This window comes from Reyranella sp., assembly GCF_004297265.1.
Classification (GTDB): Bacteria; Pseudomonadota; Alphaproteobacteria; order Reyranellales; family Reyranellaceae; genus Reyranella.
In genome coordinates, this window is sequence record NZ_SCUT01000058.1 from 1 (window position 1) to 55009 (window position 55009).

Sequence of the window (55009 nt, forward strand, 5' to 3'; positions counted from 1 at the left end):
GCGCTCCTATGAGCGAGGTCCTCGGAGCCCTCGACGGTGTCCGTATTGTCGACCTCACGCAGATGCTGGCCGGGCCCTACTGCACGATGCTGCTGGCCGACCAGGGCGCGGAGGTCATCAAGGTCGAGCCGCTCGATGGCGACCACACGCGCATCATCGGGCCGTATCACGCCGACGACAGGCTCAAGGCCTTCGGCGGCTATTTCGCCTCGGTGAACCGTAACAAGAAGTCGATCGCCATCGACCTCAAGACGGAGGCCGGCCGCGATCTCGTCCTGAAGCTCTGCGACAAGGCCGATGCGGTGGTCGAGAACTATCGCGGCGGTGTCATGGATCGCCTCGGCCTCAGCTACGAGACCCTGCACGCCCGCAATCCCAAGCTGGTCTACGCCACCATCCGCGGCTTCGGCGACGTGCGTACCGGCAAGAGCCCCTATTCGGACTTCCCGGCCTACGATGTCATCAGCCAGGCCATGGGCGGCATCATGGCCATCACCGGCCCGGACAAGGATACGCCGATGAAGGTCGGCCCCGGCGTCGGCGACATCGTGCCGGCGATCACCTGCGCCTTCGGCATCGTCTCGGCGATCCTGCGGGCCTACAAGACCGGCAAGGGCCAGTTCGTCGACGTCGGCATGGTCGACGCGATCCTCGCCGTCTGCGAGCGCATCATGCACCAGCATTCCTATGCGCAGACGCTGCCGCATCCCGAGGGCAACCACCATCCCCTGCTCTGCCCGTTCGGCATGTTCCCGGCCAAGGACGGCTTCGTGACGATCGCCGCCCATGCCGACGCGCACTTTCCGATCCTGTGCCGGCTGATCGACAAGGCGGACTTCGCCACCGATCCGCGGTTCATCACCGTGCAGGACCGCCGGGCCAACCAGGACGTCCTCATCGCCACGGTCTCCGACTTCACTCGCCAGCGCACCAAGCAGGAGCTGCTGAAGCATTTCGGCGGCAAGGTGCCCTTCTCGCCCGTCTACAACGTGCGCGACATCGTGGCTGATCCCCATTTCAAGGCGCGGGACATGCTGCCCTGGGTGCCTCATCCCGGCCTCGACCACGAAGTGCAGATCGCGGGCGTCGCGGTGAAGATGACCGAGACCCCCGGAAAGGTGCGCCATCGCGCGCCGTTGCTGGGCGAACATACCGACGAGTATCTGAAGACCATCGGCCTCGGCGCGGGCGACATCGCCCGGCTGCGCGCCGACAAGATCGTAGCCTGAGGAGAAGATTGATGACCGACCGTCCCAAGCGCGCCCGCCGCGTCCAGCTCTCGACCCCGGGGTCCAGCGAGAAGATGATCCAGAAGGCGTCGGAGTCGAAGGCCGATCACGTCTTCCTCGACCTCGAGGACGCCGTCGCCCCCAGCCAGAAGCGCGACGCCCGCAAGAAGATCATCGAGGGCCTGAAGACGCTCAACTGGAAGGGCAAGACGCGCTGCGTGCGCATCAACGACCTGACCACCGAGTATGCCTACGAGGACATCATCGAGATCGTCGAGGGCGCGGGCGAGCATCTCGACACGATCATGATGACCAAGGTGCAGACGGCCGCCGATGTGCTGTTCGCCGACAAGCTGCTCCATCAGATCGAGAAGAAGCTGAAGATGAAGCGCCGGATCGGCCTCGAGGCGCTGATCGAGGAAGTCGAGGGCATGCAGAACGTCGACGCGATCGCCGCCTGCACGCCGCGCCTCGAATGCCTGGTGTTCGGCATGGGCGACTTCTCCGCCTCGATGGGCGTCACCAACAAGAATGTCGGCGAGACCGACGGCTATCCCGGCGACATCTGGCACTACGCCCGGTTTCGCCTGATCATGGCCTGCCGCGCCGCCGGCATCGATCCGGTCGACGGTCCTTTCGCCGACTTCAAGAATCCCGACGCCTATCGCGAGGAGTGCAGGCGCTCGATGATCCTGGGCTGCGTCGGCAAGTGGGCGATCCACCCGTCGCAGATCGACATCGCGCTCGACGTCTATTCGCCCAAGGCCGAGGACATCGCCCGCGCCCGCAAGCTCGAGAAGGCCTACGCCGAGGCCGAGGCCGCCGGCCTGGGTGCGATCAACGTCGACGGCATCATGGTCGACGTCGCCTCGATCCGAATCCTGCGCAACACCATTCTGAACAAGGCCGATCTCTACGGCCTCTAGGATCCGGACGGGCGCGGTGCCGAATTCGGAGGACCCGCGCCCGGGGTTGCGGCAAGCGCTCGTCCCGATCGGGGCGATGCTGGGCACGCAGATGCTCATCTCGCTGGCGGTGCTGTCGCTCAGCGTGCTGATGCCCGCGGTCGCACGGGACCTCGGGATCTCGCCGAAGCTCGTCGGCGCCTTCACGGCCGTAACCTATGCCATCGCCTCGGGCGTTGCCCTGTGGAGCGCGGCGCCGATCTCGCGGCTGGGCGCCGTCCGAATCTGCCAGTTCGCCATGCTGGCCGCCGCAATAGGCCTCGCCCTGAATGCCGCGGCCTTCGTCGCAGCGACCGTCGTCGCGGTGGCTTTCATCGGCTTCGCCCAGGGCCCGATCAATCCCGCTTCGGCGCACATCCTGAGCCAGCGTGTGCCGCGCGCCTGGTTCAGCCTGGTCTTCTCGGTCAAGCAGACCGGTGTCCCGTTGGGCTTTGCTGCCGCCGGCGTCCTTCTGCCGATGCTCCTGCCTGCGCTTGGATGGCGGGGCGCCTCCCTGGCGGCGGCCGCCCTGTTGCTGGCCGGTGCCGGGGCGCTCGAACTGCTGCGCTCCCGTCTCGATGCCTCGGTCGCCCCCTCCGCCCCGTCCGAAGGCATCTGGTCGTCGATCGTCCACGTGATGCGCCACCCGGAGATGCGCGTCCTCGGCTGGTCGGCGCTGCTCTACGTCGTGGCGCAGCACACCTTCACGTTCTTCCTCGTGACCTATCTCTACGAGCACTGCCGCCTCAGCATCGCCGAAGCGGGCTTCCTGCTCTTCCTGGCCCAGATCGGCGGCACGGTGCAGCGCCTGATCCTGGGTGCACTGGGGGACCGCTTTCCGCGCATGATGCTGCTGGGCTGGACGGGGGTGGGAATTGCCCTGGGCGCCGTCGCCACGAGCCTGATCTCGGCCGACACGCCCTACTGGCTGATCGGCCTGATCGTCTTTGCCTACGGTACGGTCGTCATCAGCTGGAACGGCGTCTCGATCGCCGAATTCGCGGCTCTCGCCCCGGCCGGACAGGTCGCCGCCGTCGCCGCCGTCCAGACCGCCCTCGCCTTCTCCGGCGCTGTCATCGGCCCGCCGCTCTTCGGCCTGATCGCCGCCGTCGCCGACTATCGCAGCGCCTTCCTCATCGTCGCGGCCTGCGTCCTTGCGGCCGCGATCTGGCAGATCGTCACCTCCGCACGCCTGCGCGCGACCTGAGCCTCAGGGTTCCTTCATGCCGGCAACCGACACGATCTCGGCCCACTTCTTCGTCTCCGTGGCCTGGAAAGCCGCCAGTTCCTCGGGCGATCCCACGAACGAGATGCCGTAGTTGGCCTTGAGCAGGTTGAGATAGGCCGGCGACTTGGCGGCCTGCCGCACCAGCGCGTTGAGCTTGTCGATGATGGGTTTCGGGGTGCCGGCGGGCGCGTACATCGCCGTCCAGGCCCACATCTCGAATCCCGGAACGCCGCTCTCGTCCACCGTCGGGAACTGCTCGAGGCCGGGGATGCGCTGCTTGCTGGTGACCGCGAGCCCGCGCGCGCGTCCGTCGAGGACGGGCGGCAGGCCAACGGTGAAGTCCGAGAAGATGATGTCGATGCGGCCGCCCAGCAGATCGGTAATCGCCTGCGGCTGGGTCTTGTAGGGCACGCCCAGCAGATCGATCCCGGTCATGATGCGGAACAACTCGGCGCCGCCGCGGCTCGACCCGTTGCCACTGCCGAAGCTCAGCTTGCCGGGCTGCGCCTTCGCAAGCGCAACAAATTCCTGGATGGTCTTTGCCGGAAGGTCATTGCGCACCATGACGACCTGGGCGCCCAGCGTGATTCCGGCGACTGGCGCGAAGCTCTTCACGGGATCGTAGGCCAGCGACTTGTAGACGTGCGGATTGATCGCCTGCGTCGTCTGCGTGGTGAAGAACAGCGTGTAGCCGTCGGGTGCCGCGCTCGCCGCCGCCTGCGCCGCGATCTGGCCTTCCGCGCCGGGCTTGTTGTCGATGACGACGGTCTGTCCGGTCTGGACGGCGATGTCCTGGCCGATCGCACGCGCGGCAATGTCGGTCGCGGTGCCCGGACCGAAGGCCGTGATGATCTTGATGGGCTTCGACGGATAGTCCTGGGCGACGGCCGGCATCGCGAGAAGCATTCCGACCAGCAAACTGAGGAGTTTCATGGACCAACTCTAGGCACAGCGAAGTGCTAGCGTCATCACAAAGAAAAGGAGGAAACGGACGAATGAGGTTTCCAGCACTGGTGCTCGCCGCGGCCGTTGCGGCTCTGGCCGCCGCTCCCGCCGCCTGGGCGCAGAAATCCGGCGGCACGCTCAAGATCGCTCACATGGACAATCCGCCGAGCGCGTCGATCCACGAGGAGGCGACGATCTCGACCGTCATGCCGTTCATGTCGGTCTACAACAACCTGGTGATGTTCGATCCGAAGACGAAGCAGAACACGCCGGACAACATCATTCCCGACCTCGCTACCGAATGGAAATGGAGCGACGACGGCAAGCAGCTCACCTTCAAGCTGCGCGACGGCGTGAAGTGGCACGACGGCAAACCCTTCAGTAGCGCCGACGTGAAATGCACCTGGGACATGGTGATCTCCGACGAATCGAAGCTGCGCAAGAATCCGCGCAAGACCTGGTACTTCAATCTCGAAAAGGTCACGGTCAACGGCGACCGCGAGGCGACCTTTCATCTCAAGCGGCCGCAGCCCTCCCTGCTCACCATGCTCGCCGCGGCCTTCTCGCCGGTCTATCCCTGCCACGTCCCGACGGCGCAGATGCGCCAGAAGCCGATCGGCACCGGCCCGTTCAAGTTCGTCGAGATGAAGCAGAACGAGTCGATCAAGCTCGTGCGCAATCCGGATTACTGGAAGCCAGGTCGCCCCTATCTCGACGCGATCGAATTCTCGATCATCCCGAACCGAGCGACCTCGCTCCTGACCTTCGTCGCCGGCAAGCTCGACATGACCTTCACGTCCGTCGTCACGCCGGCCATGGTCAACGATCTCAAGGTCCAGGCGCCGACGGCGATCTGCGAGGCGCAGCCGACCAACACCCAGGCCAACCTGCTGGTCAATCGCGAGAAGCCTCCGTTCGACGATGCAAAGGTGCGCCGGGCCATGGCCCTGTCGATCGACCGCAACGCCTTCAACGAGATCCTCGGTCAGGGCAATTACCGGATCGGCGGCGCCATGCTGCCGCCACCGGAGGGCCTCTGGGGCATGCCGACCGAGTTCCTCTCGACCGTTGCGGGCTATGGCCCCGACGTCGCCAAGGCCCGCGAGGAAGGCCGGAAGATCATGGCAGACCTCGGCTACACCGCCGAGAAGCCGCTGAAGATCAAGGTCTCGACCCGCAACATCCCGAGCTATCGTGACCCCGCGGTCATCCTGATCGACCACCTGAAGCAGGTGAACATCCAGGCCGAGCTGGAGCCGCTCGAGACCGCCGTCTGGTACAACCGCATGATGCGCCGCGACTTCTCCATCGGCATGAACATCCAGGGCGTCGGCGTCGACGATCCCGACGTCGTCTTCTACGAGACCTTCCGCTGCGGCTCGGAGCGCAACTACACGAACTACTGCAATCCGGAAGTCGAGAAGCTGTTCGACCAGCAGTCGACGATGACCGACATGGAGGCCCGCCGGAAGCTCGTCTGGGAGATCGACAAGAAGCTGCAGGAGGACGGCGCGCGCCCGGTCATCCAGCATGGCTGGGGCGGCACCTGCTGGCGCCCGGAGGTCAAGGCCGTGAACCTCGCGGTCAACACCATCTACAATCACTGGCGCTTCGAGGACGTCTGGCTCGACCGCTAGGACGTCGTTAGGCTCGGGCCGACGAATGATCGGAGGTTTCGATGATCAAGGGTCTGCACCACAATGCCTATCGCTGCCGCGATTCGGAGGAGACGAGGAAGTTCTATGAGGACTTCCTGGGCCTTCCGCTCGTCCATACGCTGCTGATCGAGCAGACCAAGACCGGCCGCAAGACCGGCGCCGGCGTCCTGCACACCTTCTTCCAGCTCGACGACGGCTCGTGCCTGGCTTTCTTCGAGGCACCCGACATGCCGTTCGACTTCAAGGACCAGCACGACTTCGACCTCCACATCGCGCTGGAGGTCGAGCCCGACCATCTCGACCGGATGTTCGCCCGGGGCAAGGCCGAAGGCCGCGAGGTGCGCGGCGTCTCCGACCATCATTTCATCCGGTCGATCTACTTTCGCGACCCCAACGGCTACGTGATCGAACTCGCAGCCAAGGTCCCCGGCCAGGAATCGGCGCTCGACCCGACCAGGAACGGAGCACGCGCCAAGCTCGGCGACTGGCAGGCGCGCAAGTCCGCTGAACGCGGAGCGCCGTGATCCTCGTCTCCTGCCGTCAGCCGAGGTTTCGGCGGTAGAGAGCGATCAGACGCTCCCAGTGACGCTCGGCGGCCGGCTTGTCGTAGCACCAACGCTGCGGGAAGGCGAAGCCGTGGTGCACGGTCGGCTGGACCTCGAGTTCACCCTTCGCGCCGGACTTGTCGAACAGGGCCTTCAGTTCCTTGACCATGTCGGTCGGCGCCAGTTCGTCGTGCTCGGCGCAGGAAATGTAGAGTTCGCCCTTCGCCTTACCGAGTGTGAGGTGCGGGCTCTCGACCGCGTCGCTCACCAGCCAGGTTCCGTAGAAGGAGGCCGCCGCCGCGATGCGATCCGGAAAGCGCGCGGCCGCCGCCAGCGAATAAGGACCGCTCATGCAGTAGCCATGGGTGCCGACCGGCCCCTGCTTCGATTCCTTCTGGCCGTCGGCATAAGCGATCATAGCCGCCACATCGTCCATCACTGGTGGAATGGTCATCCTGGTCCGGACCGCGCGCATGCGCTTGTGCTCGTCGCTGCCGTGCTTCAGCACGTCGGGCCCGTACTTCGTGTCCGTACCGGCCCGGTAATAGAGGTTAGGCAGCATCACATAGTAGCCGACCGTCGCCAGCCGGCGCGCCATGTCATAGAGCTCCTCGCGGATACCGGGAGCGTCCATCAGGAAGAGGACCGGCGGGTAGGGCCCACCCCTCTCCGGATGGCAGATGAAGGTTTCCATCGCCCCGTCCCTGGTCGGGATGTCCAGAATTTTCTCGATCATGGGAAGTCCCCTCCGCCTTGCAGAATGCCGGCACCTTGATAGGCTTCGCTCAATAACAAAGCCTAGGGAGAGAAACGATGAGACGTAACCTGTTCAGCACGGCCGCATTCTGCCTTGCGGCCTGGGCGCTGCCGGCGGCCGCCCAGCTTTCCGACAATACCCTGAAGCTCGGCGTCGCCACCGACCTGTCGAGCCTCTATGCCGACATCAACGGTCCGGGCGCGGTGCTCGCCGTCCAGATGGCGATCGAGGATTTCGGCGGCTCCGTGCTCGGCCAGAAGATCGAACTCGTGTCCGGCGACATCCAGAACAAGGCGGATGTCGCAGCCACCACGGTCGGCCGCTGGTACGACAACGAGAAGGTCGACATGGTGATGGGCGCCGGCGCCTCCTCCTCGTCGATCGCCGCCGCCCGTGTGGCCGGCGACAAGAAGAGGATCTTCATCGCCCCCGACCCCGCCTCGTCGGACCTGACCGGCAAGCTCTGCAATCCCTACCTGATCCACTGGGTCTACGACACCGCGGCCCTCGCCAACGGAACCGGCTCGGCGGTCGTGAAGGCCGGCGGCAAGACCTGGTTCTTCCTCACCGCTGACTATGCCTTCGGCTATGCGCTGGAGCGCGACGTTTCCGCCGTCGTGAAGGCCGCCGGAGGCACCGTGGTCGGCGGCGTCAAGCATCCGATCAACACCAACGACTTCTCGTCGTTCCTGCTGCAGGCGCAGGCCTCCAAGGCGCAGATCATCGGTCTCGCAAATGCCGGTGGCGACACGATCAACTCGATCAAGCAGGCTTCCGAGTTCGGCATCGTCAAGGGTGGCCAGAAGCTTGCGGGCCTTCTGGTCTTCATCTCGGACATCCATTCGCTGGGCCTCGAGCGCGCACAGGGCCTCAACCTGACCGAGGCGTTCTACTGGGATCTCAACGACCGCACGCGCGCCTTCGCCAAGAAGTTCGCCGCCAGGTTCAACGGCAAGATGCCGACCAGCGTGCAGGCCGGCTTCTACTCGGCGACGCTCGCCTACCTGAACGCGGTCAAGTCGACCGGAACGGACGATGCCGACAAGGTGATGGCCGCCATGAAGGCCGCCAAGTGGGACGATCCCATCTTCGGGCCGAGCTACGTCCGCCAGGACGGCCGCAAGATGCACGACATGTATCTCTTCGAGGTCAAGAAGCCCTCGGAGTCGAAGGGCCCGTGGGACTACTACAAGCTCCTTTCCAAGATCTCCGGCGAGGAGGCATTCCGCCCCCTGGCCAACAGCGAGTGTCCACTGGTGAAGAAGAACTGAACCGGGAGTCCCGTGGTGGGCGGCCGCCGGCCATCACGGGATGCCTGCCCTTAACGCCGCGTACCATGTACCCACCCGAACGCATCGTCTGCCTGACCGAGGAAACCACCGAGACGCTTTACCTGCTGGGCGAGCAGGACCGGATCGTCGGCGTTTCCGGCTACACCGTCCGGCCGCCGCAGGCACGCAGGGAGAAGCCGCGCGTCTCGGCTTTCATCTCCGCCGACATCCCCAGGATCCTCGACTTGCGACCCGACCTGGTTCTCACTTTCTCCGATCTGCAGGCCGACATCGTGGCGGCGCTCATCCGGGCGGGCGTCGCGGTCCACGCTTTCAATCAGAGGACCGTCGCGGAAATCCTCGACATGATCCGCACGCTGGGGGCGTTGGTCGGCGCGCAGGATCGCAGCGAAGCTCTTGCGAGCCGCCTTACCGCAAACCTCGAGGACACACGCCAGCGCGCCGCGACGAGGAGCACACGACCCCGGGTCTATTTCGAGGAATGGGACGAGCCGATGATCTCGGGAATCGCCTGGGTCTCGGAACTGATCGAGATCGCCGGCGGCGCTGACATCTTCCCCGAATTGGCCACGTGCAAATCGGCAAGGGACCGGATCGTCACCCCCGACGAAGTGATCCGCCGGGCGCCCGATATCCTCATCGGCTCCTGGTGCGGCAAGAAGTTCAAGTCGGAGAAGGTGGTTGCCCGGCCGGGATTCGAGTCCGTGCCCGCCGTCAGGAACGGCCGGCTTCACGAGATCAAGTCACCCCTGATCCTGCAACCCGGACCTGCAGCGCTCACCGACGGACTTGCCGCCCTGGAAGCGGTAATATCGACGCCAAGCAAGGCTTAAGAAAGTCGGAGGAAAAGTCATGAATGCCGGACGGGATCGGTCGAACATCTATGTCGGGGTGGCTGGTTATTTCGGAAAGCCCGACCACAAGGGCCGCGTCGGCGTCTTCCGTCGCCCGACCACGGGCGGCGACTGGCAGCATGTGCTGGGGACGGTTCAAGCCTTCACCATCTTCGTCCATCCGAAGAACCCGGAGATCGTCTTCGCCGGAACCAATGACGGCGTGTGGCGCAGCACCGACCGCGGCGCCACCTTCCGCCGGACCGCCTTCCCCGATGCCGCCCGGGAAATCTGGTCCTTCCTCGTCGACTCGCGCGATCCGGATCGCGTGTTCGCCGGCGCCTCGCCGATCGGCGTCTATCGCAGCGACGATGGCGGCGCATCCTGGCAGGCCCTCCCCACCCCAGCCATCGACACGCACTGCACGGGCCCCTTCGCTTCGCGTGTGATGCGGTTGGTCCAGCACCCCAGGCGCCACGACGAGCTCTACGCCGCACTCGAGATCAACGGCGTGATGCGCAGCATCGATCTCGGTCAGACCTGGACCGATTGCAGCGCGGGCCTGCTGAAGCTCGCCGAACAGGAGCACCTCAAGAGCCAAATCGTGAGCGACACGACGGCCGAGGGCATGCTCGACGGCCATGCGGTGACCATCAACCCGGCCGATCCCGACGGCCTGTGGCTCGCGGTGCGCATGGGCCTGTTCCACAGCAGCGACCAGGGCCGAACGTGGAAGGACATGGAGGTGGGCCGCTTCTCGCCCACCACCTACGGCCGCGACATCCGCGTCTCGCCGGTGGAGTCCAACACCCTCTACTCGGCTCTTTCGGTGGCCGCCTCCAGCAAGGATGGCGGCCTCTACCGCAGCGAGGATGGCGGTGAGAGTTGGAGGCGCTTCGACAAGGTCCAGGTGCACGGCACCATCATGTCGATTGGACTGCATCCGACCGACGCCGGACAGGTCTACATCGGCGCCCGCTACGATGGCGAGGTCTTCGGCACCCGCGACGCCGGCAGGACCTGGCAGGCCATGCCGCTGCCGGGTGAGGTCCAGCACATCTACTCGCTGGCGTGCGGCTGAAGTTAGTCAAGGGAGCGCGCCACTCCAGTGGCGCTCATGCCTCCCTGAAGGACCAATCTTGAGCGCCACTGGAGTGGCGCGCTCCGGTGAACCTACTTCGACTGCGCGGTGACGTCGTGCGGCGCTGCTGCGGGCGGCGGCGCTTCCTTCGTTCCACCAAGCAGGCTCCCGACGTCGCGTTGGCGGCCGGTGTCGATCTTCACCGTTGCGGTCATCCCGGCGCGCAGCGGCGGTTCGCCGGCGTGGGGCAGCAGCCGTAGCTTCACCGGCAGGCGCTGCACGACCTTCACCCAGTTTCCGCTGGCATTCTGCGGCGGCAGGATGGCGAACTCCGCACCCGTCGCCGGGCTCACGCTTTCGACCAACGCTTCCCAAGTGACATCCGGATACGTGTCGAGCACCACGGTCGCCTTCTGCCCCACTTTCACGTGGGTCAGCTCGGTTTCCTTGTAGTTCGCCTCGACCCAGGGCCGGCTCAACACAACCAGCGAGAAGAGCGGCGTCGCCGCCTTGACCTGCTCGCCTTGCTGCAGGCGCATGTTGACCACGACTCCGTCGACGGGGGCGCGCACCGTCGTGCGCGAGAGATCGAGCGCCGCCCGCTCGCGCGCCGCGGTCTTCTCCCGCACCAGCGGATGCGCCTCGACCGCAAGCTGCGGATCGCCGTTCAGCGCCGCCAACACGCGCCGCAGTTTCTCCCGCGCCGTTGCCACGCGATCGGCCGCGGCGCGGGCGTCGTTCTGCGATTCGTCGCGCTTGCTGGCGGACGCCACGCCCTTTGCCGCGAGCTCCTCCTGGCGCTGGGCCTGCCGCTGGAAATAGTCGGCGCGCGCCTCGGCATCGGCCAGTTCGGCCACCGCTTCCCGCCAGATGCCGCGCAGGTTCTCGACATGGGCGCGCGCAGAATCGAGCTCCGCCTCGGCGCTGTCGAGGGCCAGCCGGAAGGGCCTCGACTCGATGGTGAACAGTTGGGCACCGGCCTGCACGGACGCATGGTCCCGGGTAAGCACCCGCCGGACCTGGCCGGAAACCTCGGGCGCGATCTGGACGATATGGGCCTTCACGTAGGCATTGTCGGTCGAGACGTAGCGACCGCCCGACAGCCACCACCAGCCCGCCCCGCCGGCCGCCAGCATCGGTACCGCGAACAACAGTACCAGCCGCAGCACGGGGACAGGGCGGCGACTCATGTGCCGTGGGCTCCCGCCATCGTCTGGAGCCGCCCCTTCACGCGCGCCGCCAGTCGGGTGAACTGCTCGCGCTCGGCAGTAGAGAGCGGCGCCAGCGCATCGTCGACCGTGGTCTCGGCAATCGCCCACATCTCCTTGTGGGCGCGGCGGGCGTCGGCCGTGAGGTACAGGCGGTTGATACGGCGGTCCTCGCTGTCGGCACGCCGCTCCACCCAGCCGTTCTTCTGCATGCGGTCGATCATCCGGCCGGCGCTGGCGCGGTCGATTTCCAGCATGTCGGCGAGTTCGGTCTGGCTGGCGCCCGGACGGCGATAGAGGCGTGTCAGGACGAGCCACTGGGCGCGGGTCAGGCCGATGTCGCGCACGCGACGGTCGAACACGGTGCGGATCAGGCGCGCAACGTCCGAGAGCACGTAGCCGATATATTCGTCGTCGTCGGGGCCCAAGGGTGCTCGCTCGAGATTGTTGCCTAGGCTACATTAGCCTAGTCCATGAGTTCAAGCGCGACCACCGCCGACGCTGCCCCGCCTGCCGCCGAGACCGAAACCTCGCTGGGCAAGCGGATCCTGATTCTCGTCATGGTGGTCCTGGGCTCGACTCTCTACGCCACCACCCTCCTGATCGCCTCGACCCTGCTGCCGCAGATGCAGGGCACCATGTCGGCCACCCAGGACGAGATCTCCTGGGCCATGACCTTCAACATCCTGGCCACCGCCGTCGCCACGCCGATGACGGGCTGGCTGTCGGCGCGCTTCGGCCGCCGCGAAACCATGATCTGGTCGGTGCTGGCCTTCACGCTCACCACCCTGATGTGCGGGCTGGCCGATTCGCTGGAGAGCCTGATCCTATGGCGCGTCCTGCAGGGCGCGCTGGGCGCCCCGGTGATCCCACTGTCGCAGACCATCCTGCTCGACACGTTTCCCAAGCGGCAACAGGGGCTCGTCACCTCGATCTTCGGCATGGCCGTCGTCATCGGCCCGGTGATCGGGCCCACCGTCGGCAGCATGCTCTCCGAACTCTACAGCTGGCGCTGGGCCTTCTACATGATCGTGCCTGTCGGCCTGCTGTCGTTCATCGGGCTGCGCCTCACCCTGCCCTACGACCGGCCGACCGGCCAGGCCCGGCTCGACTGGACGGGCTTCCTGTCGCTCTCGGTCGCCATCGCCGGGGTGCAGCTCGTCCTGTCGCGCGGCCAGAGGCTCGACTGGTTCGAATCGGCCGAGATCCAGATCGAGGCCTTCATCGCCGTGGTCTCATTCTGGATCTTCCTCGCCCACAGCCTCACCGCCGAGCGGCCGTTCCTCAACCTGAAGCTCCTGCTCGACCGGAACTACTCGATCGGCCTCGTGCTGGTGCTGATCTACGGCATGCTGAACTTCACGCCGATGGTGCTGCTGCCGCCGCTGCTCCAGCAGCATGCCGGCTTCCCCGATGCGCTGATCGGCGAGGTCATCGCCGCCCGCGGTGTCGGCGCGACCATCGGATTCTTCCTCGCCATTTTCGTGGGCCGCATGGACCCGCGCATCGGCCTGATCGCCGGCTTCACCGTACAGACCCTGTCCGGAGTCTGGCTCATGGCGATCGACCTCAACGTCGACATGAACACGTTGATGCTGAACAGCCTGCTGCAGGGCATCGCCGTCGGCGTCATTTGGGTGCCGCTCACCCTCGTCACCTTCTCGAACATGAGCGGCGCCAACCTGGCCGAGGGCACGGCAGTCTATCACCTGCTGCGCAACATCGGCTCCAGCTTCTTCATCTCGATCTGCGTGGCCGAAATCGTGCGGGCGACCAGCACCAACTACAGCCGCATGGTCGAGCTGGTGAACCCCTACAACAAGGCGCTGGCGTATCCATGGGTGACCGGCGGCTGGGACTACGAGACCGTGTCGGGCCTCGCGAAACTATCGAAGGAAATCAACCGGCAGGCGGCGATGATCGGCTACATCAACGCCTTCGGCCTCTATACGACCGCCTCGGCGATGGCGATCCCGCTGATCCTGCTGATTGGCCGACGCGCAAGAAGATAGCGCCAGAGGACAAGGGAAGGGAAACGAGGATGACCAGCCCTGACTCGCTTCAGTTCCTCCTCAACAATCCGTGCGGCAACACGGTCGAGCTGCACGAAGTCGATAAATGCCGCTGCACGGCGTACATCGTGTTTAGAATCGACGGCAGTCTCATCGGAGCGCGCAACTCCAGTTGCGCTCATACCTTGCCGTTTGACAAAACTTGAGCGCCACTGGAGTGGCGCGCTCCATTGCTTGACCGCGCTTCCTGATACGTCGCCCGTGCCGCCTTCGCGGCCTTGAGTGCCGCTTCGCGCCGCGTCGCCGCGCGGTCGTCGAGCACATAGAGCAGGCCCGCAAAGAAGATGAAGGCGCCGCCCAGGATGTAGTAGTGCCAGGCCTCCAGGTAGAGCCGGAAGGTCACGACGACCAGGGGTACCGGAATGAACACCAGGGTGAAGCGGATCCACGAGCCGCGGTTATAGATCCGCACCGCCACCCTCGCCTGCCTCTGCCGCGTCCACATCTCCCGCCGCAGCCCATCGAGATCGGGGGGCGCCTCACCGCCCACGGGATCGTCCTCCCGCGCGAGCCATCTCGCGCGCGACCAGACGGGCCGCCGGTCCGCTGCGCGCAGCGGAATCGGGCTTCATAAGATTGCCGATCTCAAAGCGCAGGAGCTGCACCTCGGGATGCAACGCCGCCGCCCGCCGCATCGCCTCGGTACCCTGTACAATCTTGTCGAAGTTCGGCGGCCGCTCGCCTTTCGTGCGCGGATATTCGAGGTCGACCAGGGCCGCGAGGGACCAGGCCTGCCGGCTGACCTCTGCCGCCCGTGGCAGGTAGGCCGGCACAACGCCGTCGAGCCCATGCTGGCAATTTGCCAGCGCGTCGCGCAGCGCGACGGCATGGCCGACAGCGACCGACATGCCCTGCCCGAAGGTCGGATTGAAGCTCGAGATGCAGTCGCCGATCGGCAGCACGCGCGACGGCAGTGCTGCGCCGCGCTCGAAATGCCGCCAGCGTGCCTCGGCGATGCGATAGCGGCGTATGGGCGTCAGCGGAACGGCCTTGCGCAGACGATCGGCGATATCGGGCACCGGCAGCGCCTCGGCATAGGCCCAGAATCCGTCGAGATCGTCCGGCACCCTGTCGTCGAAGCGGCTGCACAGCGTGATCAGCCACTCGTCGTTCTCGACCGGGCAGACGAGCCCGTAGTGGTCGTCCGGCGGCTGCGGAATGCAGGCGATGAACCTGCCCTCACCGCGAAATCGCGCCGGCTTGGCGAAACGGGCAGAGCTGTAGCTCACCTCGATGCCGAGCACCGTCTCGGGTAGCTCAATACCAGCCAGGAGCGTGTCGCCTCGCCCCGTTGCGATCACGGTCATGTCGGCATTGTCGGGCAGTGCATCGACCGCCGTGCGATCGCGGATCACGATATTGCCCAGCTGCAGCACCTGCCGGCGCAGCACCTGCTCGAAAGCTGGCCGGCTCATCATCAATTGGCTGTGACCGAGATCGCGCGTCGCATGCCAGGCATCCCGCTCCCAGATCGAGACGTCTTCGGTCTGACGCACCTCCGTCGCACCCGCCGCCCGCAAGGCCGCACGCGTACCAGGCAGCAAGCTCTCGATGGCAAGTTCGCCGCCCTTCAACAGGGTGTGCACCTGCAGATCCTGCGGAACACCCTTTCGCGGACGCGGCGTGTCTGGAAGCGCATCCTTGTCCAAGACTTCGATCGCCTCGAAGAACGATGCGAGTGCCGCCGCAGCCGCGAGGCCGGCAATGCCCGCTCCGACGATGACGGCGCGTGCGCCCAACCTGCCCTCGGTTATCATACGGCAACATTAAACGGTAACGGGAGGTTACACGACATGAAGTCGGTCACGCGACGCACCACGATCGCAGCTCTGCTGGCAGCCTTGCCTGCCGGCCATGCCTTCGCTCAGGCCGGCTATCCGGACAAGCCGATCCGTCTCGTGGTCCCGTTCGCGCCTGGCGGCAATGCCGACCTCACGGGACGCCTCTTCTCCGAGGCGCTAGGCAAACAGCTGGGCCAGCAGGTGATCGTCGAGAATCGCGGCGGGGCCGGCGGCGCGATCGGCGCCGAGGCCGTCGCGAAGTCGCCGCCCGACGGCTATTCGCTGGTTCTGGGGTCGACCGGCACGTTCCTCGTGAGTCCCCGCATGACCGGCGGCAAGCCGCCCTACACTCTGGCAAGCTTTGCGCCAGTCGCCCTGCTGAGTACCTCGCCGATGGACATCGTGGTCAACGCCAATGGTCCGTTCCACGACTGGCCTTCCATGCTCGCCTGGCTGCGTGCCAATCCCGGCAAGCTCACGATCGGGCATCCGGGCAACGGCAGCACCAACCACCTCGCCCTGCTGCAGATGCAGAAGGCGCTCGACGTGCGCTTCAACATCATCCCCTACAAGAGCAACGGCTTGGCGCTGAACGATCTTCTCGCCGGCCAGATCGATGCGGTGATCGACCAGGTTCCAGCCTCGATCGGCCATATCCGTGGCGGCCGTCTGCGCGCCATCGTCGTGACGACCGCGCGCCGCGCCGGCCAGCTACCCGACGTTCCGACCCTGCAGGAAGCCGGCGTCAAGGGCTTCGCCAGCACCACGCCGATCGTCCTCATGGCGCCTGCCGGCACGCCATCCGATATCGTGAACAAGCTGAACGGGGCCGTGGCGGACGCCCTGGCCGATCCTGCCGTGAAGGGGAAGCTGAACGACCTCGGCGCCGAGACCGAAGCGCTCACTCCGCAGCAGCTCACCAGCTTCCTGCAAAAGGAAGACGCGGCGATCGAGGAGTTGCAGAAGAGCGGCCTGCTGAAGCCCGAGTAGTCGCTATTCGCGCCGCAGCCATGCCGCCCGCATCGGTCGCAACACGGCAATGCCGAGTACAGCGGCGACGGCGTTCGCACCGACGGCCAGCGCGAAGACGATCTGCCAGTCCCCGGTCGCCCGTACCAGCGTATCCGACAGCGGGACCAGCATGGCGGCGAAGCCCTTCGCCGTATGCAGCATGCCCGCGTTGGTCGTGGCATAGCCCGAGCCGAAATAGTCGGTGCAGGTCGCGGGAAACAGGCTCGCGACCTCACCCCAGGCGAAGAAGACCAGGCTGACCAGCAGCACGAACATCACCGGTTCGTCGCCCCACCTCGCAAAGGCCAGGATGCTCAGGGCTCCCATGGTGAAGGCGAAGAACATCGTGTTCTCGCGGCCGATATAGTCGGAGAGCCAACCGCACAGCGGCCGCGCGATGCCGTTGGTGACCCGGTCGAAGGTCAGGGCGAAGGTCAGGGCCGGCAGGGTCAGGCCCAGCATGCTGACCGGCACGTCGGCCACCCCGAAGTTGCGGGCGATGCCGGCGAGATTGGCCGTGAAGGTCAGCCCCGCCGCCGTCACCAGCAGCGACATCACGAAGAGCAGCCAGAAGAGTGGCGACCGCAGCACCTCGCCCGGCCTGTGGTCGTGCAATGCATGCGGCAAGCGCTCCGGGATCGCGAGGGTCTCGGCCTCCGGCTTGCGCAGCGCCAGCGCCGCGAGGCAAACAAGCACGCCCTGGCCCAGGCCGAACCAGAGGAACGCCGCCTCATAGCCGTGATGGTCGATCGTGCTATGGATCGGGACGATGGTAAGCGCCGAGCCGATTCCATAGCCAGCGACCGTCAGGCCGGCGGCCAGGCCGCGGCGGTCGGGAAACCACTTGAGTGCGTTGCCGAGACAGGTGCCATAGACGCAGCCCGCGCCGATGCCGCCCAGCGCTGCGCCGAGATAGAGCAGCGGCAGCGAATCGGCGACCGAGTTCAGGCTCCAGGCGATGGCGACCAGCGCACCCCCTGCGAGCGCGACCGGCAAGGGACCGAACTTGTCGACGAACCAGCCCTCGAACGGCACCAGCCAGGTCTCACTCAGGATGAAGATCGTGAAGGCGATCTGAATGGCGGCGCGGCCCCACTCGTACTTGGCGTTGATCGGATGCACGAACAGCGTCCAGCCATGCTGCAGGCTGGAGATCATCACCATGCAGACGATGCCGGCCAGGAGCTGAATCCAGCGATTGTGAAGGATGCCCGTCATGTTCGTCCCTGCACGGATCGGTTATCGCGGGATTGACATGAACTGGACATTGGCGCGGCTAGTTTTCACTGGAAAGACGGAACGACTTGGGGCGCATTGGAGCCCTGCAACTATCCAACGGACCATAAATGAGCCAGCCTCTCGCGTCGATCCTCGGCCTCTCACTGGCAGTCTTTTGCGCCGTGGCGCAACCGGCAAGCGCCCAGTCGCCTCCCGTAACCGGAACCTGGGTCAACGATCACGGCTCGACGTTGGTCATTCAGTCGATTGGAGCGGATGGGAGCGTTACCGGGACCTATTCCAGCAGCACGCCCGGCTACAAATGCGCCGGCGTCGCCTTCCCCATCGTCGGCTGGATGGACGGTCAACGCATTTCCTACACAGTTCTCTGGAAGAATGCGTCTGTCGATTGCAATTCGATCACGTCCTGGACGGGCTACTTCAATGCAGGCCGCATCGGCGTCGAATGGGCCGTGACCTTCGACGAGTACGGTGCCCCGACGATACGAACCGGCTCAGATTCCTACACACGCCAATAGCGTCAGGATTTTCGCTACGTCACCGGGACGTCCAGAGTTGTGCCGCGGATATATCTGCCGCTCAGACCTTCGCCGGTACGGCGCAGGACGTATCGTCCCCCCAGTGCCGCCTCGATGGTGAGCGTGCCCTCGGCTACGGTGCCCTGGCTCGTGCGCTTCACCGAATCGGCTTTGTCGGCGAACGTGGATACGAAGCCCTGGAGGGCAAATTCCATCCGGCCCTCGACGCGGCCATCGCCTCCGACTGCGCTGATGATGAGGGTCGCCTCGCCAATTCCGGGAACGTCGCCTTTCCACGTTCCGACGAAGGTCGCTGCAGCGGACTGGGCACGACTGGCCGGACTCAGCAGCGTCAGGAACGCCGCCATGAAGATCCTGCGCGATTGCATGTGATTCATCTCCCGGACGATCAGCCCCAGCTCAGGGTGATCGCCACGTCGCCGGGCATGCCACCCGGATAGTCGACGATGTGGTATCGGATATGGTAGCCGAGCGGCCGCAGCCGGCGCTTCCAGTACTCGTAGATCTCCTTGGGAATGCCGGTAAGGGTCCTCTCCCACCCTTCCTCGACCTGATTGATCGCCCGGCCGCCGTCGGTGCAGATGTGGTTCGGAAAACGGAGCACCTGGACGGATGTCAGGCCGTTTGCCATCGCGCGCTCGATGATGATCGAGGCCTTCTCGCTCACCTGCTCGTCGGTCAGTCCCGACGGTGCAAGAAGATGATCGATGAACGCCTTCTTTTCGGCCTCCGCCGCCTCGCGCGCCTTCAGCGCGGCCGAAGCCTTGGCTCCTTCGGCCTCGGCCATCTTTACGTGCAGTTCCCTGACGCTCATCAGCTTGGTCATTCTGCTCTCCTTGAATGGGACGAAGGCCTTGCGCCTAGAATTTTTCCGCAACGTAGCGGCGGTCCGCGATCGACGACCGGTCATCGTAGGCACGCTTGCTGGAGCGCGACGGCAGCTTCACCTTGGCACGATCGACCTTCTTGTAGGGGATCTGCGACAGGATATGCGCGATCACATTCAGGCGGGCGCGCTTCTTGTCGTCGGAATGGACGATGTGCCAGGGCGCGTGCTCGGTGTCGGTATGCCGGAACATGAGATCGCGCGCCCGGGAGTAATCGTACCAGCGCGAATAGGACTCGATGTCCATCGGGCTCAGTTTCCACTGTCGCACGGGATCTTCGATCCGCGCCCTGAAGCGGCGGTCCTGCTCCTCCTGCCCGACCTCGAGCCAGATCTTGATGAGCCGCAGGCCGCCTTCGGTCACGAATTTCTCGAAGACCGGACAGATGTCGAGGAAGCGCTGATGCTGCTCGGGCGTGCAGAAACCCATCACGTACTCGACGCCAGCGCGATTGTACCAGCTGCGATCGAAGATCACGATCTCACCACCGGCCGGAAACCTCTCGACGTACCGCTGGATGTACATCTGGCTCTTGTCGCGGTCGGACGGCGCCGGCAGTGCGACGACCCGAAACACGCGGGGGCTGACACGCTCGGTCAGGGCCTTGATCGCGCCGCCCTTGCCTGCCGCATCGCGGCCTTCCAGCACGATGACGACACGCTCGCCGGAAACCTTGATCCAGTCCTGCAGTCGGCAGAGTTCGACCTGCAGCTCGCGCAGTTCCTTCTCGTAGATCTTGCGCTTGAGCTTGTCGGAACCGGCGCCGTGACCGTTCTTCTTTGGCATGTGCACCTCTGTGGGCATCAGCGGCACGCTACCCTCGATCCACCTCCACGCCCTTGATTTTGGTCAAGCTGGAGCTTGCCATTGCATGGCGGGAAACGCCGGGCGCTACATGGTCTGCAACGCCCGGCATCGCCGGCGCCGTCGCCCTAGCGGATGATCTTCACGGCGATCGCCGTCTGGTGCGTCCAGACGGTATTGACGACGTCGCCGGGCTTCAGGGTGCCCAGGGACTGCTTGCCGGCCGCGGTCAGAACCTGCGGCATGGTAATGACTTCGCCACTGTTGGGAGAGGGCTCTTCCGGCTTGCCGTTCGACGCATTGATGAGCCACAGGCCGCCGTTTTCCGGGGTCACCTTGGTGACCATGCCCGACATGCTCCACATGCGGATGGGCTCGCGCGCCCCGGGAATACCGGTCAACTGCGCGCCCTTGTCGATCAGGGCCTTGGACTGGGCGTCCGTCTGCGGCGATTTCTTGGCGATCAGCACGTCGATATGGTCGAAGTAGTTGCAATCGACGATCATGCCTTCGCGCAACGACGGGTAGTTGGTGACGAGGTCGGCGGCCCGCATCTTGATGCGGCCCATGTCCTCCCAGGTGATGTTGAGGATGCGGCGGTCGGGATGGAGCCCGTCGATCTTGCCGCGCTTGAAGTTCTGGTAGTTGTTGGTGACCACGAACTCCTGCGCTGAGGCCGTCGTGGAGAGCGTTGCGATGCCGCCAGCGGCGAGAGCGCCTCCGGCCAGCAGCTTCAAGGCATTGCGGCGGGATGAATACGTCATTGTCGGTCTCTCCCCTCGGTTTTAAATCACGGTCCTCCCCCAAGCCTGCCCCGGCCAGGGGTTTCGCGAACCCGGACAGCCAGCCTTGCCCACCGGACAATGCCTGTCCTTGATGAATATCAAACCATCGCGACGGGCCGGTTGTGAAGCCCCCTTGTCGACGACCCTAACCCGCCACCTTGCCAGCCTCGCGCAGCCGTTCGAAATCGAGGATCACGACTTCGCCGCTTTCGACGACGGCTATGATGCTGCGTCCTTTCAGCTTACCGATGGAGCGGCTCACCGTCTCAATCGTCAGGCCGAGATAGTCGGCGATCTCATGGCGGCCGATATGCAGCGTCAGCGGTTGCGCGGCCGATACGTGCCGCTCGGTATAGAGCGCACTGATCTCCGCCAAGAAGTGCGCCACCCGTTCCGTCGACCGCAGTTGCCCGAGCACCAGAGAGAGCATTCCGGCCTGCTTCAGCGCGCTCGATAGCGCCTCCACGAGAGCCGCTGCGAGATCGGGATGCTCGGCGACGAAGGCGTCGAACTTTCGCCGATCGAACGCGCACGCCTCTACGTCGGTCAGCGCTTGCCCCTCGAAGGCATAGCGGCCGTCCCGTTCGAGATAGCCGACGCAATCGCCGGGCGCACGCAAGGCCGTGATCTGTCGCCGGCCATCATCGAGCGTGTGCGATACCGCAACGATACCTTTGCGGATCTTGAAGAAGGCGCCAACCGGATCACCGGAGCGAAAGAGCGTTTCGTGCCTTTTCCAGTGCCGGATCCCGCCGAGCGAGAGCAGGTGCTGCAGACGGGCATCGTCCAGCGGCCCGCAAAGGTTGAGCGTCCGCCCGACGCATGTGTCACACGGCAGGGGAGACGAAATCTTGAACGGCTGCAGCGCTGCGAACCTGAGAGGCCGACCGGGAATTGCACCGTTACGCACCGTGCACGTATAACATGTCAGTCATGACATCGCCATCTGGCGAACGCGATCGGACCCACGAACCGCCCAGAAAGGCCGATCAGCGGACCAGGCTGCTCGGCGGAGGAAGCGCCGAGACGGCCGCAAGGGCCCGACGCAGCACCTCGAAGATGACCGCGGTCGACCAGCCGAACATCAGGACGCCGCACATCGCCGTCGTCGGCCCGATCAACCGCCACCGCTCGACAGGGAGGACGTCGCCGTATGCCAGCGTCGTATAGTTCACGAAGGCGAAGTAGAGAACGTCGGCGCCCGCAGGCACGGCGCCCACCATCGCGTAGGTCAATGCCCAGACAAGAACCTCGAGGCCGTGGGCCATCATCAGGACCGAGACCGTCGCCACCATGATCGTGATCAGCAGAAGCGAGGGCCCCAGCCGGGTGCTGCCGGCGGCGCCCTGCGCCACGCGCACCAGCACCAGCATGACCAGGGCGTGGATCGCGATGTTGCAGATGCAGGCGGCCGCTCCCACGACGAACTGAAGCAGCATGGTCCGACTAGGCCGGGATCGCGAACACGGTGATCGCCATGACCACATAGACGGCGATGAGCTGAACGCCGGTGAACCAGGTGGATTTACCGTCCACGATCAGGATCGAGGCGACGAAGGTGGCGGCCAGGACCAGAAACACTTCGACGCCAGAGAAGGCCAGGGTGAGCGGCTCCGGTGCCACGACGAGGCTGAGCAGCACCAGCAGCGGCGCCACGAACAGGGCGATCTGTGTGCTGCTGCCGATGGCGATGCCGATCGCCATCTCCATGCGGTTGCGCATGGCAACCAGCACCGCGGTGCTGTGTTCGGCCGCGTTGCCGACCACCGCCACCACCACGACACCGACGAACAAGTTGGAGAGGCCCAGGGCCGCGGAGGCATGCTCGACAGTGCCGACCAGGATCTCGCTCATCCAGACGATCAGCAGCGTGACGGCGGCCATGACGCCGACCGTCAGGGAGACGGGCCAGGTCGTTCCGTGAGGCTCCTCATCGCCGGCCCGCTCCTCGCCTCGGAAGAGATCGGCATGGGTGCGCAGAAGGAACAGGAGGCTGAGCACATACACGACCAGCAGCACCGCCGAGACCACGACGCTGAACGCTACAGAGCGGCTCGCCATTTCGCTCGAACCCGTGGCGGCGAAGACCGACGGCACCAGGATCGCGATGGCGGCCAGCGCCATCATGCCGATCTGCGTGCGCACACCGATGGTGGCGAAGCTCTGGATCTTGTAGCGCAGGCCACCCGCCAGGAATGCCACTCCCAACACCAGCAGCAGATTGCCGATGATCGAGCCGGTGAGCGACGCCTTGACGACATCCAGCATGCCGGCACGCAGCGCCACCAGGGCGATGATCAGCTCGGCGGCATTACCCAGGGTGGCGTTGAGCAAGCCGCCGATCCCCTCGCCGAGGCGCGCCGCCAGCTTCTCCGTCGCCACGCCCAGCAGGCCGGCCAGCGGAACGATGGCGACGCAGGCCAGCACGAAGACCAGGAGTGGCGCGTCGGGTCGCGCATGATGCATCCCGGCAGCCACCGGCACGGCCAACAGCAGCCACGACAGCGGCGCCTCGGCCAGCACGCGGCGTACCGTCTTCATGGTTGGCCCGACCCGGCCGTCAGCGCTTCGGCAGCCGGCTCGCCTCTACTGCGACCGCCCGATCGATCACCGTGAACAGATAGGCGTCGGGTGAAAGCGTGCAGCCGCCGCGTACCAGGTGCGCAAGCTGGGCGCCCCGTTCACCGTCGGGGATCGTGACACCGCGATGCCGGGCAGCATGTTCCGCCAGGAAGACGGTCAGGGCGACGCGCTGGTCCGGCGGCAGGATATGGGCTTCCCGGCAGGTCACATAAGCCGCCCTGTCGAAGGTCAGGGTCGCGGTCTGGGCGTCTACGGTCGAAGCACCGGCGGTCAGAATGCCGAGCGCGGTCAGTACGGCAAGCGTCCTGCTTGTCATGCGGCGTCCTCCAGGCTCAGTTCTTGTTGCCGATGGCCGTGCCACCGATATAGCCGACCGCACCGCCGATCAGGCCGGCGCCCACGACCTGTCCGAAGCTGCCGCCGGAGACCATGCCGATGCCGGTGCCCAGGGCCGCTCCGGTTACTGCGCCCTTTTGGCCGGGCGACATGCTTTCGAACTGGTCGCAGCCGCAAGTCAGGCCTGCCACGGCAATAAACAGAAAGATGGTACGCATCACGACGCCTCCCCTTGCAATGACCATTGTGAGCGGCCCGGCCGCGCGCCGTCTTGACTTAAATCAAGGTGGCGTCATGTCGGCCTTGCCCCAGCTGCTGTCTGGATTGAAGACGGTGATCGCCCCAGCCCGCTGTGTCGTCTCCTCCCCCAGGTCCTTTTCGTAGACGTCACTGTCGTTGCTGATCATGAAGGTCATGACGCCGGTCTCGCCGTAGCGCACGGGCCACGCGATGACGGCGAAGCCGCCCATCATGCGGTCGCGGATGAGGTAATCGCGCGCTCCGCCCGGCGCATCGGGACCCTGACTGTAGAGCAGTCGAAAACGATAGCCGTTGTAGCCGTCGCGCTCGACATCGCCCAACTGAGCCTTGGCGAGCAGCGGACCCAGCGGGCTCGGCGGCTCGCCCGGCTTCGTCTCCCAGTAGAGCCCGTTCTTCCGGCCTGGCGAACTCACGAGGCGGCGCGCATAGACCGGCACGCCGATCTTCATCGGGTCGAGCGCCGCGTAATCGCGCTGCGCGTCAACGATCGCCAGCAGGGTCTGGATGACGGCGAACTCGTTGCGGCCGATGACGCGCGCCGCCAACTCCAGGCGGCCGGCCTCGACGTCGTAGCGCCATGCGTCGCCCTGCTTCACGATCGGGATGGGCGAGATCCAGCCCGTCGTGCCGGCCCCGACCAGCGCCTTGTCGGGCGTCTCCTGGATGATCTTGTGGTTCTCGTCCCAGGCCTTCAGGAAATTGACCCGCAGCTCGTCGTCCTGCCAGTCGCTGCCAGGGATCAGCGCGTGCCAATCGACGCCGAGAATTGCCGTGATGGCCTTGTCGTCCTGCATGCGGATGGCGTCGGTGAGGGCGTCGGCCGCTGCCTCGGGCGTCGGGAAGCTCTTCAGCTGCGGCGCCGGTGCCTGGGCGAAGGATGCGCCGAGCAGGCCTGCATACAGACCGAGCGCGGCCAGGAACCGGGAAACCCATCTCGTCATCGCCGACCTCCACCGCCGCCGCCCCGCTGTCCGCCGCCGCCACCGCCGCTAGGACGTCCGCCACCCCCGCCGCCGCTCGGGCGACCTCCACCGCCGCCGCTCGGACGTCCGCCGCCTCCACCGCTGGGACGCGAGCCTCCGCCGCTGCGCTGCTGCTGTGCGCGGCCGCGCTGGGCTTCGCGATTCACCGCGCCGCCACGATTGACGCCGCCCAGGGCACCACCGCCGCTGCCACCGGGGCGCTGCCCGGCCCCGGCACCGGCCCCGACACCGGGACGCTGCGCAGGACGCTGCGCGCCACCAGCGCCCGGGCGGTTGGCCCCGGCACCGCCCGCCGGCGTTTGGGCGGGACGCTGGACCTGTCCTCGGAACTGTTCGCGTTGCTCCGCACCTGGCCGGTTCTGGCCGAACTGTTGCCGCGTCGCCGGATCGCGATAGGCGACGCCGCGCCGGTGATCCACCTGGTGCTGCCAGCGGTCGCCGGCACCGATGTTGTTGCGATTGAAGTTGCGGTCGATGTTCACGGCGCGATTGACGTTCACCGTCGTGTAGCTGTTGCCCCAGCCGCCGCTGCCGTAGCCCCAGCGCCAGCCGCCGAACAGGGCGCCCGCCGCCGCTATACCGGCGCCCCACACCAAGCCGCGCAGCAGCGCGCCGCCCAGCGGCCAGTAGGTCGGCGGATAGGCCGGCTGAGACCAGGCGCCGTAGGCGGTGTTGGGATCGTAGCTCGGGACATAGACGACCTGGGGGTTGGACTGCGCGATGGCATAGACAGTCTCGCTGCCCTGCGTCTCGGTCGACACCGTGTATTGCGGGCCGGCGCCGGTCTTCAACGTGCCCGCCGCGGCGGCCTTGGCACGAAGCCGCTGGATCGAGGCCGCGACATCGGCCTGCTGGCCGAGCAGCGCGTCGCCCAGCTTCTGCGTCCAGTCGAGATGCTCGTTCATCTGCTTCAGGACGGACGGGAATGCGACCAGCGACTTCACGCTGACGTCCCAAGTCTTGTCGGCCACGGCAGCCACGGCGGCATCGCCCGTCGGGCCGGGGTTGGCCTGCTGCCAGCGCGCAGCCTCGACGATTTCCAGTGGATAGGTCGCGGCCATCAGCACCTGTGACAGCAGCGCGTCATCGTAGAGCGCGATCGGCGCCAGGATCTGGTCGAGCTCGGCCGGCGAGAAGAGCTTCTTCTCGGGTGTCGCAGATGCGGGAGTTGGCGTGGAGGCAGGCGCCTGCGCCAGGCCGGGTGACGCCGCCACCGTTGCTGCCGCCAGCGACAGGAGGAGCAACTCCCGTCGGCTGCAGGAATTTCGCTTCAAGCTGTCCCCTCCCCTTTGGTGGCATCGTGTACAGCCCAGCCGCCGACGCATTGACATTGATCAACGGGACGCCAAAGGACAGGCGTCATATTCTTTCATAGAGGAACATGATGAACCCGCAGCGCCTTGCCCTGTCTATTATCACGACCCTGGCCGCCGTCGCGATGGCGGCGTGTCACGACCAGCAAACGATCGAAGGCACGTCGTCGCGTACTCTCAACGTGGCCGGCAAGCGCATGAAGGCCAACCTCTCGCCCACCGGCACGCCGAACGAATTCGACCTGCTGATCGTGCGCGACGCCATCGTCATTGATCCCGATCCGGCGAGCGAGCGTGCCCGCGGCGAGGAAGCCGCAACCCGAGTCACCCGCGAGGTCTGCAAGGTCCGGAGCCTCAACCCGCAGATCGTCAGCGAGCGCATGGCCGACGAGATCAATTATTACGTCCGTTTCCGCTGCGTGTGACGCGCATTCACTTTGGCCTGAGTGCGACATCCCCTGTTCACTTGATTAAGGTCAATGACGCAGTGCAGCGTAAAGGGGATGAGGGGCAGATCTTCCGGAACCCGGGGAGCGCCGTCATGGCAGACCGAGCCAGCCTCAACTTCTTCCAAGAATACTGGATCGACGCCTGGCAGAGGTCGATCCTGACGCTCGACGTGCTGCGGGAGCGCGGCAACACCTTCGTCGCACGCGCGGCCGAGGATGCGCCGCACGTGCTGGGTTTCGCCTTCGACGTGGTGCTGGACGGACGCACCCTCCCCCGCCCGGTGAACTACGTTCTCGTCAGCGTGAAGCCACCCGAGGGTACGGTCATCGACCCGGCCAAGCCGCCCTACGTGGTCGTCGACCCGCGCGCGGGACACGGACCCGGCATCGGCGGCATGAAACAGGAGAGCGAGATCGGCGTAGCCCTCGCCGCGGGCCACGCCTGCTACTTCGTGGGGTTCCTGCCCAAGCCCATGCCGGGGCAAACGATCGCCGATGTCTGCGTCGCCGAGGCCGCGTTCCTCGAAGCCGTCGCCGCGCGCCATCCCGAAGCGGAGAGCAAGCCAGTGGTGGTCGGCAACTGCCAGGCGGGCTGGCAGATCATGATGACCGCCGCCATCCGTCCCGATCTGTTCGGCCCCATCCTGCTGGCGGGCTCGCCGCTTTCCTACTGGGCGGGAGTCCGGGGTCGCAATCCGATGCGGTATCTCGGCGGCACGCTGGGCGGCACATGGCTCACCGCCCTCGCCGGCGACCTCGGCAACGGCACGTTCGACGGGGCGAACCTCGTCGCCAATTTCGAGTCGCTCAACCCGGCGAACACCTACTGGGAGAAGCCCTACAATCTCTATGCGAAGGCCGACACCGAAGCGGCGCGCTTCCTCGACTTCGAGACCTGGTGGGGAAGCCCCGTGACCCTGAACGCCGGCGAGATGCAATGGATCGCCGACAACCTCTTCGTCGGCAACAAGCTCACCTCGGGAGACATCCTCACGGCCGATGGAACCCGCGTCGACCTGCGCAACATCCGCTCGCCGATCATCGTGCTGTGTTCCTGGGGCGACAACATCACGCCGCCCCAGCAGGCGCTGGGCTGGATCACCGACCTCTACGATCACGAAGACGAGATCGTCGCCAACGGTCAGACCATCGTCTACACGCTGCACCAGACGATCGGCCATCTCGGCATTTTCGTGTCGAGCAAGGTGGCAACCCGGGAGCATGCCGAGTTCGCCTCCTGCATGGAGATGATCGACCTGCTGCCGCCTGGCCTCTACGAGGCGGTCATCACCGAGATCGACGAGAAGACGGCCAATCCCGGCCTGATCAGCGGCAAGCACCTCTTCCGGCTGGAAGCGCGCACGCTCGACGACATCCGGGCCCTGGGCGCGAACAGCGACGAGGACCAGCGGCGGTTCGCCACCGCGGCGCGGGTTTCCGAGATCGGCACCGGCCTGTACCGGACCTTCGCCCAGCCGGCCGTCCGGGCGATGGCCAGCGAGCAGTCGGCCGATCTCCTGCGCGAGACTCATCCGCACCGGATGCGGTTCGCCGCTTTCTCGGATGGCAATCCGTTCATGGCGCCGGTCAAGCCGCTGGCCGATTCCATACGCGCCGACCGCAAACCCGTCTCGCCGGACAATCCCCTGCTTACCATGGAGAAGGTCGCAGCCACCTGGATCTCGACTTGCTGGGACAGCTACCGACTGGCCCGCGATGCCATGACGGAAGCGATGTTCCTCGGGACCTACGGCTCGCCCGCCCTCCAGGCGATGGTCGGGCTCGCAGCCGAAGAGACACCGGCGCCAAAGCATCCGGACCGCGCCCAGGAGGCCATCGCCGTGGCCTGGCGTGCGGAGCTGGACAAGAAGTTCGAGGTCGGCGGTCTGGTCGAGGCCGTAATCCGCTCCATCATGTATGTGCGCCGGCCGCAACGGAGCGTCGACGAACGCGGCTTCACGGTGCTGCAGGCCGTGCGCCGCATGCAGCCCGCGAACCGCCGCCTCAGCTTCGGCGAGCTGAAGACGCTGTTTCGCGAACAGTACTTGCTGTTGCATCTCGACGAGGAGCGAGCGGCTCGGGCCATTCCCCTCCTCCTGCCCGACGATCCGGACCAGCGGTCGCAAGGATGGCAGGTCGTCGAGGAAGTGCTCGGGGCGTCCGGCGACCTGTCGCCGGAAGGGACCGAGCGAACCGCCCGCCTCCGCCAGCTTTTCGCAGAAACTCGGCCTTAGCGCGGACTTCAAGAGAGGATTTGACGTGACAGCACCGACGGCACGGCCGCATGACAAATACGACCGGCTGATCGCCGTCGCACGCCGGCATCCACCGATGGTCACCGCCATCGTCCATCCCTGCGATGCGGTTTCTCTCGAGAGCGCCGTGCTGGCCGCGAGCAGTGGTCTCCTGAAGCCAATTCTCGTCGGACCTTCAGCGCGCATCCTCGATGTCGCGCGCAAGGCCTCCCTCGATATCGGCGCTTTCGAGATCGTGGACTCGAGCCACAGTCACGATTCCGCCGCCAAGGCGGTCGAGCTCGTGCGCTGCGGGCGTGCCGAGGCGCTCATGAAGGGCAGCCTGCATACCGACGAACTGATGGGCGCCGTCGTCTCGCGGACGGATGGCATCCGGACCGCGCGCCGCATCAGCCATTGCTTCGTCATGGACGTACCCGGCCACGACCAGGCGCTCATCATCTCCGACGCCGCCGTGAACATCGCGCCGACGCTCGATGACAAGGTCGACATCGTCCAGAACGCCATTGATCTCGCCCAGGCGCTCGACATCGCCGAACCGCGCGTCGCGATCCTGAGCGCGATGGAGACGGTCAACGCCAAGGTCGCCTCGACGATCGATGCCGCGGCGCTGTGCAAGATGGCCGAGCGTGGCCAGATCAAGGGGGGAATCCTCGACGGGCCGCTGGCGCTCGACAACGCGATTAACGTCGAGGCAGCCGCCATCAAGAACATCGTCTCGCCCGTGGCAGGCCGGGCCGACGTGCTGATCGTACCCGACCTCGAGGCCGGCAACATGCTGGCCAAGAGCCTCACCTTCCTGGCCGGCGCCGATGCAGCGGGCATTGTCCTCGGCGCTCGCGTGCCGATCATCCTGACGAGCCGCGCCGACTCCGTCACGACGCGCCTGGCCTCCTGCGCCGTGGCCTGCCTGGTCGCGGCGGCACGGCGAGCGAACGCGGCAACCGCAATCCCCTGAGGACCCATGAACGAACAGACCCGCCCCATCCTCGCCAGCAAGAAGGCCCTGGTCGTCGGCATCGCCAACGACCAATCCATCGCCTACGGTTGTGCCAGGGCCTTCCGTGAAGCCGGCGCCGATATCGCCGTCACCTGGCTCAACGAAAAGGCGCGCCCCCATGTCGAGCCCCTCGCCCGCGAACTCGAGGCGCCGATCACGGGCGCCCTGAACGTCGCCGAACCCGGCCAGCTCGAAGCCCTGTTCGAGCAGATCGAACGGAAATGGGGCCAGCTCGACATCCTGGTGCATTCGATCGCCTTCGCCCCGATGGCCGACCTGCAGGGCGGCCTGCTCGACTGTTCGGCGGAGGGTTTCGCCAAGGCCATGGACATCTCCTGCCACTCGTTCGTCCGCATGGCGCGCCTGGCCGTCCCGCTCATGAAGGACGGCGGCACGATGTTCGCGATGAGCTACTACGGCGCCAACCGGGTCGTGCCGAACTACAACGTCATGGGGCCGGTGAAGGCCGCTCTCGAAGCCTCCTGCCGCTACCTCGCCTATGAGCTGGGCCCGCAGCGCATCCGCGTCCATGCGATCTCGCCCGGCCCCCTGAAGACCCGCGCCGCGTCCGGTCTCAAGGATTTCGAGCTGCTGCTCAACGAAGCGGCCCGCAAGGCGCCGCTGGGCGAACTCGTGGACATCATGGACGTGGGCTACACATGCGCCTATCTCGCCACGCCCTTCGCGCACCGCGTGACCGGCGGCACCGTCTATGTCGACGGCGGCACCAACATCGTGGCCTGAGTGGGACGGGACATGGACAAGACTGGCTGCATTGCCGTCCTCAACGCCGGCTCCTCGAGCATCAAGTTCGCGATCTACGACGCTCACGAAGATGGCACGGAACTCTTCCACGGCCAGGTCGAAGGCCTCGGCACCCGCCCCCGCCTGCGGATGCATACGGCGGACGGCGCCGTCGTCGCCAAGCGGGACTGGCCGGACAACGGGCTCGACCATCGCGGGGCCACCGCCGAGATCATGTCGCTGGGGCGCGAGCTGCTGGCGGGGCGCCCCGTGCTGGCGTTCGGCCATCGGGTCGTCCACGGCGGCACCGCCTATGCCGCGCCGATCCGGATAGACGACGCCGCCATGACGGAACTCGCGAAGCTCGTGCCGCTGGCGCCGCTGCACCAGCCGCACAACCTCGCGCCCATCGCGGCGATCCTCGAAGCGGCCCCGCACCTGCCGCAGATCGCCTGCTTCGACACGGCCTTCCATCGCAGCCAGCCGGCCCTCGCCCAGCAATTCGCCCTGCCGCGCGCGCTGACGGCCGAAGGCGTCAAGCGCTACGGGTTCCACGGCCTGTCCTACGACTATGTCGTGGGCCGCCTGCAGGAGACGGAGCCGGCACTGGCCGGATCCCGCCTCATCGTCGGCCATCTCGGCAACGGCGCCAGCCTTTGCGCGATCCGGAACGGACGGAGCGTTGCCAGCACCATGGGCTTCACGGCGGTCGACGGGCTGATGATGGGGACCCGCACCGGCGCACTCGATCCGGGCGTACTCCTGTACCTGCTGGAGGAACGCGGCTACGACGCGAAGGCCATCGAGGATCTGCTCTACCGCAAGTCCGGCCTGCTGGGCGTGTCGGGCATCTCCTCCGACATGCGCACGCTCCGTGCCTCGGCCGCGCCGGAGGCCCGCGAGGCCATCGACCTGTTCGTCTACCGCATCGTCCGCGAGATCGGCTCCCTGGCGGCCGCCCTGGGCGGCGTCGACGGCATCGTCTTCACCGCCGGGATTGGCGAGCACGATCCAGCGACACGCGCCGAGATCGCCGCCGGGTGCCGCTGGCTGGGCTTGACGCTCGATCCGGGTCTCAACGCCACCGGCGAGGGCCGCATCAGTGCCGAAGGATCGACCATGTCGGCCTGGGTCGTGCCGACCGACGAACAACGCATGATCGCCCGCTACACGAGAGCGGCTCTGCGCTCGTGACCTATGGTGCTCGGGCTCCCGGACACCCCGAACGAGCGCCGGCCCGCCGATCCGTCATTCCGTGACCCCAACCCATGAAGCAGGGCCGGTCTGGGAATCATGCAGGCTTATTGAGAGGCGCGGCCAGTCAGGCAGGCTCCGCGAGCGCCCTGGCTGAGCCGGTCTCAAGGACAAAGGCACGCAGCTCGGCCATTCTGCCGTCGCGGAACCGCCACACGTCACAATACGCATGTTGTGCGGTTTTCCCGTCATTGTCCTTCAAGGTGATCTCGCCGAGTGCCGCGACGAAGTCACCCTCGGCGATCATGCGGGCGACGTTGAATATGGGTGGCTCTCTATACGCGGTCGCCATCCATTGACGAACGGCTTCCTTCCCATTCAGTGTCCTGTCACCCACGAAAGTCCATTCCGTATCCTCGGTGCAGAACGTCAGGAATTCTTCGTAGTTGCCGGCGACGATTGCTGCGTTGGCCTTTTCCAGGACCTTTTTATGAGTCTCCGACATTGAATGTCTCCTCCTGGTGCATCGCGCATTTAGGTGAAAGTAGCCCGCTTCGGGGGCACCCGGCGCCATCATGTTGACCATTACCTTGTCGGGCTGAGGTCAAGCTGCGGGAGAACTATCAAGTCGCCGCATCAGGGTACCAAAGGACAGAACCGAACAGATTTTGTCCTACAGGCATGCCGTGGCGCAGACTTGGCGTTCCCTACGGGATTCGAACCCGTGTCGCCGCCGTGAAAGGGCAGTGTCCTAGGCCTCTAGACGAAGGGAACGAAGCCGAAGAGCGGGTGAGATACCGGCTTGAACGCCGGAAATCAAGCGAGCACAGAGCCTGCGGTGGCGGCGGCGTCGTCGATCTGCAGGCGGACCGTTTCGCGGCCGCCGAAACGGTCGATTTTCAGCGATCCGGCGACATGCAGCACGGGCCGCGCGGGATCCATCAGGGCCGGTCCCAGCGCGCTCTGGTTGGCCCGGAAGGCGATCGCGTCGACCCGGCCGCGCTCGGCGCCTTGCAGCGTGCAGCGGACATGCCCCTCGCCCACCGGCTGGGCATAGCTCACGCGGACGCCAGTGAGAGCGAAGCGCGGTTGCGCATTGCCTGCCCCGAAGGGGCCGGCGCGCTCGATCATCGACACCAGCTCCGCCGTGGCGGCGGCCGGCGCCAGGGCGGCGTCGATCCCCAGTTCGCGGACCGGCGGCGCGGCACCGAGCTGGGGCGCGATCCGCTCGTCGAGGAAGCGCGTCAATTCAGGCAGCGACTCGCGCGTCACGGTGAGGCCTGCCGCCATGGCATGGCCGCCGCCATTGACCAGCAGTCCGGCCTGCCGGGCCGCGATCACGGCGGCGCCGAGATCGACGCCACGCACCGAGCGGCCCGAGCCCTTGCCCAGCGCGCCATCCATGCCGACCACGAAGGCCGGCCGGCCGTAGCGCTCGACCAGGCGGCTGGCCACGATGCCGATCACGCCGACATGCCAGCCTTCACTCTCGACCAGCAGCGCCGACGGCAGGTCCTTGGCGTTCGGCCCGTACAGGCCTTCGATTCGCGTGATCGCCTGGTCGAGGACCTCGCGCTCGATGGCGCGGCGCTCGGCGTTGAACTCGTCGAGCCGGACGGCGAGCGCACCGACCTCGTGGGGATCGTCGCTGGAGAGCAGGCGCGCGCCGAGATCGGCCTGGCCAACGCGGCCACCGGCATTGACCCGCGGTCCCAGCAGGAACCCCAGGTGATAGGCCTCCGGCGCCTCCCTGAGGCGCGCCACGTCGGCCAGCGCCGAAAGCCCGGCGTTGCGCCGTTGCGCCATCACCTGCAGGCCCGCCCGTACGAGCGCGCGATTGACGCCGAGCAAGGGGACGACGTCGCAGACCGTACCCAGCGCCACGAGGTCGAGCCATTGGCGCAGGTCGGGCTCCGGCCGCGACGCGCCGTACCAGCCCGCCTCGCGCAGCGCGCGATTGACGCCGACGATGAGGAGGAATGCGACGCCGACGGCGGCCAGATGCTTGTGCGGGCTCTCGTCGTCCAGACGGTTGGGGTCGACCACGGCCACCGCCTCGGGCAGCGCGATCTCGGCCATGTGGTGGTCGATCACGATCAGGTCGAGGCCGGCGCGCCTGGCTTCGGCCAGCGGCTCGAAGGCGGTGATGCCGCAATCGACCGTGACGACGACGGACGCCCCCTCCTCCCGGATCTTCAGCAGCGCCGGCGCATTGGGGCCATAGCCTTCCTTGCGGCGGTCCGGGATGTAGACGCCGATATTGCCGCCGACGGCCCGGAAGAACCGCAGCAGCAGCGCCGACGACGTCGCGCCGTCCACGTCGTAGTCGCCGAACACGACGATGCGCTCGCCCGTCTGCACGGCGCGTACCAGGCGTCCGACCGCGGCATCCATGTCCTTGAGGTGCGATGGGTCCGGCAGGAACCTGCGCAAGGTCGGCTCGAGGAAATCGCCGACCGCGTCGAGGCCAACGTCGCGCGCCGCCAGCAGACGGCTGATGGCATCGGGTAGCCCGTGGCGTTGCGCGATGGCCAGCGCCTGACGCTCGTCACCGAGCCGCGCGGCCCAGCGCTTTCCCGTCAGCGAGCGCTCGACACCCAGAAAGGCCGGGCGCTCGTTTCTTGAAACTTCGGACATGCGGCCACCTTAGCCTAGCGCGCGGTGGATACGCGCCGGGGAGTCGGCCGATCGAACCGGGCTTACGCCCAGCTGGGCAGGCCGGTCTTGATCGAGAAATTGTGGTGGGCGGACACCCAGCGCACCGTGCCGGTCTTGGAACGCATCACGATGGAGTGCGTCTCGGCGCCGTTGTGGAAGCGGCGCACGCCCTTCAGCATCGAACCCGAGGTAACGCCGGTGGCCGCGAACATCACGTCGCCCTTGGCCATGTCCGTCATCGAGTACTTGCGGTTGAGATCGGTGATGCCCCACTTCTTGGCGCGGGCCTTCTCGTCGTCGTTGCGGAACAGCAGGCGGCCCTGGATCTGGCCGCCAATGGCGCGCAGCGCCGCCGCCGCCAGCACTCCTTCCGGCGCGCCGCCCGAGCCCATGTAGATGTCGATGCCCGAGTCGCCGGTCGAGGTGGCGATCACGCCCGACACGTCGCCGTCGCCGATCAGCATGATGCGCGCGCCCGCCTCGCGGACCTTGGCGATCAGTTCGGAATGGCGCGGGCGGTCGAGGATGCAGACCACGAGATCGTTGACGTCGACCTTCTTCGCCTTGGCAAGGTCGCCGAGGTTCTGCGCCACGCTCTTGTCGAGATCGACGATGCCATCGGGAAGGCCGCCGCCGACGGCGATCTTGTCCATGTAGACGTCGGGCGCGTTGAGGAACCCGCCATGCTCGGCCATCGCCATGACGGCCAGCGAATTGGGCAGGCCCTTGGCGGTGATGGTCGTGCCTTCCAGCGGGTCGAGCGCGATGTCGATCTTCGGTCCGCCGCCCATGCCGACCTTCTCGCCGATATAGAGCATCGGCGCCTCGTCGCGCTCGCCCTCGCCGATCACGACGGTGCCTTCGATGTTCAGCGAATTGAGCGAGGTGCGCATGGCGTCGACGGCGGCCTGGTCGGCCGCCTTCTCGTCACCGCGACCCATCAGCTTGGAGGCCGCAAGGGCGGCCGCCTCGGTCACCCGCACCGCTTCCAGTGCGAGGTTGCGGTCCATCTTGCCGGTCTCTTCTCTCATGTCGGCCATCGTCTCCTCCGCGGCGTCTCTCTTCGCCCTCTAGAATGCCTCGATCCTGATCACGCACGGCTCCTCGGCGACGGCGCCGAGCTTGGCGATGCGCGCCAGGGCGCGCTGCATCGCAGCCTCTTCGGTTTCGTGTGTGGTCAGCACCACCGGCACCTCGCCCGACTCGGAGCGGCCGCGTTGCAGCATCGATTCGAGCGAGATGCGTTCCTTGGCGAGCGCACCGGACACAGCGGCGATCACGCCCGGCCGATCCTGCACCATCAGGCGCATGTAGTAGGCCCCGACATGGCGGTCCATCGGCGAGGCCTTCTTGGTCGCGAGCTTGTCGGCGGGAACCACGAACGCCGGCATATGCCGTCCGCGCGCCACATCCACCAGGTCGGCGACGACGGCCGAGGCGGTCGGCCCCTGCCCGGCGCCGCGGCCCTGGAACATCGTCGTGCCAACGAAGTCGCCCTCGACGACAACGGCATTGAACACGCCCTCGATATGGGCGATCGGCGTGTCGAGCGGCACCATGCAGGGATGCACGCGCTGCTCGATGCCATGCCGCGTCTCGCGCGCCAGCCCCAGCAGCTTGATGCGGTATCCGAGCTCCTCCGCGAACTCGATGTCCATCGAGGTGATGCGGCGGATGCCTTCGACATGGACGCCCGCAAAGTCGACCCTGGCGCCGAACGCCGCACCGGTCAGCACCGCGAGCTTGTGGGCGGCATCGATGCCGTCGACGTCGAAGGTCGGGTCGGCCTCGGCGTAACCCGCGGCCTGCGCCTCGGCCAGCACGACGTCGAAGTCGCGGCCGGTCTCGCGCATGGTCGTCAGGATGTAGTTGCAGGTCCCGTTGAGGATTCCGTAGAGCCGCTTCACGCGGTTGCCGACGAGGCCCTCGCGCAGCGCCTTGATGATCGGGATGCCGCCCGCCACCGCAGCCTCGAAGGCGAGAATGCGCTGCTTCTTTTCGGCCGCCGCGGCGAGTTCCGCGCCATGCAGCGCCAGCAGCGCCTTGTTGGCGGTCACGACATGCTTGCCCGAGGCCAGGGCCTTCTGGACCAGCCGGCGGGCCACGCCACCGGAGCCGCCGATCAGCTCGACGACGACGTCGATGTCCGGCGCGGTCGCCAGCGCCATCGGATCCTTCTCCCAGCGCAGGCCGGTGAGGTCGATGTCGCGCTTCTTGGCCTTGCTGCGGGCGCTGACGGCGACGACCTTGAGGGGCCGTCCGCCACGCAACGCGAGAAGCCGGCCATGTTCGGCCAGCAGCTTCACCACGCCTGCACCCACGGTGCCGAGCCCGGCGATGCCGATCCTGAGGGGAGAATTCATGGGCGCCTGATACGACAGGATGGGGTCAGGCGCGAGCCTTGATCGGTGTGATGTTGTCCCCAACGCCGCGCAGGTAGAGGTCGATGGACCGGCCCGGGTCGGCCAGCACCTGCCGGATGTTGCGCACGGCCTGGCGGATACGGTGCTTGTTCTCCACCAGCGCGATGCGGACATGTGCGTCGCCATGCTCGCCGAAGCCGATGCCCGGCGACAGGGCCACGTTGGCCTGGGTCAGCAGCAGCTTGGAAAAGGCCAGCGATCCCAGCTCGGCGAAGTCCTTGGGTAGCGGCGCCCAGGCGAACATGCTGGCCGACGGTGACGGCAGGTCCCAGCCCGCGCCCTTCAGCCCCTCGATCAGGACGTCGCGGCGCTCTTTGTAGGTATTGCGCGCCTCGACGATGCAGTCCTGCGGCCCGTTCAGTGCCGCCGTCGCCGCCACCTGGATCGGCGTGAAGGCGCCGTAGTCGAGGTACGACTTGATGCGGGTCAGCGCCTGGATGAGCGTCTTGTTCCCGGCCGCGAAGCCCATACGCCAGCCGGCCATCGAGTACGTCTTGCTCATCGAGGTGAACTCGATGGCGATGTCGCGCGCACCCGGCACCTGCAGCACCGATGGCGGCGGCACGCCGTCGAAGTAGATCTCGGCATAGGCAAGGTCCGACAGGATCCAGATGCCCTGGCGTTTGCAGAAATCGACGATGGCCGCATAGAAGTCGAGGTCGACGACCTGGGCTGTCGGGTTCGACGGGTAGTTCAGCACCAGCGCCAACGGCTTGGGTACGGCATGGCGCACCGCCCGCTCGAGCGCCGGCAGGAATTCCTCGATCGAGGTCGAGCCAGGCACCGGAATGTGGCGCACCGAACCACCGGCGATGATGAAACCGTAGGGATGGATCGGATAGCTGGGATTGGGCACCAGCACCGTGTCACCCGGCGAGGTGATCGCCTGCGCGAGGTTGGCGAGCCCTTCCTTCGAACCGAGCGTGACGATGATCTCGCTCTCAGGGTCGAGTTCGACGCCGAAGCGGCGCGCGTAATAGGCGGCCTGCGCCTTGCGGAGGCCCGGGATACCGCGCGAGGCGGAATAGCCATGGGCGCGCGGATTGGCCGCCGCCTCGGCGAGCTTGGCCACGATGTGCGGTGCGGTCGGCAGGTCGGGATTGCCCATGCCGAGGTCGATGACGTCCTGGCCGGCGGCGCGGGCACGGGCCTTCATGGCGTTCACTTCCGCGAACACGTAGGGCGGCAGGCGCTTGAGGCGGTGAAATTCCGAGTCGTCCATGTCGTTCTTCCTTCGGCGCCTAGAAGTCGATGAAGACGTCGACGCGCCGGTTGGCGGCGAGGCCGCGGGCGGTACTGGTCCGGTAGATCGGCTCCTCGTCGGAAGCCGCTTCCGCGACAATCTGGCCGGTCGGCACGCCGAGCCGGCGCAGTTTATGGGCGATCGCCAGCGCGCGACGGCGCGACACATCGAAATTGTCGCGGTCCTGCGCGGCATGCGCCACGATGCGCACGATGCCGCCATTGTCCCGCTGGATCTCGGCCACTTGCGCGAGCACGGCGGAGTCCACGCCGTCCAGGGCCGTCGAAGACGGTCCGAACTGAATCACGGCCACCTGCAGCGATCCCTCGAACGGCGGCGACTTCAGGGCGCTGAAGGGAACTTCGCCCGACTGCGCCATGGCGATGTTGGCCTTGACCGGCGTCGGATCCGCACACGCATCGCCGGCAGACTCGGTGAACGCGACCACCAACGGCGCCAGCGTCATGACCGAGCCGACGTCGATGCCCGTCGGCATCCAACCCGGCTGCGGCGCGAAGGCCTTGTTCGGATCCGTCGGCGGCGCAGGAGCGGCCGGTGCTGGCGTGGGCTCGGGCGCTGCAGCCGGCGGCGCACCGGTCGTTATCGAGCCCGGCTCAGCTCCAGGCGGTGTCCAGCCGGGCGGCGGGCTGAACGCCCTGTCCGGATTGCCAGAAGGGGCCGGTGTCGCCGGTGCCGGAACGGGCGCAGGCGTGGCCGCGGGATCGGGCGCTGCAGACGGCGGAGACATCGGTGCGCTCGTCACAGGGGCCGGGGGCGGCACGGGAGCCGAGACTGGGGCCTGATCGGACGTGATCGTTCCCGCGCCCACCGGCGGCGCCCCGACCGGGGCTGCCGCGGGAGGCGTCCCTTCCTGCTTCTCCCTTGCCTTCTCTTCCTTGTCAGCGGCCTCCCGCTCGAGGCGAGCTTCGCGGTCCTTCCGATCGCGTTCCGCCTGCTCCTTCTCAATGGCCTCGCGCTGTGCCTTCTGGCCACCCTTGGGAGAAATGATGGAACCGATCGCCGGCGCAGCACGGTCGTCGCCTCCAACAACTCCAGCGTCATATTGCGGATTGGCCGGCGCAGCCGGAAGGCTCGCGGATGGCTGGACGCCCTTTTCTGCACCGGGACGCGGCGGAGGACCGGCCGGCGTCGAGCCGCCGATCCAGTCGCAGCCAGCCAGGAGGGCGAGCGCAGACACGCCAAGCAGGCCGAGCCAGCGGCCCCTGCCGTTCGTGTCCTGGTGTCGCTGCATCGTCATCACCCGCTGTGTACGCTGAAACTCGATTTCCCGCCTGTTTAGCGGAGACCGAGAGGAAATTTGACCCGTCAGTTGTCGCATCCTACCTATGAAAGGCAAGTGGCGGCCCGGGTCGTCACTAGCTATGGTACCGGGGCGTTGAATTTACCGCAAGAAACGCCACAAAGGCAATGATTCGGAAGGGGAAACGCATGTCGGATAGTCCTGCCCCCGCAGCCCTCGGCGGTCTCTCTCCGGAGGAATCCGAGAAGCTCCAGGAGGCTTTCAAGGATATCGCGACGCGCAGCCAGAAGCTGCTGCAGGACTTTTCCCAACGCTATCAGGCCGACGGCCAGCGGCCGGCCGACCCGCTCCACCTCACCCAGACCTTCATGGACTTCACGGCCAAGATGCTGGCCGATCCGAACCGGCTGGTACAGGCCCAGGTCGAGCTGTGGCAGCAGTACATGAAACTCTGGCAGGTCACGGCCCAGCGCATGATGGGCCAGCCGGTGGAGCCCGTGGCGGAGCCAGCCCGCGGAGACAAGCGCTTCAACGACCCGGCCTGGAGGGATGAGGTCGTCTTCGACTATCTGAAGCAGTCCTATCTGCTGACGGCTCGGTGGCTGCAGGGCACCATCAAGGAGGTGGAGGGCGTCGACGACAAGACCGCCCGCAAGGTCGACTTCTACACGCGCCAGTTCATCGACGCGATGTCGCCGTCGAATTTCGCCATGACCAACCCGCAGGTCGTCAAGGCGACCGTCGAATCCAAGGGCGAAAACCTGCTGAAGGGCTTGCAGAATCTGCTCAGTGACCTCGAGCGCGGCAAGGGCAGGCTTGAGATCCGCCAGACCGACATGGATGCCTTCAAGGTCGGTGGCAACGTCGCCACCTCGCCCGGCAAGGTCGTCTATCAGAACGATATCATCCAGCTCATCCAGTACGCGCCGGCCACCGAGGAGGTCTACGAGATCCCGCTGCTGATCGTGCCGCCGTGGATCAACAAGTTCTACATCCTCGACCTCAAGCCCGAGAATTCGTTCATCAAGTGGGCGACCGAGCAGGGCTACACGGTGTTCGTCGTGTCCTGGGTCAACCCGGACGAGCGCCTCGCGAAGATGTCGTTCGAGGACTACATGAACCAGGGTCCGCTCGCCGCGCTCGACGCCATCGAGAAGGCGACGGGACAGCGCAAGGCCTCGGCGATCGGCTATTGCATAGGCGGCACGCTGATGGCCGCGACGCTCGCCTACATGGCCGCCCGCAACGACGACCGGATCGTGGCCTGCACCTTCTTCACGGCGCAGGTCGACTTCAGTGAACCGGGTGAACTCGGCGTCTTCATCGACGAGAATCAGCTCGCGAACGTCGAGGAGATGATGGGCAAGAAGGGCTACCTCGAAGGCAGCGAGATGGCCACGACCTTCAACATGTTGCGCGCCAACGATCTCATCTGGTCGTTCGTCGTGAACAACTACCTGATGGGCAAGGACCCCTTCCCTTTCGATCTTCTGTACTGGAATGCCGACGCCACGCGCATGCCGGCGGCGATGCACAGCTACTACCTGCGCAACATGTACCAGAAGAACCTGCTCAGCCAGCCGGGCGGCATCGTTCTCGACAACGTGCCGATCGACCTGCGCAAGATCCGGATTCCGGTCTACATCCAGGCCGGCAAGGAAGACCATATCGCGCCGGTTCGTTCGGTCTACAAGGCGACCCAGCTGTTCAGCGGACCGGTACGGTTCATGCTGGCAGGCTCCGGCCACATCGCCGGCGTCGTCAATCCGCCGCGCAACAAGAAGTACCAGCACTGGCTGAACGAGACGGCGACGAATCCGCCGACGCTGGCCGAATGGCAGGCCGGCGCCAAGGAGTTCCCCGGCTCGTGGTGGAACGACTGGGACAAGTGGCTGTCGGCCCTCTCCGGCCCGAAGGTCCCGGCCCGCGTGCCCGGCACCGCCGGACTTCCCGCGATCGAGGATGCACCCGGCAGTTACGTGAAGGTGCGGTCGGGGACTTAGCGTTTCCAGTCCGGCGCGGGGACACCCATCTTCTTGTCACGAAGAAGTTTTTCGATGATGGCGACCCCGGTCGCGTAGTCGCCCTTGTCGCAATCAGTGCGCGCGCCGATCCGGGTCATGTTCCGGGCACCGTCGGTCGATCCCTCGCCCCGGCTCTGGCCGTAGTAGTCGAAGTATTTGATCAACTGGTCGCAGCGGGTCTTGCTTGGGGGAACCTGCGCGAACGCCACAGGCACCGCAATTGCCGCGGCAACAAGCAGGAGGAGGATCGACGGGACAAGAAGAGAGTGCATGCGCAACGAACGCCGTTGTGGCTCGGCGAGTTCCGGGGCGCGCGCTCGTGCCGCGCCTACTCCGCAGCCTCGGGCCGATCGGCCATGTACCGCTGCCCGAGCCGCACATAGGCGGCGGCAGACCGCCGGAAGGATTCGATGTCCTTCTCGGTGATGTCACGCATCTTCACCGCGGGATTGCCGGCCCACAGTTCACCCTTGCGCACGATCTTGCGCGGCGTCACCACCGCCCCCGCCGCGACCATCGCGCCGGTCTCGACCACGGCCTCGTCGAGCACCGTGGAGTGCATGCCGATGAAGGCGTCGTCCTGCACTTCGCAGGCATGCAGCAGCGCCAGGTGACCGACCGTGACGTTGCGGCCGACGACGGTACCAACGCCGCGCGCTGCGATGTGGATCACCGTTCCGTCCTGGATGTTGGAGTTCTCGCCAATCCTGATACCGGGCCCGTCGCCGCGCAACACCGCGCCGAACCAGATGCTGCAGTTCGCGGCGACCTCGACCTCCCCGATCAGAGTGGCATTGGGCGCCACGAAGGCCGTGCTGTGGACCCGGGGCACGAAGCCGTTGAAGGGCACGATGAGACCGGACATCGGATCGCAACTCCACAAAAACGAAGGGCGCCCTGAGGCGCCCTTCGAGGATATCGGAAACGCGGGTTTAGCGCTTCGAGAACTGGAAGCGGCGACGCGCACCGGCGCGGCCGTACTTCTTGCGCTCGACCACGCGGCTGTCGCGAGTGAGGAAGCCGTTGGTCTTCATCGCGCCGCGCAGGCCGGGCTCGAACTTCGAGAGCGCCTGGGCGATGCCGTGACGGACCGCGCCCGCCTGGCCCGACAGGCCGCCGCCCGAGACGGTGGCGATCACGTCGAACTGGCCGTTGCGCTGCGACACGTCGAACGGCTGCTGGATCATCATGCGCTGCGTCGGACGGGCGAAGTAGATCGTCTGGTCGCGGCCGTTGACGATGATTTTGCCGGTGCCGGGCTTGACCCAGACGCGGGCGACCGCGTTCTTGCGGCGGCCGGTGGCATAGGCGCGCCCCTGTGCGTCGATTTCCTTCTCGCGCGGAGCGCCGGCGATCTGGGCGACGGCGGCCGGAGCCTTCTTCAGTTCGGCAAACGACGAAAGTTCGGTAGCCATGTTAGCCGATCCTCGAGTTCTTGCGGTTCATAGCGGCGATGTCGAGCTTCTCGGGCTGCTGGGCCTCCTGCTCGTGGTTCGGTCCGGCATAGACGCGCAGGTTCTTCATCTGCGCGCGGCCGAGCGGGCCGCGGGTGATCATGCGCTCGACGGCCTTGATCAGGACGCGCTCCGGGAAGCGGCCTTCGAGACGCTTGCCCAGGGTCTCGCCCTTGATGCCGCCGGGATGGCCGGTGTGCCAGTAGAAGACTTCGCGCTCGGCCTTGCGGCCCGTGAGGCGCACCTTCTCGGCGTTGATCACGACGATGTTGTCACCGCAATCGATGTGCGGCGTGAACGTCGGCTTGTGCTTGCCGCGCAGGCGCATGGCGATGATCGTGGCGAGCCGGCCGAGCACGAGACCGTCGGCGTCGATCAGAAACCACTTCTTCTGCACTTCGGCAGTCTTGATACTGGCAGTCTGGTGGGTGAGGGCTTGCATGGGTCTTTCTTCCAATGAGCGCGCGCTTATGAAGAGAGATGTCAGGCTTGTCAAATCGCCAAAATAATCAGAACAAAATCAATGACTTATAGGCGCGGTATTATATTACCCCGCCTCTAAAGCCTTGGGCGGAATGGCATATGTCACTGTCGCGTGCGCGACGGGTTCGGGCTTGCCGTCGCTGTAGATCGTGAAGTCGCCGACCGCCAGGGTCCTGCCGAGCTTCATCAGCCGCCCCTCCCCGATCAAGTCAGCGGGCTCCGGCTTGCGCATGAAGTTGATGTTGAGGTTGGTCGTGACCGCCAGCGCCACCGGCCCGAGCTGGCCCAGGATCAGCAGGTAGAAGCCGCAATCGACCAGCCACATCAGGGTCGGGCCCGAGATCGTGCCGCCGGGTCGGAGGTGCCGCTCGTGCGTCGGCAGGCGCAGGCGGATGGTTTTGTCGTCGAGATGCTCGATGGCAAGGCCGAGATGCGCGGCCTGCGGGAAGTGCTCGTCGAGGAAATTCATCAGCTCGACCGGCGACATCACCGGCATGACGCACCCGCCCTCTTCCCATAGACTGCCGCCATGACCGCCGCCTCCAACCAACCCGTCCTGCTGCGCCGCGACGAAGGCCGCGTCGCCTTCCTCACGCTCAACCGTCCGCACGCCATGAACGCCCTCTCAGGCGACCTTATAGACGCCCTGCAGGCGGAACTCGACAGGTTGGCCAAGGACACGGATATCCGCTGCGTTGTGATCGAGGCGCAGGGCGACCGCGCCTTCTCGACCGGCCACGACCTGCGCGAGGTCGCCTCGACCCATGACTATGCCGTCCATCACGACCTGATGAAGCGTTGCTCGGCGATGATGATGTCGATCGGCCGTCTGCCCCAGCCGGTGATCGCCAAGGTGAAGGCGATCGCCACTGCCGCCGGCTGCCAGCTCGTCGCCGCCTGCGACCTTGCCGTCGCTTCGAGCACCGCGACTTTCGCCACCTCGGGCATCAACAACGGCCTGTTCTGCGGCACCCCTTCGGTGGCGGTCGGCCGCAACATCGGACCCAAGCGCGCGCTCGACATGCTGCTCACCGGGCAATTTGTCGACGCCGCTACGGCGCTGCGCGACGGCCTCGTGAGCCGCGTCGTGGCGCCCGCCGATCTCGACCGCGAGACAAAGGCGCTGGCCGACCATATCGCCGCCCAGCCGCCGCAGCAGATCGCTTCGGGCAAGGCGATGTTCCGGGCGCACATGGAAATGACCGTCGAGCAGGCCTATGCCTATGCAACCAACTTCATGGCCGGCGCCCTCCAGCGCGAGGACGCACGGGCCGGCATCGACGCCTTCGTGAACAAGAAGCCCAGGCCCGACTGGACGGGGCGCTGAGCACCTCGGGTACGCACAGGACAACGCGCACGGGGCGCGCATTTTTCTATCGCCAGTTGATCGGTTCCACGGTAGCGTTTCCTCACACGAGCGCAATCCGGGGGAAATCCAATGGTCAATGCACTTCAAAAGGCGACCTGCAAAGCCATCGTCAATCTCTTCGAAACCGGAACTGTACGCGGGCGCTACGACTCCGTCGTCTTCGTGGAGGGCGACGCGGGCCATCTCACCTACGGAAGTTCGCAGACGACGTTGGCCAGCGGCAACTTGTTCCTCCTGATCGATCGATACTGCAAGGCCAAGAACAACCTCTTCGGCGATCCGCTTTCCGCCTACCTGGGCCGCCTCGAGGCGCGCGATTTCAGCCTCGACACCGATGCAACCCTGCGCGGCCTCCTTCACTCCGCCGGCAGCGACCCGGTCATGCAGGACACCCAGGATTCGTTCTTCGACGCGGTCTACTGGACGCCGGCGGAAGCGGCAGCGGCCGCCATGGGGCTCAAGCTGCCTCTTTCCGTCGGCGTCGTTTACGACAGCACGATCCACGGCGCGTGGCAGATGATGCGCAACCGAACCGTGAGCACCATCGGTGCGCCAACCGCCGACGAGCGGCCCTGGATCAAGAAATACATCGAGGTCAGGCGTGCGTGGCTTGCCGGCAGCCCGGCGGAATCGCTGTTGCCCAAAACCGTCTACCGCATGGACACATTCCGTACCCTCATCGCGGCCGATGCGTGGGATCTCGCCCTGCCCCTCAACGTACGAGGTGCGGAGATCAGCACGGCCACCCTGAAGCCCACAGCCAATACTCCGATCGTCGCGTCGGCTGTCCTCGTCGAAACCGCTCGGCTGCTTTCCTTGCGAAATCCGGCAATGTTCGGCGACGATGTCGGCGAAGTTCAGGAAGCGTTGAAGGCCGCAGGCCAGCAGATCGTCGTCGACAAGGTTTTCGGCCCGCAAACCGACAAGGTCGTGCGCGCCTTCCAGAAGAAGAAGAAGCTCATCGCGGACGGCATCGTCGGCGCAGCGACCCGGTCGGCGCTCGGCCTTCACTGATGAAGCGGTGCAGCCTCATCCTGGTCTCGGAGAACATGGCTCAAGGGATCGGCGCTCCTTGGGCATGTTGACGGGAAAGGACCGGAGTCTCTTAATTCCCACTGACAACAAGAAAATCGGTGGGAGGAAGTTAAATGCGGATTGTGAAATTATCCCGGCGCGCGGCCGTCGCGGCGGCCATGGCGAGCATTGGAGCGGCTGCTGTTCCGGCGGTCGCGCAGGACTTCCAACCGGGCAAGCCCATCGTCATCGTCGCACCCTTCGGGCCCGGCACGACCAATGACATCATCGCCCGCCTGCTCGCCCAGGACATGACGGCAACCCTGGGCCAAAGCGTCATCGTCGAGAACCGGCCGGGCGCCACCGGCAACATCGGTGTCGACTACACGGCCAAGGCGCGGCCCGACGGCCATACCGTGGTGATCTCCTCGTTGAGCAACATCATCAACCAGGCCTCCGGCAACAACACGGTCAATCTGCTGGATGATCTGACGCCGGTCAGCTTCACCGGCGGCGTGTACTACTCGATGTTCGTGCCCAACGAGCTGCCGGCAAAGAGCGTTGCTGAACTGGTCGAACTCGCCCGCAAGCAGCCCGGCAAGATCAATTTCTCGGGCTTCGCCGGCGGCGTGCCGCAGTTCCTGGGCGAGATGCTCAATCGCGCTGCGAAGATCGACATGGTGATGATCCCCTACAAGAGCACGACCGACGCGCTGAACGACCTGCTGACCAATCGCATCCAGGTCTGGTTCACGCCCGTCGCCTCGGGCGTCCCGGTCCACAACGCCAAGCAAGCGCGCCTTCTCGCCGTCACGGGCGAGAAGCGGGCCACGGCACTTCCCGACATCCCGACCTTCAAGGAACTCGGCTATCCCGACATCGTGGCCGACGTGTCCTTCTACATGATGGCTCCCAAGGGAACGCCGCAGCCCATCGTCGACAAGCTCTATCGCGCGGCCGACAAGGCAATGGAGAACCCGAAGGTCAGGGAGTCCTTCCGCGTGCAGGGCATCGAGGACCGCCGTGGCGGGCCCGCGGAACTGGGGGCCTATATCGCCGGAGAACTCCGGCGCTGGACCGAGATCGTGAAGCTCTCGGCGCCGGCGAAGTAGCGCCCTCCCCCGAATCGGAGGAGCGCGCCTCGCGGCGCGCTCCTTTCGTGTGCACATCGACCGGCGGTATGCCGACTACTGCCGCCAGTCGGTGCCCTTGCCCTCGATCTGGCGCAGGGCGGCTTTCCAGTAGGTCATGCCGTATTCCGGATTGGCGCGCTGCTGCTTGGCGCGCTCGCCATACTGGCGGATGACGTCTTCCTCGATCGGCGCCGGCTCCTCGTCGAGGCTGCGGGCGATGACCTCGACCTCGCAGGCCCGCTCGAGCATGTACATGCGCCGCAGCGCACCCTGGACCGTCGAACCCACGGTCAGCAGGCCGTGATTGCGCAGCACGACCGAGTTGCCGCCCTGGCAGGAGACGCCCAGCGCATCGCACTCTTCTTGCGACGTCGGCATGCCGTACTCGTGGTAGACGAGGTCATCATAGACGGAGAGCGCGTCCTGGCTGATCGGGCGGATGCCCTTCTTCAGGACAGAGACGCCCGTGCCGGCGCGGGTATGCGTATGCATCACGCAGTTTGCATCCGGCCGCGCCTTGTAGACACCCGAGTGGATGGTGAAGCCGGCGGCGTTGAACTTGCCATCCTTGGCGTAGACGTTGCCGTCGATGTCCATCTTCACGAGGCTCGAGGCGGTGATCTCGTCGAACAGGTCGCCGTAGTTGTTGATCAGGAAACACTTGGGCTCGCCCGGAATGCGCACCGTCATGTGGGTGTCGATCGTGTCGGTCCAGCCGAAATGGTCGGTGATCCGGTAGAGCGCCGCCAGGTCGCAGCGCGCCTGCCACTCGGCTTCCGTCATATCGAGCTTGTCGGATTGCACCACCGTATCCATTTCGCGCTCCTGCTTGTGTGTCGGTCGACGCCGCAATCTTCATCGTAACGCAACTTGCGCGAGGGGGCGATGCACTCTTGCCCCCGCGGCACGCAGAGCCGCCTTGCGAGTTGTCGGCACACTATTTGCGTCTCCCCTGTCGTCAGGGCGGCATCGGAGGGCGTTTGTGGCGACCAACCCGTTTCATCTCGCGTGGTTCTTGCAGGGCTCCAGTGTGCAGGCCTGGGGGGAGCCCTGGACGGGGCATATCGGGACGACGTGGGAGCAGCCGCAGCTGTTCCTTGACATGGCGCGCAGCCTGGAACGTGCCTGCTTCGACTACATCCTCCTCGAGGACTCGTCCTATGTGGGAGAAAGTTTCGGTGGCTCGACCGAGATCTACCTGAAGAAGGCCATCGCCGTGCCGCGGCAGGACCCGTCCGTGGTCGCCGCGCTGATGACCCAGGTGACCTCGCGCATCGGCATTGTGCCGACCTTCGGCACCTACGCCTACCATCCCTACCTCCTGGCCCGCCTCATGGCGACGCTCGACCAGGTGTCGGCCGGCCGGGCCGGCTGGAATGCCGTCACCGGCAGCTCAGACTTCGCGGCGATGAACTTCGGCATGCCGGGCATGCCCGAGCACGACCTGCGCTATGACATGGCCGACGAATACATGGAGGTGGTGCGAGGCCTGTGGGGGTCGTGGGAGCCCGGCGCGATGATCGCCGACCGCAAGAGCGGCAACCTCATCGATCACACCAAGGTCCACGCGGTCAACTACAGCGGCAAATACTTCAAGACGCGCGGGCCCCTCAACTCTGGCCCCAGCCCGCAGGGCCGGCCGGTGATCGCCCAGGCTGGCGGCTCGCCACGCGGCCGCCGCTTCGCCGCCGCCCATGCCGACACGATCGTCGTCAACGCCAAGGGCATCGACGCCATGCGCGCCTATCGCGACGATGTGCACAAGCACATGATCGCGCAGGGCCGCAAGCCCAGCGACTGCAAGGTGCTCTACCTGATCAATCCGATCCTCGGCGAGACCATGGAAGAGGCGCTGGAACGCAAGAAGAAGCGCGAGTGCATGGCGCAGGCCAACATTCAGGAGCGCCTCGCTCACTTCGGCAAGGTCACCAACATTGACTTCGGCAAGTTCGACCTCGACAAGCCGCTGCCCGACGACGTCACGACCAACGGCCACCAGCTCAACCTCGAACAGTTCCGGACCCTCGCGGCCGGCCGCTCGATCCGCCAGACGATGGCCTCGTTCAACGCCGTCGACCTGTCGATCGAACTCTGCGGCACCTGCGATTCGGTGGCCGCACGCATGGGCGAGGTCATGCAGGAGGTCGGCGGTGACGGGTTCCTCTTCTCCATGCCCAACGTCAACCGCCGCACCCTGGCCGAGATCGAGGACGGGCTTGTCCCCGCCCTGCAGGATCGCGGCCTGGTGCGCAAAGCCTACGAACACAGGCACTTCAGGGAAAATCTCCTCGCTTACTGATCCAGCCGAACGGGAAGGAAGGCATCCATGAGCAAGAAGACAATCGGCAGGCGTACGACCCTTGGTCTCCTGGGCGCGGGCCTCGTCGCCGCTCCCTTCATCCGGCCGAGCTTCGGTCAGGCGGCATGGCCCGAACAGACCAGCGTGCCCGACATCCTGAAGGGCAGCGGCGAGGTCCGCATCGCCACCTTCGGCGGCACCATGCAGGAGACGCAGCAGAAGGCCTATTTCGAGCCCTTCGAGAAGATCACCGGCATCAAGGTGCGCGCCTTCCCCGGTTCCGATCCGACCAAGATCAAGGCGATGGTCGATACCGGCAATGTCGAATGGGACATGGCACAGCTCAGCCGCGGTTCGATCATGAACCTCCAGAAGCGCGGCGATTACTTCGAGAAGATCGACTACGACATCGTCGATCCCGGCGTCGAGAAGCAGTTCCGCTTCGAGTACGGGCTCGAGATGCTGGTGTGGGCACAGGTCCTCGCCTATCGCACCGATGCGTTCAAGGGCGCGGTGCCGAGCGGCTGGGCCGATTTCTGGGATACCAAGAAGTTCCCCGGCGACCGTGCCTTGTACGGCACGAACTCCGGCGGCTTCCCGGAGATGGAGTTCGCGCTGATGGCGGCCGGCGTGCCGCCCGACAAGATCTACCCGATCGATATCGACAAGGCGCTGGCGAGCTACAGCAAGATCAAGAAGGACGTCTTCAAGTGGTGGGACACCGGCGCGGTGCCGATCCAGCTGCTCACCGACCGCGAGGTCACGATGACGTCGGTCTGGAACGGCCGCATGGCCGCGCTGCAGGCCGCGGGCGTGCCGGCGGCGGTCAGCTGGAACCAGGGCCTGTCGAAGCGCGACGCCTGGGGCATCCCCAAGGGCGCCAAGAACAAGGTCAACGCCATGAAGTTCGTGGCCTACTCGACCATGGCGATCCCGCAGGCCCGCGTCTGCCTCGGCATTCCCTACGGCTCGGTGAACGCCAAGTCGAACGAATACATCCCGGCCGAGCGGCTGGCCGTCCTGCCGAGCGCACCGGACATTGCCAAGCAGCTCGTGCCCTACAACTACGATTGGTGGATCGACAATCGCGAGACCGTCATTCCGAAGTTCAACAAATGGCTGCTGAGCTGACGCGATGACCGGCATGGGCACGAACGGAGCCGGTTCAGGCCCTGTTTCGGGTAGGGGCGCCTCGGTGACGCTCTCCAATCTGGAGAAGACCTACGATCGCGCCAATGCCGCCAAGGCTGTCGACGGCGTATCGCTCGACATCCGGTCCGGCGAGTTCCTGACGATGCTGGGTCCCAGCGGCTCGGGAAAAACGACAACCCTGATGATGATCGCCGGCTTCGAGACACCGACCGCCGGCGACATCGCGATCGACGGCAAGTCGGTCGTCGCCATGCCGCCCTACCGGCGCAACATCGGCATGGTGTTTCAGAATTACGCGCTCTTCCCTCACCTCACCGTCGAGGAGAATGTCGGCTTCCCGCTGAAGCAGCGCGGGGTCCCGAAGGCCGAGCGCGCCAAGCTGGTCGCAGAGGCGCTGGAGCTGGTGCACCTGCCGGGTTACGGCGCCCGCTATCCGCGCCAGCTCTCGGGCGGTCAGCAGCAGCGCGTGGCCGTGGCGCGCGCCGTCGTCTTCAGGCCGCGCCTGCTGCTGATGGACGAGCCGCTGGGCGCGCTCGACAAGCAGCTCCGCGAGAACCTGCAGCTCGAGATGCGCCGCCTCCATGCCGATCTCGGCATTACCTTCATCTACGTGACGCACGACCAGGAGGAAGCGCTCACCATGTCCGACCGCATCGCCGTCATGAACGACGGCAAGGTGGCGCAGGTCGGAAGCCCCGAGGATCTCTACGACCGGCCGGACAACCGCTTCGTCGCGGGGTTCATCGGCGAGTCCAACTTCCTGCCGGCGGTGGTGCGCGGAATGGAGGACAACATCGTCATCGCCGAATGCGAAGGCGCGCTGATCCGCGCCCTCTGCCCGGGCCGCCCGGCCAGCGGCGAGAAGGTGACGCTGACCACGCGGCCGGAACGTCTGCGCTTCGCCGACGGTGTCTGGGCCGGGACGCCGCCGCAGAATCGCCTGAGCGTAACCGTCACCGAGGCCGTCTTCGCCGGCGAGCGGTGCCGCTACATGCTGCAGGCCGGCGACGGAACGTCGATCGTGCTCAAGGAGCCGTCCAGCGCCACCATCCGCCGCCGCGCCGTCGGCGAGCGCGCGGAGATCGCCTGGTCGGTTGCGGATACGATTCTTGTCTGAAGTAGTCCAGCCCGCGTCGCTCGCCCTTGCGGTCAGCCGGCCGAAGACGTCACCGTTCGACTGGCGCCGCGCCGTGCCGTTGCTGCTGGCGGCACCGCTGTTGATCTACATGCTGGTCTTCTACGCGCTCCCGGTGGTGGCGATGCTGTTGCGCAGCGTGAACGATCCGACGTGGACACTGTCGCATTACGCGACCCTGTTGGACGATGTCGTCTTCCAGAAGACCTTCTGGATCACGATCAACACCTCCGTGACGGTCACCCTGGGGTGCCTGATCCTGGGCTATCCGGTCGCCATGGGGCTGGTGCGCGCCAAATCTATGGCGCCCTTCATCCTGGTGGTCATCCTGCTGCCCTTCTGGACCAGCGTCCTGGTCCGCAGCTACGCCTGGATGGTGCTGCTCGGCCGCCACGGCCTGGTCAACGAGGCGCTGTTGGCGCTCGGCATGATCGACCGGCCGATCCGGATCCTGAACACGCCGCTCGCGACCCAGATCGCGATGATCCATATCCTCTTGCCCTACATGATCCTGCCCATCGCCAATGCACTGCGGCAGATTGATCCCTCGCTGATCCGCGCCGCCTCCGGCCTCGGTTCGACGCCGTTCATGACCTTCCGCCAGGTCATCCTGCCGCTCTCGATGTCCGGCGTTGCGGCGGGCACGCTCCTCACCTTCGTTCTGGCGCTCGGCTTCTACATTACGCCCGCCATGGTCGGCGGCCCGCGTGATATCACCCTGTCGATGCTGATCGCCCAGCAGGTCGACCAGCTCAACTGGGCCTATGCCGCGACACTCTCGGCGGTCCTGCTGGCGACGGCGCTCGCCATACTCGCGGTGGCGCGCAAGCTGCCGGGCGTCGGCAATGCTTTCAGGACGAGCATGCGATGATGCTGGGACGCATCCTTCCGGCCAGCATCGTCGGGCTCATCCTGTTCTTCCTCGCCTTCCCGATCGTCGTGGTGGCGATCGTCTCCTTCTCCTCGGCCACCTACCTCACCTTCCCGCCGCCGGCCTTCGGCCTGCGTTGGTACGAAGCCTATTTCAGCAATCCCGACTGGCTGAAGCCCACCTGGGTCAGCCTCTGGGTGGCTGCAGCCGTCGTCGTGCTGGCAACCTTTCTCGGCACGCTGGCGGCGCTCGGCATCGCCCGGCTGCCGAAGGGACTGCGCATCGTCGCGGCCAGTCTCATCCTGTCGCCGCTGATCGTGCCCGGCATCGTCGTGGCGATCGGAATCTACTATGCCTATGCGCGCTACGGCCTGGTTGGCACGCCGATCGCGATGGTGCTGGCGCACACCTGCCTCGCCGTGCCCTTCGTCGTCACCAGCGTGACAGCGAGCCTCTCGGGCATCGATCCGCGGCTGGAGCAGGCCGCGCTCAGCCTCGGCGCGACGCCCGGCGCCACCTTCTTCCAGGTGACCCTGCCGCTGATCCAGCCCGGCGTGCTGGTGGGTGCGCTGTTCGCCTTCATCACCTCGTTCGACGAGCTGATCGTGGCACTGTTCATCTCGGGCACCGGCGCCGTCACCCTGCCGCGCCGCATGTGGGACGACCTGCGCTTCCAGATCGACCCCACCATCGCCGCCGTCTCGACGCTGACGATCGTGCTGACCGCCGCGCTGATGGGGGCCGCACATCTCTTGCGCAAGCGCGCGGAGCGCAACCGGACGGCTATTTCTTCTGCAGCTGCCTGACCGCCGCGATCGTGTTCTCGACATGCTTGTCGGGATTGCGGTCGGAGAAGGCGTAGACGATCTTTCCATCCGGCGCGATAACATAGGAGATGCGGTCGGCGATGCCGACGCTGCCGACCCGGATCAACGCCGAATCATAGGCCTTGATCACCTTGAGATCGGGATCGGCCGCAACCGGGAATTTGCCGGAGCAGGCCTGTGTCGAGAACTTGTGCAGGGTGCCAATATCGTCGGCGGACATGCCGATCAACGACGCGCCCATCGCCTTGAATTGTTCCGCCGCCTCGGCGAACTCGTGTGCCTCCGCGGTGCAGCCGGTGGTGAAGGCCTTGGGGAAGAAGTAGAGGACCACCGGTCCCTTCTTCAGCGCCTCGGCCAGCGAGAAGGTGTAGTCCTTGCCATCGAGCGCTGCCGCCGCCGTGAAGTCCGGCGCCGCGTCGCCGGGCTTCAGGGCTGCCCAGACGGGCGTCGCGAGGACACAGGCGAGAGCGATGGCCACTGCCGCAATCCGCTTCATGATCTTCTCCGCCAGAATTCGGGTTGGCGAAGACCATAACGCACGACGCGGCGCGGTGATGTCACGACGGAGTGAGTTGATGCCTCACTCGGCGTGCAGTCCCTTCATGTAGGTCGATGGTGTGACCGTCTTCACCGATTGCGCGCGCTTGGCCAGCCAATAGGCCTGTGCCGGCGGTACTGACGCGAACTTCTGGTCGACACCCAGCTTCTGCGCCGCATCCATCGGCCAGTTTGGATTGTAGAGAAGTTCGCGCGCCAGGGCGATCAGGTCGGCGCGCCCCTCCTGCAGGATCTTCTCCGCCTGGTCGGCATGCACGATGAGGCCCACGGCCATGCTGAGGATGCCGGCATCGTTCTTCAGCCGGTCTGCATACGGGACCTGATAGCCGTAGGTCACAGGCCCCGCGCTCACCACCGGTGCGCCGCGCATGCCGCCCGAACTGCAATCGATCACGTCGACGCCCTTGGGCTTCAGGATCTTCGCCAGGGCCACGCTCTGGTCCGGACCCCAGCCGGAATCGTCTTCGACCGAGAGGCGCACGAACAGCGGCTTCGAAGCCGGCCAGTGCGCCCGCACGCTTTCCACGACCTCGATGGCAAAGCGCATGCGATTGAGCTCGCTACCGCCATACTGGTCGTTGCGCACGTTGGAGAACGGCGAAAGGAACTGATGGATCAGGTAGCCGTGCGCCATATGGATATCGAGCACGTCGAACCCGGCTTCGTGCGCCCGGCGCGCCGCCTGCCCCCAGCGCTCAACGGCTTCCGGAATCTCCGCGAGGGTCAGTGCCCGCGGCGTCGGATCGGTATCGGGCGAGTTGATGCCGCTCGACGAGACGAGTTCCCACTCGTCCCAGTCGTCGATCTCGGGCGACGGCTTCAACGGCGCGCCGCCTTCCCAGGGCCGGAAGCGCCGGGCCTTGCGGCCGGAATGGCCGAGCTGGATGCCCGGCACGGAATTGTGCAGCCGGATGAAGTCGACGCAGCGCTTCAGGCCGGGAATGAACTTGTCATCCCACAGGCCGAGGTCGCCGAGCGTACCGCAGCCACGCCGCTCGACCTTGGTGGATTCCATGATGACGAGGCCCGCGCCGCCGGCGGCGTAGCGGCCGGCATTCACCAGGTGCCAGTCGGTCGCGAAACCATTCTCCGCCGCATACTGGTGCATCGGTGCCACGACGACCCGGTTCTTCAGGGTGACGTCGCGAA

At 66.0% G+C, this 55009-nt stretch carries 57 protein-coding genes and 1 tRNA gene (1 of these 58 cut by a window edge); 25 read left to right on the forward strand and 33 right to left on the reverse strand.

Annotated features, from left to right (window positions below):
* The 3 genes from EPO41_RS26005 to EPO41_RS26015 all read left to right on the forward strand — a co-directional run.
* The coding region (locus EPO41_RS26005) for a CoA transferase (RefSeq protein ID WP_296331788.1) at positions 1-1229 on the forward strand (1229 nt) is incomplete at its 5' end.
* Between the two features lie 11 nt (positions 1230-1240).
* Entirely contained in the window at positions 1241-2155 is a 915-nt protein-coding gene (locus tag EPO41_RS26010; protein WP_296331790.1) for a CoA ester lyase, read from the forward strand.
* Positions 2156-2201: 46 nt separating this feature from the next.
* Positions 2202-3380, forward strand: a complete 1179-nt coding sequence (locus EPO41_RS26015) for an MFS transporter (RefSeq protein WP_296331793.1) — start codon at positions 2202-2204, stop codon at positions 3378-3380.
* Positions 3381-3383: 3 nt separating this feature from the next.
* On the opposite strand, the gene EPO41_RS26020 is transcribed toward EPO41_RS26015, so the two are convergent.
* A complete protein-coding gene (locus EPO41_RS26020) occupies positions 3384-4334 on the reverse strand; it encodes a tripartite tricarboxylate transporter substrate binding protein (protein WP_296331795.1) in 951 nt (316 codons plus the stop codon).
* 62 nt (positions 4335-4396) lie between these two features.
* Here EPO41_RS26020 and EPO41_RS26025 point away from each other — a divergent pair, with 62 nt between their 5' ends.
* Together EPO41_RS26025 and EPO41_RS26030 are read left to right on the forward strand one after the other, a co-directional pair.
* On the forward strand, positions 4397-5983 hold the full coding sequence (locus EPO41_RS26025) for an ABC transporter substrate-binding protein (RefSeq protein ID WP_296331797.1): 1587 nt from the start codon (positions 4397-4399) through the stop codon (positions 5981-5983).
* 41 nt (positions 5984-6024) lie between these two features.
* Positions 6025-6528 carry a VOC family protein gene (locus tag EPO41_RS26030; protein ID WP_296331801.1) on the forward strand — a complete coding sequence of 168 codons (504 nt, stop codon included), beginning with the start codon at positions 6025-6027 and terminating at the stop codon, positions 6526-6528.
* 16 nt (positions 6529-6544) lie between these two features.
* Here the strand turns inward: EPO41_RS26030 and EPO41_RS26035 are convergent, their stop codons facing one another.
* Positions 6545-7285 carry a dienelactone hydrolase family protein gene (locus tag EPO41_RS26035; RefSeq protein ID WP_296331802.1) on the reverse strand — a complete coding sequence of 247 codons (741 nt, stop codon included), beginning with the start codon at positions 7283-7285 and terminating at the stop codon, positions 6545-6547.
* 77 nt (positions 7286-7362) lie between these two features.
* On the opposite strand from EPO41_RS26035, the gene EPO41_RS26040 reads away from it, so the two are divergent.
* From EPO41_RS26040 to EPO41_RS26050, 3 genes are all read left to right on the forward strand, one after another.
* A complete protein-coding gene (locus EPO41_RS26040) occupies positions 7363-8577 on the forward strand; it encodes an ABC transporter substrate-binding protein (protein WP_296331804.1) in 1215 nt (404 codons plus the stop codon).
* A gap of 65 nt (positions 8578-8642) precedes the next feature.
* Entirely contained in the window at positions 8643-9431 is a 789-nt protein-coding gene (locus tag EPO41_RS26045) for a cobalamin-binding protein (protein ID WP_296331806.1), read from the forward strand.
* A gap of 19 nt (positions 9432-9450) precedes the next feature.
* Positions 9451-10512, forward strand: a complete 1062-nt coding sequence (locus tag EPO41_RS26050; RefSeq protein ID WP_296331807.1) for a hypothetical protein — start codon at positions 9451-9453, stop codon at positions 10510-10512.
* Positions 10513-10604: 92 nt separating this feature from the next.
* Here EPO41_RS26050 and EPO41_RS26055 read toward each other — a convergent pair whose 3' ends face one another.
* Together EPO41_RS26055 and EPO41_RS26060 are read right to left on the reverse strand one after the other, a co-directional pair.
* Positions 10605-11702 (reverse strand): HlyD family secretion protein, encoded by a 1098-nt coding sequence (locus EPO41_RS26055; protein WP_296331809.1) that lies wholly within the window; start codon positions 11700-11702, stop codon positions 10605-10607.
* Positions 11699-12148, reverse strand: a complete 450-nt coding sequence (locus tag EPO41_RS26060; protein ID WP_296331811.1) for a MarR family transcriptional regulator — start codon at positions 12146-12148, stop codon at positions 11699-11701. The genes EPO41_RS26055 and EPO41_RS26060 overlap by 4 nt, the downstream gene beginning before the upstream one ends.
* 45 nt (positions 12149-12193) lie before the next feature.
* Here EPO41_RS26060 and EPO41_RS26065 point away from each other — a divergent pair, with 45 nt between their 5' ends.
* A complete protein-coding gene (locus EPO41_RS26065; protein WP_296331813.1) occupies positions 12194-13732 on the forward strand; it encodes a DHA2 family efflux MFS transporter permease subunit in 1539 nt (512 codons plus the stop codon).
* 178 nt (positions 13733-13910) lie between these two features.
* Here EPO41_RS26065 and EPO41_RS26070 read toward each other — a convergent pair whose 3' ends face one another.
* The gene (locus tag EPO41_RS26070) at positions 13911-14282 is read right to left on the reverse strand and encodes a hypothetical protein (RefSeq protein ID WP_296331815.1); all 372 of its coding nucleotides are present in this window, start codon (positions 14280-14282) and stop codon (positions 13911-13913) included.
* A complete protein-coding gene (locus tag EPO41_RS26075) occupies positions 14272-15549 on the reverse strand; it encodes an FAD-dependent monooxygenase (RefSeq protein WP_296331817.1) in 1278 nt (425 codons plus the stop codon). The genes EPO41_RS26070 and EPO41_RS26075 overlap by 11 nt, the downstream gene beginning before the upstream one ends.
* A gap of 36 nt (positions 15550-15585) precedes the next feature.
* On the opposite strand from EPO41_RS26075, the gene EPO41_RS26080 reads away from it, so the two are divergent.
* Positions 15586-16563 carry a tripartite tricarboxylate transporter substrate binding protein gene (locus EPO41_RS26080; protein WP_296331818.1) on the forward strand — a complete coding sequence of 326 codons (978 nt, stop codon included), beginning with the start codon at positions 15586-15588 and terminating at the stop codon, positions 16561-16563.
* Between the two features lie 3 nt (positions 16564-16566).
* Here EPO41_RS26080 and oxlT read toward each other — a convergent pair whose 3' ends face one another.
* Positions 16567-17802, reverse strand: a complete 1236-nt coding sequence (oxlT, locus tag EPO41_RS26085) for an oxalate/formate MFS antiporter (RefSeq protein WP_296331820.1) — start codon at positions 17800-17802, stop codon at positions 16567-16569.
* Between the two features lie 128 nt (positions 17803-17930).
* Between oxlT and EPO41_RS26090 the strand changes: the two genes are divergently transcribed.
* On the forward strand, positions 17931-18341 hold the full coding sequence (locus EPO41_RS26090) for an avidin/streptavidin family protein (RefSeq protein WP_296331822.1): 411 nt from the start codon (positions 17931-17933) through the stop codon (positions 18339-18341).
* A 14-nt stretch (positions 18342-18355) separates the two neighbouring features.
* Here EPO41_RS26090 and EPO41_RS26095 read toward each other — a convergent pair whose 3' ends face one another.
* The 11 genes from EPO41_RS26095 to EPO41_RS26145 form a co-directional block, all read right to left on the reverse strand.
* Positions 18356-18730, reverse strand: coding sequence for a hypothetical protein (locus EPO41_RS26095; RefSeq protein WP_296331824.1), 375 nt, complete (start codon positions 18728-18730; stop codon positions 18356-18358).
* Positions 18731-18750: 20 nt separating this feature from the next.
* Positions 18751-19188 carry a hypothetical protein gene (locus EPO41_RS26100; RefSeq protein ID WP_296331825.1) on the reverse strand — a complete coding sequence of 146 codons (438 nt, stop codon included), beginning with the start codon at positions 19186-19188 and terminating at the stop codon, positions 18751-18753.
* Positions 19189-19222: 34 nt separating this feature from the next.
* Positions 19223-20035, reverse strand: coding sequence for a polyphosphate kinase 2 (gene ppk2, locus EPO41_RS26105; RefSeq protein WP_296331826.1), 813 nt, complete (start codon positions 20033-20035; stop codon positions 19223-19225).
* Positions 20036-20181: 146 nt separating this feature from the next.
* Positions 20182-20817 (reverse strand): hypothetical protein, encoded by a 636-nt coding sequence (locus tag EPO41_RS26110; RefSeq protein WP_296331828.1) that lies wholly within the window; start codon positions 20815-20817, stop codon positions 20182-20184.
* A 166-nt stretch (positions 20818-20983) separates the two neighbouring features.
* On the reverse strand, positions 20984-21748 hold the full coding sequence (locus EPO41_RS26115) for a Crp/Fnr family transcriptional regulator (protein WP_296331830.1): 765 nt from the start codon (positions 21746-21748) through the stop codon (positions 20984-20986).
* Between the two features lie 79 nt (positions 21749-21827).
* The gene (locus EPO41_RS26120) at positions 21828-22277 is read right to left on the reverse strand and encodes an ion channel (protein WP_296331832.1); all 450 of its coding nucleotides are present in this window, start codon (positions 22275-22277) and stop codon (positions 21828-21830) included.
* A gap of 7 nt (positions 22278-22284) precedes the next feature.
* Positions 22285-23379 carry a calcium/proton exchanger gene (gene cax, locus EPO41_RS26125; protein WP_296331834.1) on the reverse strand — a complete coding sequence of 365 codons (1095 nt, stop codon included), beginning with the start codon at positions 23377-23379 and terminating at the stop codon, positions 22285-22287.
* 19 nt (positions 23380-23398) lie between these two features.
* The gene (locus EPO41_RS26130) at positions 23399-23737 is read right to left on the reverse strand and encodes a hypothetical protein (RefSeq protein ID WP_296331836.1); all 339 of its coding nucleotides are present in this window, start codon (positions 23735-23737) and stop codon (positions 23399-23401) included.
* A gap of 16 nt (positions 23738-23753) precedes the next feature.
* A complete protein-coding gene (locus EPO41_RS26135) occupies positions 23754-23975 on the reverse strand; it encodes a hypothetical protein (RefSeq protein WP_296331838.1) in 222 nt (73 codons plus the stop codon).
* Positions 23976-24038: 63 nt separating this feature from the next.
* Positions 24039-24959: a DUF2950 domain-containing protein gene (locus EPO41_RS26140; protein WP_296331840.1), complete on the reverse strand. Its 921-nt coding sequence runs from the start codon at positions 24957-24959 to the stop codon at positions 24039-24041.
* The gene (locus EPO41_RS26145; protein WP_296331842.1) at positions 24956-26275 is read right to left on the reverse strand and encodes a DUF3300 domain-containing protein; all 1320 of its coding nucleotides are present in this window, start codon (positions 26273-26275) and stop codon (positions 24956-24958) included. The genes EPO41_RS26140 and EPO41_RS26145 overlap by 4 nt, the downstream gene beginning before the upstream one ends.
* 107 nt (positions 26276-26382) lie before the next feature.
* Here EPO41_RS26145 and EPO41_RS26150 point away from each other — a divergent pair, with 107 nt between their 5' ends.
* From EPO41_RS26150 to EPO41_RS26170, 5 genes are all read left to right on the forward strand, one after another.
* Entirely contained in the window at positions 26383-26739 is a 357-nt protein-coding gene (locus EPO41_RS26150) for a hypothetical protein (protein WP_296331844.1), read from the forward strand.
* A gap of 116 nt (positions 26740-26855) precedes the next feature.
* Positions 26856-28997, forward strand: a complete 2142-nt coding sequence (locus EPO41_RS26155; protein WP_296331846.1) for a DUF3141 domain-containing protein — start codon at positions 26856-26858, stop codon at positions 28995-28997.
* A 25-nt stretch (positions 28998-29022) separates the two neighbouring features.
* Positions 29023-29976: a phosphate acetyltransferase gene (locus tag EPO41_RS26160; protein ID WP_296331847.1), complete on the forward strand. Its 954-nt coding sequence runs from the start codon at positions 29023-29025 to the stop codon at positions 29974-29976.
* A gap of 6 nt (positions 29977-29982) precedes the next feature.
* Positions 29983-30762 carry an enoyl-ACP reductase FabI gene (fabI, locus tag EPO41_RS26165; protein ID WP_296331850.1) on the forward strand — a complete coding sequence of 260 codons (780 nt, stop codon included), beginning with the start codon at positions 29983-29985 and terminating at the stop codon, positions 30760-30762.
* Positions 30763-30774: 12 nt separating this feature from the next.
* Positions 30775-31956 carry an acetate/propionate family kinase gene (locus EPO41_RS26170; RefSeq protein ID WP_296331852.1) on the forward strand — a complete coding sequence of 394 codons (1182 nt, stop codon included), beginning with the start codon at positions 30775-30777 and terminating at the stop codon, positions 31954-31956.
* Between the two features lie 127 nt (positions 31957-32083).
* Here the strand turns inward: EPO41_RS26170 and EPO41_RS26175 are convergent, their stop codons facing one another.
* The 7 genes from EPO41_RS26175 to EPO41_RS26205 form a co-directional block, all read right to left on the reverse strand.
* Positions 32084-32461: a nuclear transport factor 2 family protein gene (locus tag EPO41_RS26175; protein WP_296331854.1), complete on the reverse strand. Its 378-nt coding sequence runs from the start codon at positions 32459-32461 to the stop codon at positions 32084-32086.
* Positions 32462-32654: 193 nt separating this feature from the next.
* A tRNA-Glu gene (locus EPO41_RS26180) sits at positions 32655-32730 on the reverse strand.
* Between the two features lie 42 nt (positions 32731-32772).
* Positions 32773-34593: a single-stranded-DNA-specific exonuclease RecJ gene (recJ, locus tag EPO41_RS26185; protein WP_296331855.1), complete on the reverse strand. Its 1821-nt coding sequence runs from the start codon at positions 34591-34593 to the stop codon at positions 32773-32775.
* 62 nt (positions 34594-34655) lie between these two features.
* Entirely contained in the window at positions 34656-35654 is a 999-nt protein-coding gene (glpX, locus tag EPO41_RS26190) for a class II fructose-bisphosphatase (protein WP_296331857.1), read from the reverse strand.
* A gap of 30 nt (positions 35655-35684) precedes the next feature.
* A complete protein-coding gene (locus tag EPO41_RS26195) occupies positions 35685-36977 on the reverse strand; it encodes a homoserine dehydrogenase (RefSeq protein WP_296331859.1) in 1293 nt (430 codons plus the stop codon).
* Positions 36978-37002: 25 nt separating this feature from the next.
* On the reverse strand, positions 37003-38259 hold the full coding sequence (locus EPO41_RS26200; RefSeq protein ID WP_296331860.1) for an LL-diaminopimelate aminotransferase: 1257 nt from the start codon (positions 38257-38259) through the stop codon (positions 37003-37005).
* Positions 38260-38278: 19 nt separating this feature from the next.
* A complete protein-coding gene (locus EPO41_RS26205) occupies positions 38279-39538 on the reverse strand; it encodes an OmpA family protein (protein WP_296331863.1) in 1260 nt (419 codons plus the stop codon).
* A gap of 191 nt (positions 39539-39729) precedes the next feature.
* Here EPO41_RS26205 and phaC point away from each other — a divergent pair, with 191 nt between their 5' ends.
* Complete coding sequence (phaC, locus tag EPO41_RS26210) at positions 39730-41544, forward strand: class I poly(R)-hydroxyalkanoic acid synthase (protein ID WP_296331865.1); 1815 nt, start codon at positions 39730-39732, stop codon at positions 41542-41544.
* Here the strand turns inward: phaC and EPO41_RS26215 are convergent.
* From EPO41_RS26215 to EPO41_RS26235, 5 genes are all read right to left on the reverse strand, one after another.
* Complete coding sequence (locus EPO41_RS26215; RefSeq protein WP_296331866.1) at positions 41541-41837, reverse strand: hypothetical protein; 297 nt, start codon at positions 41835-41837, stop codon at positions 41541-41543. The genes phaC and EPO41_RS26215 overlap by 4 nt on opposite strands.
* 56 nt (positions 41838-41893) lie before the next feature.
* Complete coding sequence (locus EPO41_RS26220; protein ID WP_296331868.1) at positions 41894-42430, reverse strand: gamma carbonic anhydrase family protein; 537 nt, start codon at positions 42428-42430, stop codon at positions 41894-41896.
* Between the two features lie 67 nt (positions 42431-42497).
* Entirely contained in the window at positions 42498-42980 is a 483-nt protein-coding gene (rpsI, locus tag EPO41_RS26225; RefSeq protein ID WP_296331870.1) for a 30S ribosomal protein S9, read from the reverse strand.
* A gap of 1 nt (position 42981) precedes the next feature.
* Positions 42982-43461, reverse strand: coding sequence for a 50S ribosomal protein L13 (gene rplM / locus EPO41_RS26230; protein WP_296331872.1), 480 nt, complete (start codon positions 43459-43461; stop codon positions 42982-42984).
* Positions 43462-43566: 105 nt separating this feature from the next.
* On the reverse strand, positions 43567-43998 hold the full coding sequence (locus EPO41_RS26235) for a PaaI family thioesterase (protein WP_296331874.1): 432 nt from the start codon (positions 43996-43998) through the stop codon (positions 43567-43569).
* Between the two features lie 33 nt (positions 43999-44031).
* Between EPO41_RS26235 and EPO41_RS26240 the strand changes: the two genes are divergently transcribed.
* The 3 genes from EPO41_RS26240 to EPO41_RS26250 all read left to right on the forward strand — a co-directional run bounded on the left by EPO41_RS26240 (position 44032) and on the right by EPO41_RS26250 (position 46997).
* On the forward strand, positions 44032-44829 hold the full coding sequence (locus EPO41_RS26240) for an enoyl-CoA hydratase (RefSeq protein WP_296331876.1): 798 nt from the start codon (positions 44032-44034) through the stop codon (positions 44827-44829).
* A gap of 111 nt (positions 44830-44940) precedes the next feature.
* A complete protein-coding gene (locus tag EPO41_RS26245) occupies positions 44941-45885 on the forward strand; it encodes a peptidoglycan-binding protein (RefSeq protein ID WP_296331878.1) in 945 nt (314 codons plus the stop codon).
* Positions 45886-46019: 134 nt separating this feature from the next.
* Complete coding sequence (locus tag EPO41_RS26250) at positions 46020-46997, forward strand: tripartite tricarboxylate transporter substrate binding protein (protein WP_296331880.1); 978 nt, start codon at positions 46020-46022, stop codon at positions 46995-46997.
* Between the two features lie 75 nt (positions 46998-47072).
* Here the strand turns inward: EPO41_RS26250 and EPO41_RS26255 are convergent, their stop codons facing one another.
* Positions 47073-47834: a class II aldolase/adducin family protein gene (locus EPO41_RS26255; protein ID WP_295138899.1), complete on the reverse strand. Its 762-nt coding sequence runs from the start codon at positions 47832-47834 to the stop codon at positions 47073-47075.
* A gap of 214 nt (positions 47835-48048) precedes the next feature.
* Here EPO41_RS26255 and EPO41_RS26260 point away from each other — a divergent pair, with 214 nt between their 5' ends.
* The 5 genes from EPO41_RS26260 (at position 48049) to EPO41_RS26280 (ending at position 53281) form a co-directional block, all read left to right on the forward strand.
* Complete coding sequence (locus EPO41_RS26260; RefSeq protein ID WP_363247579.1) at positions 48049-49317, forward strand: NtaA/DmoA family FMN-dependent monooxygenase; 1269 nt, start codon at positions 48049-48051, stop codon at positions 49315-49317.
* Positions 49318-49344: 27 nt separating this feature from the next.
* Complete coding sequence (locus tag EPO41_RS26265) at positions 49345-50448, forward strand: ABC transporter substrate-binding protein (protein ID WP_296331885.1); 1104 nt, start codon at positions 49345-49347, stop codon at positions 50446-50448.
* Positions 50449-50512: 64 nt separating this feature from the next.
* The gene (locus tag EPO41_RS26270; RefSeq protein ID WP_296331887.1) at positions 50513-51586 is read left to right on the forward strand and encodes an ABC transporter ATP-binding protein; all 1074 of its coding nucleotides are present in this window, start codon (positions 50513-50515) and stop codon (positions 51584-51586) included.
* Positions 51579-52475, forward strand: a complete 897-nt coding sequence (locus EPO41_RS26275) for an ABC transporter permease (protein ID WP_296331889.1) — start codon at positions 51579-51581, stop codon at positions 52473-52475. The genes EPO41_RS26270 and EPO41_RS26275 overlap by 8 nt, the downstream gene beginning before the upstream one ends.
* Entirely contained in the window at positions 52472-53281 is an 810-nt protein-coding gene (locus tag EPO41_RS26280) for an ABC transporter permease (protein WP_296331891.1), read from the forward strand. Before EPO41_RS26275 ends, EPO41_RS26280 begins: the two co-directional genes overlap by 4 nt.
* On the opposite strand, the gene EPO41_RS26285 is transcribed toward EPO41_RS26280, so the two are convergent.
* Together EPO41_RS26285 and EPO41_RS26290 are read right to left on the reverse strand one after the other, a co-directional pair.
* Positions 53259-53798, reverse strand: coding sequence for a peroxiredoxin (locus tag EPO41_RS26285; protein ID WP_296331893.1), 540 nt, complete (start codon positions 53796-53798; stop codon positions 53259-53261). The genes EPO41_RS26280 and EPO41_RS26285 overlap by 23 nt on opposite strands.
* Positions 53799-53882: 84 nt before the next feature.
* A protein-coding gene (locus tag EPO41_RS26290; RefSeq protein ID WP_296331895.1) for an NADH:flavin oxidoreductase/NADH oxidase crosses the window boundary here: on the reverse strand, positions 53883-55009 show its 3' portion. The gene runs 34 nt beyond the window's last position; the window shows 1127 of its 1161 coding nt (coding positions 35-1161); its start codon lies off the right edge, out of view; the stop codon is at positions 53883-53885.

What these genes read in the sequence shown, in the direction of transcription:
- phaC (WP_296331865.1), top strand. Translation starts at nt 39,730, where the DNA reads ATGTCGGATAGTCCTGCCCCCGCAGCCCTCGGCGGTCTCTCTCCGGAG.
- EPO41_RS26050 (WP_296331807.1), top strand. Translation starts at nt 9,451, where the DNA reads ATGAATGCCGGACGGGATCGGTCGAACATCTATGTCGGGGTGGCTGGT.
- EPO41_RS26200 (WP_296331860.1), bottom strand. Translation starts at nt 38,259, where the DNA reads ATGGACGACTCGGAATTTCACCGCCTCAAGCGCCTGCCGCCCTACGTG.
- EPO41_RS26140 (WP_296331840.1), bottom strand. Translation starts at nt 24,959, where the DNA reads ATGACGAGATGGGTTTCCCGGTTCCTGGCCGCGCTCGGTCTGTATGCA.
- cax (WP_296331834.1), bottom strand. Translation starts at nt 23,379, where the DNA reads ATGAAGACGGTACGCCGCGTGCTGGCCGAGGCGCCGCTGTCGTGGCTG.
- EPO41_RS26205 (WP_296331863.1), bottom strand. Translation starts at nt 39,538, where the DNA reads ATGACGATGCAGCGACACCAGGACACGAACGGCAGGGGCCGCTGGCTC.
- EPO41_RS26035 (WP_296331802.1), bottom strand. Translation starts at nt 7,285, where the DNA reads ATGATCGAGAAAATTCTGGACATCCCGACCAGGGACGGGGCGATGGAA.
- recJ (WP_296331855.1), bottom strand. Translation starts at nt 34,593, where the DNA reads ATGTCCGAAGTTTCAAGAAACGAGCGCCCGGCCTTTCTGGGTGTCGAG.
- EPO41_RS26045 (WP_296331806.1), top strand. Translation starts at nt 8,643, where the DNA reads ATGTACCCACCCGAACGCATCGTCTGCCTGACCGAGGAAACCACCGAG.
- EPO41_RS26155 (WP_296331846.1), top strand. Translation starts at nt 26,856, where the DNA reads ATGGCAGACCGAGCCAGCCTCAACTTCTTCCAAGAATACTGGATCGAC.
- EPO41_RS26240 (WP_296331876.1), top strand. Translation starts at nt 44,032, where the DNA reads ATGACCGCCGCCTCCAACCAACCCGTCCTGCTGCGCCGCGACGAAGGC.
- EPO41_RS26090 (WP_296331822.1), top strand. Translation starts at nt 17,931, where the DNA reads ATGAGCCAGCCTCTCGCGTCGATCCTCGGCCTCTCACTGGCAGTCTTT.
- EPO41_RS26135 (WP_296331838.1), bottom strand. Translation starts at nt 23,975, where the DNA reads ATGCGTACCATCTTTCTGTTTATTGCCGTGGCAGGCCTGACTTGCGGC.
- EPO41_RS26280 (WP_296331891.1), top strand. Translation starts at nt 52,472, where the DNA reads ATGATGCTGGGACGCATCCTTCCGGCCAGCATCGTCGGGCTCATCCTG.
- EPO41_RS26065 (WP_296331813.1), top strand. Translation starts at nt 12,194, where the DNA reads ATGAGTTCAAGCGCGACCACCGCCGACGCTGCCCCGCCTGCCGCCGAG.
- EPO41_RS26245 (WP_296331878.1), top strand. Translation starts at nt 44,941, where the DNA reads ATGGTCAATGCACTTCAAAAGGCGACCTGCAAAGCCATCGTCAATCTC.
- oxlT (WP_296331820.1), bottom strand. Translation starts at nt 17,802, where the DNA reads ATGACGGGCATCCTTCACAATCGCTGGATTCAGCTCCTGGCCGGCATC.
- ppk2 (WP_296331826.1), bottom strand. Translation starts at nt 20,035, where the DNA reads ATGCCAAAGAAGAACGGTCACGGCGCCGGTTCCGACAAGCTCAAGCGC.
- EPO41_RS26095 (WP_296331824.1), bottom strand. Translation starts at nt 18,730, where the DNA reads ATGCAATCGCGCAGGATCTTCATGGCGGCGTTCCTGACGCTGCTGAGT.
- EPO41_RS26040 (WP_296331804.1), top strand. Translation starts at nt 7,363, where the DNA reads ATGAGACGTAACCTGTTCAGCACGGCCGCATTCTGCCTTGCGGCCTGG.
- EPO41_RS26255 (WP_295138899.1), bottom strand. Translation starts at nt 47,834, where the DNA reads ATGGATACGGTGGTGCAATCCGACAAGCTCGATATGACGGAAGCCGAG.
- EPO41_RS26235 (WP_296331874.1), bottom strand. Translation starts at nt 43,998, where the DNA reads ATGCCGGTGATGTCGCCGGTCGAGCTGATGAATTTCCTCGACGAGCAC.
- EPO41_RS26215 (WP_296331866.1), bottom strand. Translation starts at nt 41,837, where the DNA reads ATGCACTCTCTTCTTGTCCCGTCGATCCTCCTCCTGCTTGTTGCCGCG.
- EPO41_RS26055 (WP_296331809.1), bottom strand. Translation starts at nt 11,702, where the DNA reads ATGAGTCGCCGCCCTGTCCCCGTGCTGCGGCTGGTACTGTTGTTCGCG.
- rplM (WP_296331872.1), bottom strand. Translation starts at nt 43,461, where the DNA reads ATGCAAGCCCTCACCCACCAGACTGCCAGTATCAAGACTGCCGAAGTG.
- rpsI (WP_296331870.1), bottom strand. Translation starts at nt 42,980, where the DNA reads ATGGCTACCGAACTTTCGTCGTTTGCCGAACTGAAGAAGGCTCCGGCC.
- EPO41_RS26130 (WP_296331836.1), bottom strand. Translation starts at nt 23,737, where the DNA reads ATGACAAGCAGGACGCTTGCCGTACTGACCGCGCTCGGCATTCTGACC.
- EPO41_RS26265 (WP_296331885.1), top strand. Translation starts at nt 49,345, where the DNA reads ATGAGCAAGAAGACAATCGGCAGGCGTACGACCCTTGGTCTCCTGGGC.
- EPO41_RS26285 (WP_296331893.1), bottom strand. Translation starts at nt 53,798, where the DNA reads ATGAAGCGGATTGCGGCAGTGGCCATCGCTCTCGCCTGTGTCCTCGCG.
- EPO41_RS26020 (WP_296331795.1), bottom strand. Translation starts at nt 4,334, where the DNA reads ATGAAACTCCTCAGTTTGCTGGTCGGAATGCTTCTCGCGATGCCGGCC.
- EPO41_RS26110 (WP_296331828.1), bottom strand. Translation starts at nt 20,817, where the DNA reads ATGACGTATTCATCCCGCCGCAATGCCTTGAAGCTGCTGGCCGGAGGC.
- EPO41_RS26010 (WP_296331790.1), top strand. Translation starts at nt 1,241, where the DNA reads ATGACCGACCGTCCCAAGCGCGCCCGCCGCGTCCAGCTCTCGACCCCG.
- EPO41_RS26080 (WP_296331818.1), top strand. Translation starts at nt 15,586, where the DNA reads ATGAAGTCGGTCACGCGACGCACCACGATCGCAGCTCTGCTGGCAGCC.
- EPO41_RS26150 (WP_296331844.1), top strand. Translation starts at nt 26,383, where the DNA reads ATGATGAACCCGCAGCGCCTTGCCCTGTCTATTATCACGACCCTGGCC.
- EPO41_RS26075 (WP_296331817.1), bottom strand. Translation starts at nt 15,549, where the DNA reads ATGATAACCGAGGGCAGGTTGGGCGCACGCGCCGTCATCGTCGGAGCG.
- EPO41_RS26250 (WP_296331880.1), top strand. Translation starts at nt 46,020, where the DNA reads ATGCGGATTGTGAAATTATCCCGGCGCGCGGCCGTCGCGGCGGCCATG.
- glpX (WP_296331857.1), bottom strand. Translation starts at nt 35,654, where the DNA reads ATGGCCGACATGAGAGAAGAGACCGGCAAGATGGACCGCAACCTCGCA.
- EPO41_RS26030 (WP_296331801.1), top strand. Translation starts at nt 6,025, where the DNA reads ATGATCAAGGGTCTGCACCACAATGCCTATCGCTGCCGCGATTCGGAG.
- EPO41_RS26175 (WP_296331854.1), bottom strand. Translation starts at nt 32,461, where the DNA reads ATGTCGGAGACTCATAAAAAGGTCCTGGAAAAGGCCAACGCAGCAATC.
- EPO41_RS26195 (WP_296331859.1), bottom strand. Translation starts at nt 36,977, where the DNA reads ATGAATTCTCCCCTCAGGATCGGCATCGCCGGGCTCGGCACCGTGGGT.
- EPO41_RS26025 (WP_296331797.1), top strand. Translation starts at nt 4,397, where the DNA reads ATGAGGTTTCCAGCACTGGTGCTCGCCGCGGCCGTTGCGGCTCTGGCC.
- fabI (WP_296331850.1), top strand. Translation starts at nt 29,983, where the DNA reads ATGAACGAACAGACCCGCCCCATCCTCGCCAGCAAGAAGGCCCTGGTC.
- EPO41_RS26120 (WP_296331832.1), bottom strand. Translation starts at nt 22,277, where the DNA reads ATGCTGCTTCAGTTCGTCGTGGGAGCGGCCGCCTGCATCTGCAACATC.
- EPO41_RS26220 (WP_296331868.1), bottom strand. Translation starts at nt 42,430, where the DNA reads ATGTCCGGTCTCATCGTGCCCTTCAACGGCTTCGTGCCCCGGGTCCAC.
- EPO41_RS26100 (WP_296331825.1), bottom strand. Translation starts at nt 19,188, where the DNA reads ATGACCAAGCTGATGAGCGTCAGGGAACTGCACGTAAAGATGGCCGAG.
- EPO41_RS26170 (WP_296331852.1), top strand. Translation starts at nt 30,775, where the DNA reads ATGGACAAGACTGGCTGCATTGCCGTCCTCAACGCCGGCTCCTCGAGC.